Source organism: Luteibacter yeojuensis (assembly GCF_000964085.1).
Taxonomy (GTDB): domain Bacteria; phylum Pseudomonadota; class Gammaproteobacteria; order Xanthomonadales; family Rhodanobacteraceae; genus Luteibacter; species Luteibacter yeojuensis_A.
In genome coordinates this window covers 55,008-112,023 of record NZ_JZRB01000028.1, presented here as the reverse complement: position 1 = coordinate 112,023, position 57,016 = coordinate 55,008, and the positions used below count along the sequence as shown (strand labels likewise).

Annotated in this window: 47 protein-coding genes (1 of these 47 running past the window's edge); 19 read left to right on the top strand and 28 right to left on the bottom strand. The window is 63.3% G+C overall.

The genetic code is table 11. From position 1 onward, the window contains the following. Nucleotides 1-82: 82 nt before the first annotated feature. Nucleotides 83-667, bottom strand: coding sequence for a porin family protein (locus VI08_RS13525; RefSeq protein ID WP_045830115.1), 585 nt, complete (start codon nt 665-667; stop codon nt 83-85). A 210-nt stretch (nt 668-877) separates the two neighbouring features. Continuing rightward, nucleotides 878-1,606, bottom strand: a complete 729-nt coding sequence (locus tag VI08_RS13520) for an outer membrane beta-barrel protein (RefSeq protein ID WP_052697920.1) — start codon at nt 1,604-1,606, stop codon at nt 878-880. A gap of 227 nt (nt 1,607-1,833) precedes the next feature. On the opposite strand from VI08_RS13520, the gene tkt reads away from it, so the two are divergent. Continuing rightward, the gene (gene tkt / locus VI08_RS13515; RefSeq protein WP_045830114.1) at nt 1,834-3,846 is read left to right on the top strand and encodes a transketolase; all 2,013 of its coding nucleotides are present in this window, start codon (nt 1,834-1,836) and stop codon (nt 3,844-3,846) included. A 1,009-nt stretch (nt 3,847-4,855) separates the two neighbouring features. Here the strand turns inward: tkt and VI08_RS20955 are convergent. The 6 genes from VI08_RS20955 to VI08_RS13480 all read right to left on the bottom strand — a co-directional run bounded on the left by VI08_RS20955 (nt 4,856) and on the right by VI08_RS13480 (nt 10,312). After that, nucleotides 4,856-5,395 carry a hypothetical protein gene (locus VI08_RS20955; protein WP_052697918.1) on the bottom strand — a complete coding sequence of 180 codons (540 nt, stop codon included), beginning with the start codon at nt 5,393-5,395 and terminating at the stop codon, nt 4,856-4,858. 278 nt (nt 5,396-5,673) lie between these two features. Beyond that, nucleotides 5,674-6,216 carry a hypothetical protein gene (locus tag VI08_RS20950; protein ID WP_084621502.1) on the bottom strand — a complete coding sequence of 181 codons (543 nt, stop codon included), beginning with the start codon at nt 6,214-6,216 and terminating at the stop codon, nt 5,674-5,676. A gap of 374 nt (nt 6,217-6,590) precedes the next feature. Further along, nucleotides 6,591-7,796 carry a hypothetical protein gene (locus VI08_RS13495; protein ID WP_045830112.1) on the bottom strand — a complete coding sequence of 402 codons (1,206 nt, stop codon included), beginning with the start codon at nt 7,794-7,796 and terminating at the stop codon, nt 6,591-6,593. 175 nt (nt 7,797-7,971) lie between these two features. After that, on the bottom strand, nt 7,972-8,307 hold the full coding sequence (locus tag VI08_RS13490; protein ID WP_045830111.1) for a hypothetical protein: 336 nt from the start codon (nt 8,305-8,307) through the stop codon (nt 7,972-7,974). 191 nt (nt 8,308-8,498) lie between these two features. After that, nucleotides 8,499-9,131 carry an HAD hydrolase-like protein gene (locus VI08_RS13485; protein ID WP_045830110.1) on the bottom strand — a complete coding sequence of 211 codons (633 nt, stop codon included), beginning with the start codon at nt 9,129-9,131 and terminating at the stop codon, nt 8,499-8,501. Continuing rightward, nucleotides 9,131-10,312, bottom strand: a complete 1,182-nt coding sequence (locus tag VI08_RS13480; protein WP_045830109.1) for a phosphoglycerate kinase — start codon at nt 10,310-10,312, stop codon at nt 9,131-9,133. Before VI08_RS13480 ends, VI08_RS13485 begins: the two co-directional genes overlap by 1 nt. Before the next feature lie 107 nt (nt 10,313-10,419). Here VI08_RS13480 and maiA point away from each other — a divergent pair, with 107 nt between their 5' ends. Next, complete coding sequence (gene maiA / locus VI08_RS13475) at nt 10,420-11,070, top strand: maleylacetoacetate isomerase (RefSeq protein WP_045830108.1); 651 nt, start codon at nt 10,420-10,422, stop codon at nt 11,068-11,070. Between the two features lie 96 nt (nt 11,071-11,166). Here the strand turns inward: maiA and VI08_RS13470 are convergent, their stop codons facing one another. Beyond that, nucleotides 11,167-12,276, bottom strand: coding sequence for a PilT/PilU family type 4a pilus ATPase (locus VI08_RS13470; protein WP_045830107.1), 1,110 nt, complete (start codon nt 12,274-12,276; stop codon nt 11,167-11,169). Nucleotides 12,277-12,370: 94 nt separating this feature from the next. On the opposite strand from VI08_RS13470, the gene VI08_RS20945 reads away from it, so the two are divergent. The 7 genes from VI08_RS20945 to VI08_RS13435 all read left to right on the top strand — a co-directional run bounded on the left by VI08_RS20945 (nt 12,371) and on the right by VI08_RS13435 (nt 19,371). Further along, a complete protein-coding gene (locus VI08_RS20945; RefSeq protein WP_052697912.1) occupies nt 12,371-12,958 on the top strand; it encodes a DUF4398 domain-containing protein in 588 nt (195 codons plus the stop codon). Continuing rightward, nucleotides 12,958-13,629, top strand: coding sequence for a DUF4398 domain-containing protein (locus VI08_RS13460; protein ID WP_045830106.1), 672 nt, complete (start codon nt 12,958-12,960; stop codon nt 13,627-13,629). Before VI08_RS20945 ends, VI08_RS13460 begins: the two co-directional genes overlap by 1 nt. Before the next feature lie 253 nt (nt 13,630-13,882). Beyond that, nucleotides 13,883-14,113 carry a YdcH family protein gene (locus tag VI08_RS13455; RefSeq protein ID WP_045830105.1) on the top strand — a complete coding sequence of 77 codons (231 nt, stop codon included), beginning with the start codon at nt 13,883-13,885 and terminating at the stop codon, nt 14,111-14,113. Between the two features lie 183 nt (nt 14,114-14,296). Beyond that, on the top strand, nt 14,297-15,667 hold the full coding sequence (locus tag VI08_RS13450; protein WP_045830104.1) for a pyridoxal-phosphate dependent enzyme: 1,371 nt from the start codon (nt 14,297-14,299) through the stop codon (nt 15,665-15,667). Between the two features lie 18 nt (nt 15,668-15,685). Then, nucleotides 15,686-17,515 (top strand): glutamine--fructose-6-phosphate transaminase (isomerizing), encoded by a 1,830-nt coding sequence (gene glmS / locus VI08_RS13445; protein ID WP_045830103.1) that lies wholly within the window; start codon nt 15,686-15,688, stop codon nt 17,513-17,515. Continuing rightward, nucleotides 17,515-17,949 carry a GtrA family protein gene (locus VI08_RS13440; RefSeq protein ID WP_269745844.1) on the top strand — a complete coding sequence of 145 codons (435 nt, stop codon included), beginning with the start codon at nt 17,515-17,517 and terminating at the stop codon, nt 17,947-17,949. Before glmS ends, VI08_RS13440 begins: the two co-directional genes overlap by 1 nt. A gap of 78 nt (nt 17,950-18,027) precedes the next feature. After that, nucleotides 18,028-19,371 carry a phosphomannomutase/phosphoglucomutase gene (locus VI08_RS13435; protein ID WP_045830102.1) on the top strand — a complete coding sequence of 448 codons (1,344 nt, stop codon included), beginning with the start codon at nt 18,028-18,030 and terminating at the stop codon, nt 19,369-19,371. 27 nt (nt 19,372-19,398) lie between these two features. Here the strand turns inward: VI08_RS13435 and VI08_RS13430 are convergent, their stop codons facing one another. The 6 genes from VI08_RS13430 to rfbB form a co-directional block, all read right to left on the bottom strand. Further along, nucleotides 19,399-20,076 carry a class I SAM-dependent methyltransferase gene (locus VI08_RS13430; RefSeq protein WP_157006755.1) on the bottom strand — a complete coding sequence of 226 codons (678 nt, stop codon included), beginning with the start codon at nt 20,074-20,076 and terminating at the stop codon, nt 19,399-19,401. Nucleotides 20,077-20,247: 171 nt separating this feature from the next. Further along, complete coding sequence (locus VI08_RS13425) at nt 20,248-21,660, bottom strand: mannose-1-phosphate guanylyltransferase/mannose-6-phosphate isomerase (RefSeq protein ID WP_045830100.1); 1,413 nt, start codon at nt 21,658-21,660, stop codon at nt 20,248-20,250. 11 nt (nt 21,661-21,671) lie between these two features. Continuing rightward, the gene (rfbD, locus tag VI08_RS13420; protein ID WP_045830099.1) at nt 21,672-22,589 is read right to left on the bottom strand and encodes a dTDP-4-dehydrorhamnose reductase; all 918 of its coding nucleotides are present in this window, start codon (nt 22,587-22,589) and stop codon (nt 21,672-21,674) included. Continuing rightward, nucleotides 22,586-23,143 carry a dTDP-4-dehydrorhamnose 3,5-epimerase gene (rfbC, locus tag VI08_RS13415; protein WP_045830098.1) on the bottom strand — a complete coding sequence of 186 codons (558 nt, stop codon included), beginning with the start codon at nt 23,141-23,143 and terminating at the stop codon, nt 22,586-22,588. Before rfbC ends, rfbD begins: the two co-directional genes overlap by 4 nt. After that, nucleotides 23,140-24,021, bottom strand: a complete 882-nt coding sequence (rfbA, locus tag VI08_RS13410; RefSeq protein WP_045830097.1) for a glucose-1-phosphate thymidylyltransferase RfbA — start codon at nt 24,019-24,021, stop codon at nt 23,140-23,142. The genes rfbC and rfbA overlap by 4 nt, the downstream gene beginning before the upstream one ends. Then, nucleotides 24,018-25,064: a dTDP-glucose 4,6-dehydratase gene (gene rfbB / locus VI08_RS13405; protein ID WP_045830130.1), complete on the bottom strand. Its 1,047-nt coding sequence runs from the start codon at nt 25,062-25,064 to the stop codon at nt 24,018-24,020. The genes rfbA and rfbB overlap by 4 nt, the downstream gene beginning before the upstream one ends. Before the next feature lie 239 nt (nt 25,065-25,303). On the opposite strand from rfbB, the gene VI08_RS13400 reads away from it, so the two are divergent. The 7 genes from VI08_RS13400 (at nt 25,304) to VI08_RS13370 (ending at nt 35,809) form a co-directional block, all read left to right on the top strand. Continuing rightward, on the top strand, nt 25,304-26,488 hold the full coding sequence (locus VI08_RS13400) for a PLP-dependent aspartate aminotransferase family protein (RefSeq protein WP_157006752.1): 1,185 nt from the start codon (nt 25,304-25,306) through the stop codon (nt 26,486-26,488). Nucleotides 26,489-26,593: 105 nt separating this feature from the next. After that, nucleotides 26,594-27,388, top strand: a complete 795-nt coding sequence (locus VI08_RS13395; RefSeq protein ID WP_045830096.1) for an ABC transporter permease — start codon at nt 26,594-26,596, stop codon at nt 27,386-27,388. After that, nucleotides 27,385-28,608 carry an ABC transporter ATP-binding protein gene (locus VI08_RS13390; protein WP_045830095.1) on the top strand — a complete coding sequence of 408 codons (1,224 nt, stop codon included), beginning with the start codon at nt 27,385-27,387 and terminating at the stop codon, nt 28,606-28,608. Before VI08_RS13395 ends, VI08_RS13390 begins: the two co-directional genes overlap by 4 nt. Next, on the top strand, nt 28,605-30,095 hold the full coding sequence (locus tag VI08_RS20940; RefSeq protein WP_052697910.1) for an FkbM family methyltransferase: 1,491 nt from the start codon (nt 28,605-28,607) through the stop codon (nt 30,093-30,095). Before VI08_RS13390 ends, VI08_RS20940 begins: the two co-directional genes overlap by 4 nt. Beyond that, entirely contained in the window at nt 30,092-33,850 is a 3,759-nt protein-coding gene (locus tag VI08_RS13380) for a glycosyltransferase (protein WP_045830094.1), read from the top strand. Before VI08_RS20940 ends, VI08_RS13380 begins: the two co-directional genes overlap by 4 nt. 38 nt (nt 33,851-33,888) lie before the next feature. Further along, nucleotides 33,889-34,923 carry a GDP-mannose 4,6-dehydratase gene (gene gmd, locus VI08_RS13375; RefSeq protein WP_045830093.1) on the top strand — a complete coding sequence of 345 codons (1,035 nt, stop codon included), beginning with the start codon at nt 33,889-33,891 and terminating at the stop codon, nt 34,921-34,923. A 10-nt stretch (nt 34,924-34,933) separates the two neighbouring features. Next, a complete protein-coding gene (locus tag VI08_RS13370) occupies nt 34,934-35,809 on the top strand; it encodes an NAD-dependent epimerase/dehydratase family protein (RefSeq protein WP_232309549.1) in 876 nt (291 codons plus the stop codon). 48 nt (nt 35,810-35,857) lie between these two features. Here VI08_RS13370 and VI08_RS13365 read toward each other — a convergent pair whose 3' ends face one another. From VI08_RS13365 to VI08_RS13320, 10 genes are all read right to left on the bottom strand, one after another. After that, nucleotides 35,858-37,834 (bottom strand): hypothetical protein, encoded by a 1,977-nt coding sequence (locus tag VI08_RS13365; protein ID WP_045830091.1) that lies wholly within the window; start codon nt 37,832-37,834, stop codon nt 35,858-35,860. Continuing rightward, on the bottom strand, nt 37,824-39,158 hold the full coding sequence (locus VI08_RS13360; RefSeq protein WP_045830090.1) for an NAD(P)/FAD-dependent oxidoreductase: 1,335 nt from the start codon (nt 39,156-39,158) through the stop codon (nt 37,824-37,826). The genes VI08_RS13365 and VI08_RS13360 overlap by 11 nt, the downstream gene beginning before the upstream one ends. Then, nucleotides 39,155-40,216, bottom strand: coding sequence for a lysylphosphatidylglycerol synthase transmembrane domain-containing protein (locus VI08_RS13355; RefSeq protein ID WP_045830089.1), 1,062 nt, complete (start codon nt 40,214-40,216; stop codon nt 39,155-39,157). Before VI08_RS13355 ends, VI08_RS13360 begins: the two co-directional genes overlap by 4 nt. A gap of 3 nt (nt 40,217-40,219) precedes the next feature. After that, complete coding sequence (rfbF, locus tag VI08_RS13350; protein WP_045830088.1) at nt 40,220-40,987, bottom strand: glucose-1-phosphate cytidylyltransferase; 768 nt, start codon at nt 40,985-40,987, stop codon at nt 40,220-40,222. A gap of 11 nt (nt 40,988-40,998) precedes the next feature. Further along, nucleotides 40,999-41,958, bottom strand: a complete 960-nt coding sequence (locus tag VI08_RS13345; protein WP_045830087.1) for a glycosyltransferase family 2 protein — start codon at nt 41,956-41,958, stop codon at nt 40,999-41,001. Continuing rightward, the gene (locus tag VI08_RS13340; RefSeq protein ID WP_084621500.1) at nt 41,951-42,892 is read right to left on the bottom strand and encodes an NAD-dependent epimerase/dehydratase family protein; all 942 of its coding nucleotides are present in this window, start codon (nt 42,890-42,892) and stop codon (nt 41,951-41,953) included. The genes VI08_RS13345 and VI08_RS13340 overlap by 8 nt, the downstream gene beginning before the upstream one ends. Continuing rightward, complete coding sequence (gene rfbG, locus VI08_RS13335; protein ID WP_157006749.1) at nt 42,892-43,989, bottom strand: CDP-glucose 4,6-dehydratase; 1,098 nt, start codon at nt 43,987-43,989, stop codon at nt 42,892-42,894. Before rfbG ends, VI08_RS13340 begins: the two co-directional genes overlap by 1 nt. Before the next feature lie 53 nt (nt 43,990-44,042). Further along, nucleotides 44,043-44,984 (bottom strand): electron transfer flavoprotein subunit alpha/FixB family protein, encoded by a 942-nt coding sequence (locus tag VI08_RS13330; protein WP_045830084.1) that lies wholly within the window; start codon nt 44,982-44,984, stop codon nt 44,043-44,045. A gap of 24 nt (nt 44,985-45,008) precedes the next feature. After that, nucleotides 45,009-45,755 (bottom strand): electron transfer flavoprotein subunit beta/FixA family protein, encoded by a 747-nt coding sequence (locus VI08_RS13325; RefSeq protein WP_045830083.1) that lies wholly within the window; start codon nt 45,753-45,755, stop codon nt 45,009-45,011. A 114-nt stretch (nt 45,756-45,869) separates the two neighbouring features. Continuing rightward, nucleotides 45,870-46,814, bottom strand: a complete 945-nt coding sequence (locus VI08_RS13320; protein ID WP_045830082.1) for a glycosyltransferase family 2 protein — start codon at nt 46,812-46,814, stop codon at nt 45,870-45,872. A 181-nt stretch (nt 46,815-46,995) separates the two neighbouring features. Between VI08_RS13320 and VI08_RS13315 the strand changes: the two genes are divergently transcribed. From VI08_RS13315 to VI08_RS13305, 3 genes are read left to right on the top strand one after another with little or no spacing between them, the layout of a single operon-like run. Next, on the top strand, nt 46,996-48,024 hold the full coding sequence (locus VI08_RS13315; RefSeq protein WP_045830081.1) for a glycosyltransferase family 4 protein: 1,029 nt from the start codon (nt 46,996-46,998) through the stop codon (nt 48,022-48,024). After that, nucleotides 48,021-48,974 (top strand): lysylphosphatidylglycerol synthase domain-containing protein, encoded by a 954-nt coding sequence (locus VI08_RS13310; RefSeq protein WP_045830080.1) that lies wholly within the window; start codon nt 48,021-48,023, stop codon nt 48,972-48,974. Before VI08_RS13315 ends, VI08_RS13310 begins: the two co-directional genes overlap by 4 nt. 4 nt (nt 48,975-48,978) lie before the next feature. Beyond that, nucleotides 48,979-51,282 (top strand): hypothetical protein, encoded by a 2,304-nt coding sequence (locus VI08_RS13305; protein WP_157006746.1) that lies wholly within the window; start codon nt 48,979-48,981, stop codon nt 51,280-51,282. On the opposite strand, the gene VI08_RS20935 is transcribed toward VI08_RS13305, so the two are convergent. From VI08_RS20935 to VI08_RS13285, 3 genes are all read right to left on the bottom strand, one after another. Next, nucleotides 51,279-54,077, bottom strand: a complete 2,799-nt coding sequence (locus VI08_RS20935) for a glycosyltransferase family 4 protein (protein WP_052697908.1) — start codon at nt 54,075-54,077, stop codon at nt 51,279-51,281. The genes VI08_RS13305 and VI08_RS20935 overlap by 4 nt on opposite strands. A gap of 229 nt (nt 54,078-54,306) precedes the next feature. After that, on the bottom strand, nt 54,307-55,383 hold the full coding sequence (locus VI08_RS13290) for a glycosyltransferase (RefSeq protein WP_232309548.1): 1,077 nt from the start codon (nt 55,381-55,383) through the stop codon (nt 54,307-54,309). A gap of 179 nt (nt 55,384-55,562) precedes the next feature. Further along, on the bottom strand, nt 55,563-57,016 hold the 3' portion of the coding sequence (locus VI08_RS13285) for an electron transfer flavoprotein-ubiquinone oxidoreductase (protein WP_045830078.1). It continues 154 nt past the right edge of the window; only the last 1,454 of its 1,608 coding nucleotides appear in the window; its start codon lies beyond the right edge, outside the window — the gene reads right to left on this strand; it ends in the stop codon at nt 55,563-55,565.

Genomic DNA, 57,016 nt, shown 5'->3' with positions numbered 1-57,016 from the left:
ATCGCGCACCAGTGCGCTCCTACAGGAAAGCAAAAAAATGGGCGCCGCGAGGCGCCCGTTTTTTTCCGCATTGCCCGCTCGCTTAGAAGCGATATTCCAGCGACACCGACGTCATGTTCGTCGAAAGATCGAGGTTATCCTTCTTCGCGTCGTAGTGGTCGTAGTTCAGGCCGAGGCTCCAGTTGTTGCTGAAGTCGTAGCCCACGCCCACGCCGGCGTACCAGCTGGTCTTGTCGAGGTCGTGGCGGTTGATGTCGTCGTTGCTGGTGCCGTGGCCCTTCCACGCATACAGGCCCGCGCGGCCGCTGATGTACCACTGCGGGTCGATGTTGAAGTGGCCGTTCACGCCAGCCGTCCAGCCATGCAGCTCGGACTTGCGACGGTCGACGACGCGGTTGTCGTTAAAGAAATTCTTGGCGTGGATGTTGCCGAGATCGTTGTAGCCCACTTCCACACCCAGCGCGGCCCACGGGGTAACGCCCCAGCGGTAACCGCCATTGAGCGCGTAACCCGTGTCGTGGCCGTCGTAGCGGCCCTTGTCGACCGAGGTGCGGCCCACGTTGCCGTTGACGAACCAGCCGGCGGCCGGGTTCACGTCCTGCGCGAAGGCGGGCACGGCGGTGGCGCCGGCGGCGACCAGGGCGAGGGCGATGAGGGTCTTCTTCATGGTGGAGCTCTCCTGCTTATTCTTGTTTGCCGCCCGGGCCGCATGGGGGGAATCGGCCCGGGCTCACCGCACGGCGGGGGTGTCGTGCGTCGCAAACAGAGATGCGGCGTGGCCGCTTTAATTCAATACCGCTTAGTTCAATATTAAGTCGGTGTTAAGCCGCGACACCTGGGATGCCGCGGCTTAAACCTTCTACATCAGCGGGTTAGCTTAGAAGCGGTACTCGCCGGCCAGCGACAGGAGGCCGGTGGAGCGCTTCAGGCCCGGCTGCGTTTCGCCGGTGGTGTTATCGACGACCTTGCCCGCGTTGGCGTGGAAGTAGTCGTACGTGACACCGACGCCCCAGTGCTCGTTGACGTCCCAGCCGGTGCCGATGCCGGCATACCAGCTACCGCGGTTTCCGCGGCCGCCGTTCGAGAAGCCAAGATCCTGGCCCACCGAGTTGTTGTAGTTGTTGTTGTTGTCGTTCGCGCGGAAGTAACCGCCGTGCATGCTGATGTACCACGACGGCACGAGGTTGAGCTTCATGTTGGCGCCGACCATCCAGCCGCGCAGCGCATTGCGCGTGCTCTTCTGGTTCACGTCCTGGTCGTTCTCGAAGACATTCTTGACGCGATAGTTGCCGAGATCGGTGTAGCCGGCTTCAAGGCCAAGGCCAAGGTCCGGGCCCACCTTCCAGCGGTAGCCACCGAGCACGCCGTAACCGGTGCGACGGCCCTTTTCGCCGTGCAGGAAGTTAAAACCGCTGGTGTCGCTACCGAAGCCGCCGGTGTCGCTGCCGTTGGTGCGGCCGACGTTGGCGCCGATGAACCAGTTGCCGCTACCCACCGACTGCGTCGGCTGGAAGTTGCCGGAGACGGCGGTGTTGTCCTGTGCAAAGGCCGGAAGGGCCGCAAACGAGACGCAAGAAACCGCAAGGGCAAGAGTTGCCTTTTTCATGGGGATGTTCCTCTTATTTTCGGGGCGAGCCACCCGCCATGGGGATGGGGGAGTGCAGGTGGTCGTGAACCATTAGAGCGCCCCGAACCTGAAGAAATTCAAAAATCGAAGTCAAAAGATTAAGGCCGGGTTAACTTCCAGCCTGCGGCATGAACGTCCACGACAACGTGATACGCGATGCGCGACAATGGGCGCTTTCACCCGCCCCTGTGAACTGGAGAACGCCGATGACGACACGCCGCGAACGCGCCAATGCGATCCGCGCCCTGGCCATGGATGGTGTGCAAGCTGCGAATTCGGGCCACCCGGGCATGCCCATGGGCATGGCCGATATCGCTGAGGTGCTGTGGGGTGATTTCCTCCACCACAACCCGGCTAACCCGCATTGGCCCAACCGCGACCGTTTCATCCTGTCCAACGGCCACGGCTCCATGCTGCAGTACGCGCTGCTGCACCTGACGGGCTACAACCTGCCGATCGAAGACCTCAAGAATTTCCGCCAGCTCGACCACCACACCGCCGGCCATCCCGAGTTCGGCCACACGCCGGGCGTCGAGACCACCACCGGCCCGCTGGGCCAGGGCCTTGCCAACGCCGTCGGTTTCGCCATCGCCGAGAAGGTGCTCGCCGAGCGATTCAACCGTCCCGGCCACGACATCGTCGACCACCACACCTACGTGTTCGTGGGTGATGGCTGCCTCATGGAAGGCATCTCGCACGAAGTGTCGTCCCTCGCCGGCACGCTGAAGCTCGGCAAGCTCGTCGCCATCTACGACGACAACGGCATCTCCATCGATGGCGAAGTGCACGACTGGTTCACCGACGACACCGCCGAGCGCTTCCGCGCTTACGGCTGGAACGTGGTGGTGGGCAAGGACGGCAAGCCCGTCGACGGCCACGACCCGGAGGCCATCAAGGCCGCCATCGCCTCGGCTACCGCGCAGAGCGAAAAGCCCAGCCTGGTCATCTGCAAGACCATCATCGGCTTCGGTTCGCCCAACAAGGAAAGCAAGGAAGAATCCCATGGCGCCGCCCTGGGCGAGAAGGAAGTGGCGCTCACGCGCGAGCGCCTCGGCTGGAACTACCCGCCGTTCGTCATCCCCGATGAGATCTACAGCTCGTGGAACGCCAAGGATGCCGGCACCAAGGCGGAGAAGGCCTGGAACGAGCAGTTCGACGCCTACGCCAAGGCCCACCCCGAGCTCGCCGCCGAACTCAAGCGCCGCCTCTCGGGCGAGCTGCCGAAAGACTGGAAGGACGGCTCCGCGGCCTTCATCAAGAAGCTGCAGGCCGACGGCCCCGTCGTCGCGTCGCGCAAGGCCTCGCAGATGTCGCTCGATGCCTTCGGCCCGCTGCTGCCGGAACTGATCGGCGGCTCCGCCGACCTCGCCCCGTCGAACCTCACCATCTGGAAGGGTTCGAAGAACATCTCCACCGGTGGCGACCAGGGCAACTACATCCACTACGGCGTGCGTGAGTTCGGCATGTCGGCCATCTCGAACGGCATCGCGCTGCACGGCGGCTTCATCCCGTACGACGCCACGTTCCTGGTGTTCTCCGATTACGCCCGTAACGCCGTGCGCATGTCGTGCCTCATCCCGGCGCACGCCATCCACGTGTACACGCATGATTCGATCGGCCTGGGCGAAGACGGCCCCACCCACCAGCCGGTGGAACACCTGGGTTCGCTGCGCCTCATCCCGAACAACCGCGTGTGGCGCCCGGCCGATGCCGTGGAATCCGCCGTGTCGTGGAAGAAGGCCATCGAGCGCGCCGGCAACCCGTCGTGCCTGATCTTCTCGCGCCAGAACCTGGAGCATAACCCGCGCACCGACGCGCAGGTGGCCGACATCGAGAAGGGCGGCTACGTGTTGTTCGAGCCCAGCGAGAAGTTCAAGGCCATCATCATCGCCACGGGTTCGGAAGTCGGCATCGCCGTCGAAGCCGCCAAGGCCCTGGGCGACAAGGGCACGCCCACCCGCGTGGTGTCCATGCCCTGCACGGAAGAGTTCGACGCACAGTCGCCGGAATACCGCGAAGGCGTGCTGCCGTCGTGGTGCCGCGCCCGCGTGGCGGTCGAAGCCGCCGCCGTGGACTTCTGGTTCAAGTACGTGGGCCTCGACGGCAAGGTCGTCGGCATGAGCACCTTCGGCGCCTCCGCACCGATCAAGGTGCTCTACGAGCACTTCGGCATCACCACGCATGCGGTGATCGACGCGGTGAATGAGGTCGTGAAGTAAGTTTTTCGCGACAGCGATGGAAGCAAAAACCCCGGGCTTGCCCGGGGTTTTTGTTCTCCTACTTCGTGGTGCGTTCCCAATGCTGGGGAATCTCTTGCCGTGCCGGCGTGGCGGGGCACGAGGCGCCTTCGCGGCCCTTGGTGGCGGCGAAGATGGCTATGGACATGGCGGCGCACGCCAAGACGTCAGCGTATGAATTCGCAGGCCGCAGCGTCTTGAACGTCGGGTCGAGCGTCATGGGCTCTGCGCGCGTTCCCGGTAGAAGTGGCGACGACCATTCCCGCGAGTCGTCAGGATTGACATATATCGCTTGCACGGACGCCCCATCTTGCATGGGCGCAGCGAACACGGCGAACAACATGTACATCATGGCGCACCCTACCTAAACGGGATGGTGACGTGACCGCCAAACGGGGTCCGTAGTGACTTGGCGGCGCACGCCTTCGGATCGCCGAGGCAATGGGGGCTCTTGGGCGGCGCCTTCGGAGGAGGGTTATCCCATTGCGGCGCTACCCAGGATCGCTTCGAACCTTTGCGAAGCAAAACCTCGACTTCTCCGCTGGCGTCCCATTTCTTTACCTTGAGGACCATGGCCTGCCCCCAATTACTGACGGTAAAAATGCTGTCCCTGCCTTGGGTAGCGGTGGACCAAACCGGCCGACCGTCGCCGGCGTAAAGAACGAAATTTCCGTCCGTTTGCATAATCGCGTGCCGCGCACCACTGCCCTGGGTCCAGGTTGCCCACATGATCGCGCCATCGCCCCTATACACGACGAAGTTCCCGTCATCCTGCAGGACTGCTCGGTAACGCCCGTTCGATGAGCTAACAGCTTGGCCGGTAGCGAGGGAGTTGCCAGGATGAAGCACGCCTGCGTTAGCCCAAGTCGTTCCGGTGAGCGACACGATTGCGGCAAAAGCCACGACGAACCTGTTCAAAATCCTTTTCACGTTCAAGATTCCATTCAGACAAAAAAATAATGCGGTTAAAGACAAGTAGTCCGTTGATACGCTACGGTTTGCGCACTTTCCCTTTTCCCTTTTGGTCCACGTTGGCAGCGGCACGTCGATGCGGCGCGGTGGAGCCCGACGAAGGGGATTGCCAGTCGAGTTTGCCGCGTCGCTTGAGCACGTCTTCGACGAAGGGTTCGGCACTCTTGTTCCAGGGCTTCCACTTTCGTGCGTTGAGGATGACGGCGCTTCCCCAATTGGCCACCCCGAACATGCGGTGCCGACCACGGGTGCCCGACTTCCACACCGCGTTGCCCGCGGCGTCATGCAGAACGAAATTGCCGTCGCGCTGCATGGTCGCCTTGACGGCCCCCGAGCCAGCGGTCCCAGTCGCCCATGTCGTCCGGCCGCTCGCCGTGTACACGGCGAAGTTGCCGTCCGCCTGGAGCATGGCGAAATGTTGCTTGTTCCCCGAGTAGAGGTGTTGGCCGGGGTGCATCGAGTAGCCTGCGCCGAGTACCTCGGCGTGTAGACCGCTACTGGCGAGGAGCAGTGCCGCCACCAGCACGGCGGCAGGCCGTCCCTTGATAGGTGTCTTCATGACGTTCGTTCTTCCTTGGCTGTTGAGGTGGTGCAGAGGACGAGAGCTTACGCTCACCACTCGACTGCGTACCTAGGCCGATACCTCGTCGTCGTGTCGGCCGCATGACCCGCTGCGTGTAGGCGAACCCCTGCATAAGCGTCGACTTTCGCTGTCAGGCTGTAGGCGTGGTCATCGCGTGAGCAGGGAAAACCAAGTACCTGTCGTGTAAGGGGGAATCGGAGTTGTCCACAGCCTTATGCAAGGGGTATCCACATTTGGTGTGGATATCTCCGGTGTTACGGCATCGGCGTCACTGACTTCGTTTTCTTCTTTCCCTTGCCGTGCTTCGGAGGTTGGAAGGCCGCCACGTAATCGGGCGCGGGCGACTGCCAGGCCAGCTTTCCCTTGTGCGTGAGGACGTCTTCCACCGTCGGTTCGGCCCAGCGGTGCCGCGGCTTCCATCGCTTCGCGTTGATCACGACAGCGCCGCCCCAATTGCCCACGCCGAGCATGCGATGCGGGCCGCGGGTGGCGGTGTGCCATACGGGCGTGCCGTCCTGCGCGGTCAGGACGAAGTTCCCATCGCGCTGCATCGTGACCCACACTGCACCCGTTCCCGACGTGGGTGTCGCCCAGTGGATGCTGCCGTCACGCCGATGGACGGCGAAGGCACCGTCGGGCCGGAGCATGGCGTAGTACGCGTGGTTGGCCGAGTAGAGGCGTTGGCCCACGGCCATGGCGTAGCCCGAACCAAGCACCTCGGCGCGCACGCCCAGCGCCGTCGCGGCGAGAAGCACGCCCACGGTAAAGGCGCTTATTCGTACAACGATGCGTTTCATATAACGGTCTCCCTTGCGACGCGCCCAGCTGGCGCGTCAAGGAGACTAGTAAGGAGGGGTGCGCTTCGCTGGAGGCGCCGAGCCCGATATGACGTCAGGCAAGTTCATTGCGTTGCGTAGGCGAACCCTGTCACACGCCTGTGCCGCGACGGAGCGCGGGCTTGGTCATCATGTCGTCAATGCAAGCCAAGTGGTTGTCGCATAAGGCCCGAGGTGACTTGTCCACAGCGTTATGCATGGCGTATCCACACCCGGTGTGGACAACACCTCGCATCCGCTGGATCAGGCAAACGCCAATATCTCCGCTGGCTTGGCGATAACCTTCCACGCGCCGGCCTTGTCGAGCTCCTCGCGGTCGGCGAAGACTCTTTTTCTTATGCAGAAGCCATATTGAACCCTGCTGCAAAAAGGGCGCACATCAGCGCGAGGCACATGCTGCATGCGACGAGGAGCGCTTGGCCGAGCCTTGGTCTTTCGTGCGCCCACATCGCAAGGGCGATATATAGGCCGGGCGCTACACCAAGGTAGCGAGTGATAGACGTAAGCGTCCCCGTGGCAAGCGGGGCGAGTAGCGTCAGCCCGGTGAATATCGCGATCTGGTGCCAGCCTCGACGCCAGCAAGTGACGATGCTGGCGATACCCAGCATCGTTGACATGAAGTGGAGCAGCCTTGGGTTCCAGGCGACGGCAACCTTCGCTGGGTGCCCCGCGTAGTCCACGATCGCGGCCCAGGGCGTGGTGACGTGCCGGCCCCATGCGGCCTGGATGTCCTTGAACGCGAACGGGTTGCCCGTAGCGCGCCATAGATAGATGGCGAACGCCGCGGTCCCCGTGGCCGCAACCGCCAGCCACACAAGGTCAGCGGCGCGGCGATCGCCGCGCCACCAGGCAAGGCCGAGCGAGGGGACGAGGAACAACCCGTTAAAACGCGTCGCCGATGCCAGTGCGGTGGCAATGCCGGCCACCCCGAATGCACGAAGGGCGGACGCGAGCAGCGAGGTTGCCACTAGCAGGAGGAAAATCGCTTCGGTGTGTGGCAGCGACATGAAGTAGCTGGATGGCCAAATGCAGGCAAACAGCACGGCGGTATCAGCCACGGCATCCTGCTCGGTGTGCTCCCTGACCAGGTGCCACAGCATGCAGAGCGCCATCAGGAAGAGCATGTTGGCCATGGCAATGCCTGACCACACCCACTCCCCGGTGATGGCGGCGGCGGCCCTCCAAAGCAGGGGGTGGAGCGGAAAGAATGCCCAGTTCGCTTGCCGCGTCGTATCGAACGGCCGCTCGTCATAGCCGTCCCGTGCGATCGAGAAGTACCAGGCGGCGTCGTTCGCTATCGCTACGCGTGCTACGCCGTCGCGCAGGGCAGGAGCCGATAGTCGCAGCGCGGTGCCGTCATCGCGGTTCCATGCATCCACCGGCCTGGATGCCAGCGCCGGCGCAAGCGCGAGAAGCATGGCGATAGCGAAGCGCGAAAGCAGGAATGGCGCGAGCGCGCGCCTCAATGCTATCGGTATGATTTCGACCCACGTACGCCTCGCTGGCGCTAGCGCGCAGCCATCCATGTCCTTGACGTTCATCCTGCCTGCCTTAGAAAGAGGGCAGGAGGATACAGTCAACGGCCCGGTCGTGGCAGCGTGCATGGGCATGCCGCCACCAGCAAAACATAACTATTTGTTCGGACTGGCGGGCGGCGGGTTGTCCAAAGGCTTATTCAGGGGCTTTCCACACGCTGTGTGGATAACTGCCCGGCGCTTACTGCACCGGAACGGTACCACCAGTGACCGGATCGCGCCGGTAGCCGATGTCGCCAACATTGACGTACTTGAGCGTGCCGGAGCGCGGGGCGGGTTCCGCGTGGGCGGTAGCCTGCAACGCGAGGCCTGCCAGGTTCCGCACAGTCTGCTCGCCTATGCCGGCTGGCCTTGGCTTGAAGCCGGCGTCGAAGGGGGACTTTGCGGGTGCATAGGCGCTGGCCGCGACATGGGATGACGGCGTCCACGTCGCTGGCGCCGTGGCCCCGTCGGCGGCATGGGCGGATGCGGCGCAGGCAAGGGCTGCGGCCGGGATAAGCAGGGTAATGCGACGCATGGTTCCTCCGTGACTATCCGGTGCGATATGCGCCCTAGGGTACGGCGGCCTCGGCACCGCGGGAAGCGATGTGGTCAGTTCGTGAGCGCTATGACGTAAGCGCTTGTCGCACGGGGCATTGGACGAGTTGTCCACAGCGTTATGCAGGGCGTATCCACATCCCGTGTGGATAACACCCTGCCTCGGATGGATCAGGCGAACGCCAGCATCTCCGCCGGTGTTGCAATCACCTTCCACGCACCCGCCTTGTCGAGCTCCTCACGATCACCAAAACCCCACAGCACGCCGATACCGCGCACCCCATTGGCCACGGCGCCTTCCATGTCATAGCGGCGGTCGCCGACCATGAAGGCGTCGCTCTCCAGGTGCTCGAAATCGCTCAGCGCGGCAGCAATCATCTCGGCCTTCTCGCTACGCGCCGTTTCCGGGCCAGGCGCGTAGACGCGTTCAAACGCCTCGGCGAACGGCAGGTGCTCGATGATGCGTTCGGCGTGCGCGCGCGTCTTGCTGGTGACGATGGCCAAGCGGTGGCCGCGGGCGGCGAGGGCGGCGATGAGCTCGGGGATGCCCTCGTACACGCGGTGTTCCGACCAGCCCACGTCGTGGAAGCGCTGGCTGTAGGCGGCCACGGCCGCTTCGACGCGGTCATGGTCGTGGTCGAGCAGCGGGGCGAAGCTGACGCGCAAAGGCGGCCCGATCCAGGCACGCAGGGCCTCGTCGTCGGGGGCGGGTGCCCCGACGACGGCCATGGCATGGCGGATACCGGCGAAGATGCCGACTTCGGAATCGATGATGGTGCCGTCGAGGTCGAAGAGGAACAGCATTACTTCGCGTCCGCGCGGGCCTTCAGGGCCGCGACGGCGGGCAGCTCCTTGCCTTCGAGGAACTCGAGGAACGCGCCGCCGCCGGTGGAGATGTAGGAGACGCCCTCCTCGATGCCGTACTTGTCGACGGCCGCCAGGGTGTCGCCGCCGCCGGCAATCGAGAACGCCTTCGACGCGGCGATGGCGCGGGCGAGCGTTTCCGTGCCCTTGCCGAACGCATCGAACTCGAACACGCCCACGGGGCCGTTCCACACGACGGTGCCTGCCTTGGCGATGAGCTCGGCGTAGCGCTTGGCGGTGTCGGGGCCGATGTCAAGGATCATCTCGTCGTCGGCGACCTGGTCCACCGCCTTGACAGTGGCCTTGGCCGTGGCGGCGAATTCGGTGGCGACCACGACATCGGTGGGCACCGGCACGTCCGCGCCGCGTGCCTTGGCGTCGGCCATGATCTTCTTCGCGGTATCGAGCAGGTCGGCTTCCAACAGCGACTTGCCCACCTTGTGGCCGGCCGCGAGGATGAACGTATTGGCGATGCCGCCACCGACGATGAGCTGGTCGACACCACCAACCAGGTTCTGCAGCAGCTCCAGCTTGGTGGAGACCTTCGACCCGGCAACGATCGCGAGCAGCGGGCGCTGCGGGTTCTCGAGCGCCTTGCCCAGCGCATCCAGTTCCTTCGCCAGCAGCGGGCCGGCGGCGGCCACCGGGGCGAAGCGGATCACGCCATGGGTGGAGGCCTGCGCGCGGTGCGCGGTACCGAAGGCGTCCATGACGAACACGTCGCACAGCGCGGCGTACTTCTTCGACAGCGCCTCGTCGTCCTTGCCCTCGCCGACGTTCATGCGGCAGTTCTCGAGCACCACCACCTCGCCGTCGGCCACGTCCACGCCGCCGAGGTAGTCGCGCACCAGGCGCACGTCCTTGCCGAGCTTCTGGCCCAGCCAGTCGGCCACCGGCTTGAGCGACGAGGCCTCGTCGAACTCGCCTTCCTTTGGCCGGCCCAGGTGGGAGATGACCATGACCTTCGCGCCGGCGTCGCGGGCGGCGACGATGGTGGGCAGGGAGGCATCCAGGCGCTGGGTGGAGGTGATCTTGCCGTTCTCCACCGGTACGTTCAGGTCTTCGCGGATCAGCACGCGCTTGCCGCGCAGGTCGAGGTCTTGCATGCGGATGACGGACACAGGGGGCTCCAGCTGTGGGGGTCGGAAAACGCCCATTGTCCTTGCGGGGGTGCACCCGGCGCAAATCCGGCGGCGCTAGAATCGGCCGACCCCCGAAAGGACTAGCCATGGCCCTCGCCCTGTACAGCTACTGGCGCTCCAGCGCCGCCTACCGTGTCCGTATCGCCCTGAACCTTAAGGGCCTGGACTACGAGATCCGCCCCATCAGCCTCATCAACGACGGCGGCGAGCACCTGAAGGACGATTACCGCGAGCTATCGCCGCAGGGCCAGTTGCCAACGCTGGTGGACGGTGATTTCGTCGTGCGCCAGTCGTTCGCCATCCTCGAATACCTGGAAGAGACCCGGCCCATGCCGGCCTTGCTGCCCGCCGACCCCCGCCACCGCGCCCGGGTACGGGAGCTGGCCCTGGCCGTGGGCACCGATATCCACCCGCTGGGCAACCTGCGGGTGCTGAAGGAAATCGAGGCGCGCTTCGGCGCCGACCAGGACGCCAAGGCCGCGTGGAGCCGGCGCTGGATCGAACACGGGTTCGGCGGCATCGAGGCGCTGCTGGCCGACGGCCCACGCGAGACGTTCTGCTGGGGCGAGACGCCGACGCTGGCCGATGCCTGCCTCGTGCCGCAGTACTACAACGCGGTGCGCTGGGGGGTGAACCTGGGGCCGTTCCCGCTGATCCGCCGGGTGGTGGAGAACTGCCTGGTGCTTGAGGCGTTCCAGAGGGCCGCACCGGAGGCGCAGCCGGACGCGCCTCGCTAGAAGCATCGCGCGCAAGCGCGCTCCCACAAGAGCGCCCATGGCGTCAGGGCCCTAGGAACTCCTGTGGGAGCGCGCTTGCGCGCGATGGCTTCTGGATTAGACGCCGATGCCGTAAGGATCGCTCGAAGCGAACTCGTTGCCGGTAGCGCCTTCGGAAAGCCGGATCTTCAGCGCGAGGCCATCGCGCGAATCCGCCTTGTTGAGGCATTCCTCGAGGGTGATCTGGCCGTCCTTGTACAGCCGGTACAGCGACTGGTCGAAGGTCTGCATGCCTTCCTGCAGGCTGCGATCCATGGCGTCCTTCACCTCGTGGATCTGGCCGCGGCGGATCATGTCGCGGATCAGCGGGGTGTTGAGCAGCACCTCGGTGGCCGGCATGCGGCGGCCATCCTTGCCCAGCACCAGGCGCTGGCTGATCACCGCGCGCAGGTTCAGGGCCAGGTTCATCAGCACGTTCTTGTGCGCCGATTCCGGGAAGAAGTTGAGGATGCGCTCCAGCGTCTGGTCGGCGTTGTTGGAGTGCAGGGTGGCAAGGCAGAGGTGGCCGGTCTCCGAGAAGGCGATGGCGGCCTCCATGGTCTCGGTATCGCGGATCTCGCCGATCATGATGACGTCCGGCGCCTCGCGCATCGCGTTCTTCAGCGCCTCGTGGTAGCTGTGGGTATCGAGGCCCACCTCGCGCTGGTTCACGATGGAACGCTTGTGCCGGTGCAGGTATTCGATCGGGTCCTCGATGGTGAGGATATGCCCCGAGCTGTTGACGTTGCGGTGGTCGAGCATGGCGGCAAGGGTGGTCGACTTGCCCGAGCCGGTGGCGCCCACCACGAGGATGAGGCCGCGGGGTTCCATGATGAGTTCACGGAAAATCGACGGCAGGCGCAGTTCCTCGAGCGAGGGGATCTCGCTCTTGATGGCACGGATGACCATGCCGATCTCGCCGCGCTGCTTGAACACATTGATGCGGAAGCGGCCGGCTTCCTTCACGGCCAGCGCCATGTTCAGTTCGAGGTCGCGCTCGAACTGCGGCACCTGGCCCTCGTCCATCAGCGAGTAGGCGATTTTCTTCACCATACCGCTGGGCAGGCCCGTGTTACCAAGGGGGTACAGCTTGCCCTCGACCTTGATGTTCACCGGGGCACCGGTCGTCAGGAACATATCCGACGCGCCCTTGTCCACCATCAGCTTCAGGAAATAACCGATATCCACCTAAACCCCCGCTGGTTCGCATTACAATCGAGACGACGAGGTCTCCCGACCTTCTATATCGACAATATCTCGCAAGCCTTAAGAGGAACGAGTGATGGTGCACAACTTGCCGTCGAACGCCCTGCCCACGGGCCGCCGGCGCCTTGCCACGGCCGCGCTGGGCCTGGTTTTCGCTACCCTGGCCGGCTGCGCCAGCACCCCGCCGCCGAACGGCTCCATGAACGAGGCCCTGGCCCAGTTCCAGGCCGCGCGCGACGCGGGGGCTGCCGATTACGCGCCGGTCGACCTGGATTACGCCCAGAGTAAGCTCCGCCAGGCCCAGAGCGCCATGGCCTCGAAGAAATATGACGATGCCGCCGTCCTGGCCGACGAGTCGCGCGCCGATAGCGAGCTGGCCCGCGCCAAGGCCCGCCTCGGCGCCGCCCGCGCCCAGAACTCGGCCAAGAGCAAGGAAAACTCTCGCATGCGTGTCGAGATGATCGACAACCACGCGAACGATACCGTGCCCATCCCCAACAACGTGCAGGAAAGCGAAACCACCCTGCCCGAAGCCCAAGACACCACGCCGCCGCCGGTGGGTGGCGAGACCCAGCCCCTGAACGACAGCCAGGGCGGCTGGCAGAACACGCAGCCGCAGCAGCCCCAGCCCCAGCCGCAGCCGAACAACCAGGGAGGCCAGTGATGAAGCGCTCCACCATCCTCCTCTCCGCGCTGGCCCTCGCGGTCGGCGCCGGCTCGGCCGTTGCCGCCCAGGATGATCTCGACGTCCGTCGCCTCAACGCCAGCCTCGACCAGCTCTCTTCGGACCCCACCATCGGCAGCTACGCGCAGGCCGAGCAGGCGCGTGCGCGCGAGGCCATCAACCAGGTGGCCCAGTTCAAGCCGAAGGAAAAGGAGCACGCGCACTACCTGTACATCGCCGAGCGCCGCGTCGATATCGCCAAGGCCATGGCCCAGTTCCAGGATGCCCAGGCCAAGGGCACCCAGCTCGATCGCGAACACGACGCCATCCTGCTCGAGGCCAGCCGCCTCGATACGGAGATGGCCCGCCGCCAGCTCGAGCAGCAGCGCCAGCAGAACCAGATGATCCAGGAAGAGGCCGCCCGCCTGCAGCAGCAGGGCGTGGAGTACTCCCAGGCGCTGGAGCAGGCCAAGGCCGAGGGCGAGAAGGCCCGCCAGGTGGCCGCCGCGCAGGCCCGCGTGGCCAACGCCGCCAAGAAGCAGGCCGCCCTCGCGGAATCGGCCGCTCGCGCCATGCGCGACCTGAACTCGTCCGATGGCGGGGCACCGGCCAATACGCCGGCTTCGGGGTCGTCTAAGAAGTCGAAGAAGGCGTCGAGCGGCGGTAACTGAAGGACATCGCCCGCTTGCGGGCGATTCGCCGAAAATTCCCTGTCGCGTAAGCCGTTGCCAGTGCAACCGTTTTTGCACCAGATTTTGCGAATTTTCGCTCTTGCGGACCCCATGGCAGGGGAGTAGCTTCGAACTCCCGTCACGTGGAAAACACGCGGCGGGGCCCTGCCGGAGCATGCGAAGAAACAGCCCGCATGGCTCCCCTCACGACCGGCCCGCGCCGCGGGCCGGCCCCACCGCGAGGAGAACCGCAATGTTCGAAAACCAGCAGCGTGACGACGTCGAAAAGTTCATTGGCACCAGCAAGGACACCCGTCGTCTCTATTTCCGCCACCAGGAGCTCAACGACAAACTCGACAACGCCGGCCGCGGATGCCTGGCGCTTAGTGACGAGGAGCTCCGCCGCATGAAGATGGAAAAGCTGCAGGCCAAGACCCAGCTCGAACGAATGTGGGATACCTGGCAGGCCTCCGGGCCACACTGAGGCGATAAACCGGTACAGGAAAGGGCGCGCATGTCGCGCCCTTTTTATTGCCCGTCAACAGCGCGCCGCCGGCCAAACGTCGGGTCGTTGCTAGTCCCTTTCGCCGTAGCCTGAACAGCGGGGGATCGAACGGGCGCGCAAGCCATTATCATTGGCGCCCAAAGGCATACCCATGGAGTTCGAATGAAGGTTCTTGACAGCGTCCTCGATCTGATCGGCGGCACCCCCATGGTCCGCGCCCAGCACCTGGACACCGGCGCTTGCGAGCTCTTCCTCAAGCTGGAGAGCGCCAACCCCGGCGGCTCGGTCAAGGACCGCATCGGCATGTCCATGATCGAAGGTGCCGAGCGGGCCGGGAAGATCAAGCCGGGCGACACGCTCGTCGAGGGCACCGCCGGCAACACCGGCCTGGGCCTTGCGCTGGTCGCCCAGCAAAAGGGCTACCGCCTGATCCTGGTCGTGCCTGACAAGATGAGCCGCGAGAAGATCTTCAACCTCAAGGCCATGGGCGCCGAAGTGGTGCTTACCCGTTCGGACGTGGCCAAGGGCCACCCGGAGTACTACCAGGACATGGCCGCGCGCATCGCGCGCGAAACCCCTGGTGCGTACTTCATCAACCAGTTCGGCAACCCGGATAACCCGGCGGCGCACGTGCAGACCACCGGGCCCGAGATCCTCGACCAGCTCGATGGCAACGTCGATGCCATCGTGGTCGGTTGCGGCTCGTCCGGCACCATGAGCGGCCTCACGGCCTACCTGCGCGAGCATTCGCCCAACACCGAGATCGTCCTGGCCGACCCGGTGGGCTCCATCCTCGCCCAGTACATCAACGAGGGTGTGCTGTCGGAGAAATCCGGTTCCTGGATGGTCGAGGGCATCGGCGAGGATTTCCTTCCGTCCATCAGCGATTTCTCGATGGTGAAGAAGGCCTACGCCATTAGCGACAAGGAAAGCTTCCTGGCCGCGCGCGAGCTCCTCTCGAAGGAGGGCGTGCTGGGCGGCTCGTCCACCGGCACCTTGCTCGCCGCGGCGTTGAAGTTCTGCCGCGAGCAGACGACGCCCAAGCGCGTGGTCACCCTCGTCTGCGACACGGGCAACAAGTACCTGTCGAAGATGTACAACGACTACTGGATGCTCGACAACGGCTTCATCGAGCGCGAGCGTTACGGCGACCTGCGCGATCTCATCCTGCGCCCCTACGCGCAGCGCGATACCGTCGTCGTCAAGCCCGACGACATGCTGGTCACCGCCTACAACCGCATGAAGCTGTACGACGTCTCGCAGCTGCCGGTGATGGAGGGTGACCGCATCGTGGGCATCCTCGACGAATCCGACGTGCTGCTGCACGTGGTGGCCGATGAATCGAAATTCCGCGACCCGGTATCCACGGCCATGATCGCGTCGCCGGAGATGCTCCAGGTCACGTCGCCCATCGAGGCGTTGCTGCCCGTGTTTGAAAAAGGCCATGTCGCCATCGTTGTTGACGGTGACCAGTTCCTTGGCCTCATTACAAGAATCGACTTGCTCAACTATTTGCGTCGCAAGGTTAACTAAGAATCAAGGGGATGCACCATGTGTGGAATCGTCGCCGCCGTCGCGCAGCGTGATATCGCGCCCATTCTCATCGCGGGCCTGAAGGCCCTCGAGTACCGCGGTTATGACTCGGCCGGCATGGCTATTGCCGACGAAGGCGAAATCCGCCGCGTCCGCGCGAAGGGCAAGGTGCGCGAGATGGAATCGCTCTACGATGCCGACCCGATCCCTGGCGGCACCGGCATCGCGCACACGCGCTGGGCCACGCACGGCGTGCCCAGCGAGGTGAACGCCCACCCGCATGTGCAGGGCCGCATCGCCATCGTGCACAACGGCATCATCGAGAACTACGCCAGCCTGCGCGAAGGCCTGCAGGCCAAGGGCCGCACCTTCCACTCACAGACCGATACCGAAGTGATGGGTGCCGTCATCGACGAGCACGTGCAGGCGGGCAAATCGCTGCGCGACGCCGTCACGGCTGCCGTGCGCGAGCTTGAAGGTGCGTACGCCATTGCCGTCATGAGCCTGGACGAGCCCGGCCGCATCGTCGGCGCCCGTCGTGGCTGCCCGCTGCTCGTGGGCATCGGCATCGGCGAGCACTTCCTTGGTTCCGACGCCCAGGCACTCATCAAGGTCACCAACCGGATGATGTACCTGGAAGAGGACGACATCGTCGAAATCACCCGCAACGACGTGCAGGTGTTCGATATCGAGGGCAACCCGGTCGACCGCGCGGCGCACGAGAGCGAGATCAGCGCCGATGCCGTGGAGCGTGGCGAATACCGCCACTACATGCAGAAGGAAATCTTCGAGCAGCCGCGCGCCGTGGCCGATACGCTCGAGGGCCGCATCGGCCCGCACGGCGTGTTGCCCAATATCTTCGGCATCGACGCCGACCCCATCCTCGACAAGGTGCGCGGCATCCACATCGTGGCCTGCGGTACCAGTTATCACGCCGGCATGGTGGCGAAGTACTGGATCGAGGAGCTGGCGCGTGTGCCGGTCGTCGTCGAGGTGGCCAGCGAATACCGCTATCGCGACGTGGTGGTGCCGGACGATACCCTCTTCGTCGCCATCTCCCAGTCGGGCGAAACCGCCGACACGCTGGCCGCCATGCGCGAATCACGCCGCCGCGGCTACCTGGCCACATTCGCCATCTGCAACGTGCCCGAGTCCTCCGTGGTCCGCGAATCCGACCTGCGCCTGATGACGCGCGCGGGCCCGGAAATCGGCGTGGCTTCCACCAAGGCCTTCACCACCCAGCTCACCGCGTTCGCGCTGCTGGCGCTCGATCTCGGCCGCCGCCGTGGCCTCGACAAGGCGACCTACCTGGCCCACTGCCAGGAGCTTCAGTCGCTGCCGCGCTACATCGAGAACGCACTCAAGAGCGAAGACCAGATCATCGCGATCGCGGAGCTGATGGTGGCGAAGCAGCACGCGCTGTTCCTCGGCCGCGGGGCGCAGTTCCCGGTGGCACTCGAGGGCTCGCTTAAGCTCAAGGAAATCTCGTACATCCACGCCGAGGCCTATCCGGCAGGTGAACTGAAGCACGGCCCGCTGGCGCTGGTGGATGAGAACATGCCAATCGTAGCCGTGGCGCCGAACGGTCCGCTGCTCGACAAGCTCAAGTCCAACCTGCAGGAAGTCCGCGCGCGTGGCGGCGAGCTTATCGTGTTCGCTGACGAGCGCGTCGAGATGGACACGGATACCGAGCGCCTCGCCACGGTGTTGGTTGATGGCGGTGGCGATCTCATCGCGCCAGCGGTGTTTACCGTGCCGATGCAGCTGCTGGCCTACCACGTGGCGGTGCTGCGTGGCACGGACGTGGACCAGCCGCGTAACCTTGCCAAGTCGGTCACGGTGGAGTAGTGGGGTGGCCGTGGTCTCGAGCAGGTGCCGGCGGACAGCGAACGAGGCTGAGGAAGGAACTTGTTTCGTTTGCCCTGGCCGGGGCCGTTGGCTTCATGGTTGATGCGGGTGTCCTCTACATGGCCCTGGCCGCCGGGTCGGGGCCCTTCTGGGGACGGGCGCTCTCGTTCGCCAGCGCGGTACTGACGACATGGCTGATTAACCGGACCTTTACCTTCTCGCCTCCTGCCGGGCGAGCCATCGTTGGCGAATTCGCAAGATATCTTGCCGCCATGGCTGCCGGCGGGCTGTTGAATCTGGCCACGTACGGCGCCGTGGTTATCGGTTGTCCGCCGGCCCCATGGATTCCGCTTGTCGCCGTAGCCGCTGGAGCGGCCGTTGGCATGGTGTGCAACTTCGTGACAGCCAGGCTGTGGGTGTTCCGGGCGCATTAGCGGTGTTCTGCAGTCTCCCTTGAGTGTTTCAAGGGTGTCGGCGAGAATCGCACCTTCGATTCAAACCGGACCAGATGCATGAAGTGCTTCAAAGCCTACGATATCCGCGGCCGCGTTCCCGACGAGCTAAATGAAGATATCGCGTATCGTCTGGGCCGCGCGTTCGCACGCACGGTAGGCGATGGCGCAGTCGTCGTTGGCTACGACATTCGACTCGATAGCCCTGTATTTGCAGCGGCTGTCGTGCGCGGCCTCAACGACGAGGGGCGTGACGCGATCGATATTGGTCTTTGTGGTACCGAAGAGGTCTATTTCCAGACGTTCCACCGCGGCGTCGCGGGTGGCGTCATGGTGACGGCAAGCCACAATCCCATCGATTACAACGGGATGAAGCTCGTCCGCGAAGGCGCCAGGCCGATCAGCGGCGATACCGGTCTTCGCGATATCGAGCGAATGGTCGAAGATGATGATTTCGGCGAGCCACGGCCGCATCGGGGGCATGTCGTGCGCGACCACGATAAATCATCGTACGTCGCGCACCTGCTCGGGTACGTCGATCCTGGCGCCATGCGTCCGTTGAAGGTCGTGGTGAATGCGGGAAATGGCGGGGCGGGTCGCGTCATCGACCTGCTGGAGTCGCACCTGCCGCTGGAGTTCATTCGCGTCAATCACGAGCCTGATGGTAGTTTTCCCAACGGCATTCCTAACCCACTGCTGCCTGAAAATCGTGACGCGACTGCCCATGCTGTTCGCGAGTTCGGTGCGGACCTTGGTATTGCGTGGGATGGTGATTTCGATCGCTGTTTCTTCTTTGACGCGACGGGCGAGTTCATCGAAGGCTATTACATCGTCGGTCTGCTGGCAGCGCAGTTACTGGAAAAAAATCCCGGTGCAAAAATCATCCATGACCCGCGCCTGATCTGGAATACGGTCGATATGGTACGCGCGGCGGGCGGTACGCCCATCGAAAGCAAAACCGGCCATGCCTTCATCAAGGAAAGGATGCGGCAGGAAGACGCCATCTACGGCGGGGAAATGAGTGCGCACCACTATTTCCGCGATTTCGCATACTGCGACACGGGTATGGTGCCGTGGCTGTTGGTCGCCGAGCGCATGTCCAAGACAGCCGTGTCCTTGGCGGACATGCTGGCGGAGCGCATGCAGGCCTTTCCGTGCAGTGGTGAAATCAACTTCGTCGTGGAAGACGCACAGCGAGCAATCGCTCGCGTGCTTGAACGTTATGCCGGCGACGCTCCGCGCCTGGATCGGACCGATGGTGTAAGCGCGGACTTCGGTTCCTGGCGTTTCAATCTTAGGTCGTCGAACACCGAACCTCTCCTTCGGCTTAACGTCGAAGCGCGGGGCGATATGGCATTGATGAGCGCAAAGACGATCGAAATATCCAGGCTCATCCAGGCTTAGGGTGCGAGCGCGCATGATATGCCGCGGCTACTTCACGCAATCAAAGTACAGGGCGTAGGCGCGCTGGATATCGTCGGTGATCGGGTTGCCCAGGACGAAATCGCTGTAGTGGAATTCCCCGCTGGCATGGGTGTCCGGCATCTCACATATTCCGGCCTCTCGCTTTATGCGAAAGCCAGACGAGGTCAGGATTTTCCTTAGCTCGTCCGCGTGGAATTCATGATGGTGTTCCGGATGGATGAAGCCGCCGTGCCAATTGGCCGTGTGAATCTTAGTGATTGCGCGGTTGGGCGTATCCAGGCAGAAGTGTCCTCCGTCCGCTAGGACCCGATGGGCTTCCCGACACATGCGCCGCGCGTTTTCAAGCGGCACGTGCTCAATACTCTGGCCTGACCAGACGAGGTCGAAACTTCCGGTGGCAAACTCGTCGAGCTGCGTCATGTCGCCGTAGTGAATTACCACGTGGCCGTAAGGCGCAGTCACTTCAACGTCGCGGTAGTCGCTGTGGCGGTTTTCGGGCGGGAGATCAACCATCACCAGCTCGTCGAACTTGTGCGCGTAGCTCATCCTGTAGAGCGGCGCGTTCGCACCACCCAGGTCAAGGATGCGCGATGCAGGCGGCAAGAGGCGTCTTATCGCGACAAGGCGAGCCCGGTGGAGATACTGGAGATGATGATCCATCGCTTGGTCGATGATCGCACCCAAGCCTTGCGCAGAGCACGTTAGCTGGACAGCCTCCGAAACATCCACAGAAAGTCTCCCATCCTCCGGATGCCGGGAGCTTGGCGGCAGTATGCCTGCGCGTCAAGCCCCCTTGGCCGGCGAGGGCAGTGGGTGTGCCGAGGACCTATTATCCAAGCAAATTTAGATAGTTAGTCAGGCCCGGCCATAGACATCGTCGTAGCGGACGATATCGTCCTCGCCCAAATAGCTGCCAGATTGCACTTCGATCAGTTCGACAGGAACCTTCCCTGGGTTGCGCAGACGATGGCGGCTGCCCAGGGGCAGGTACGTGCTCTGGTTCTCGGCAAGGAGGAATACCTTGTCGTCGCACGTCACTTCGGCCACGCCCTTGACGACAATCCAGTGCTCGGCGCGATGGTGATGCATCTGGAGGCTAAGCGCCGCGCCGGGCTTGACCACGATGCGCTTTACCTGGAAGCGATCACCCGATTCAAGCGAATCGTAACTACCCCAGGGGCGCCGCACGACGCGGTGCAGTTCGTGCTCGCTGCGGTCGGCCGCTTTCAACGCGTCGACGATCTTCTTGACGTCCTGGGAGGCATCCCGGCGTGCGACGAGCGTTGCGTCCGGCGTCGTGACGACGACGATGTTGTCGAGCCCGACGGTGGCGACGAGGTGGCGGTCGTGCGAGCGTACCAGTGAACTGCGGGTATCCAGCGCGATAACGTCCCCTTCGAGCCGGTTGTCGTTGGCATCGCGCTCCGTGGAAAGCCACAGGGCCTCCCACGACCCGACGTCGCTCCAGCCGCAACTGACGGGAACGACCGCGGCACGCGTGGTCTTTTCCATCACCGCGTAGTCGATCGAGTCGCTAGGGGCGGCACTGAAGGCGTGGGCATCGAGCCGGACAAAATCGAGGTCGGTATTAGCCGATTCGAACGCAGCACGCGCCGCGTCCAGCATGGCGGGCGCATGCGTGCCGAGTTCCTCGAGGTAACGTGAAGCCCGGAACATGAACATGCCCGAATTCCAGTCGAAGTTGTTCGACGCGACGTAACGTTCCGCGACGTCAAGCTGCGGCTTCTCGACAAACTGGTTGATGCGGAAGGCGTGGTCGCCGAGCACTTCGCCGCGCTGGATGTAGCCAAAACCGGTTTCGGCGCGATCCGGGCGAATACCGAAGGTAACCAGCCAACCATCGCGTGCAAGCGGAAGTGCGTGGGCGACGGCGCCAGCGAACAATGCGTCATCGCCAATCAGGTGGTCGGACGGCAGGACGAGGAGGACGGCATCGGGATCGCGTGCGATAGCTTGCAGCGCGCCGACCGCGATGGCCGGCGCCGTGTTACGCGCCATCGGCTCGAGAAGGATGCTTGCACCCGATACCTTGAGCTCCTGGAGCTGCTCGGCGGCAAGGAAGCGGTGTTCATCTGACGCGACCACGATGGGCGCCGCCGAATCCGGAAGCAACAGGGAGCGCTTCACCGTCTGCTGGAACAGGGTGTCATCCGACGTCAGCGAAAGGAACTGCTTGGGCAGGTTCTTACGGGAGACCGGCCAGAGACGAGTCCCGCTGCCGCCGCTCAGGATAAGGGGGATAAGCATGAAAATTCCGTTTAGATCAGTGGTTTAATGGTATCTAGCACGTGTTGCAGCTGGCTTTCCCAGTCCGGCATGCGGCGGGAAAACACGCTTTCGAATCGCGAAGAGTCAAGCACCGAGTATGCCGGACGACGCGCAGGCGTAGGGTATTCCGCCGTTGTGATCGGCTCGACGGTCGGCGCACGTAACAGGATACCGCGCTTGACGGCACCGCGGATAATCGCCTCGGTAAAGCCGTACCACGTCGTTTCGCCCGCAGCCACCACGTGAAAAAGGCCTTCGAGCGCCGGCCTGTCGTGGGCCGGGCGGCTCGTCCAGGCGCCTGTTGCCGTGATTATCGCGTCCGCCAGAAGGCTGGCTGGCGTGGGGCTGCCGCGTTGGTCGGCGACGATGCGTACCTGGTCTCGTTCATCAGCGAGCCTCAGCACCGTTTGCAAGAACGAAGGGCCATCGGCCGAGTACAGCCATGCTGTCCGCAGGATCATATGGGCGGCGCCGCTGGCCACCAGCGCCTGCTCCCCGGCAAGTTTCGTACGTCCGTAAGCGTTCTGCGGGGCGGGCACATCAGATTCGAGATACGGCCGCTTCGACGCGCCATCGAAGACGTAATCGGTCGAGACATGCACGACCAGCGCCTCGTGCCTGCTCGCCCATTCCCCAAGGACCTGCACGGCATCGGCGTTGATCCGCGCCGCTAGTTCTTCATTCGATTCCGCGGCGTCCACGGCCGTCCAGGCCGATGCGTTGACGATGACATCCGGGCGGGAGTCGTCGAGAAGGCGTCGTAACGCGAGCGGATCGGTCGCATCTACGCCGAGCCTTCCACCCTCAACGTGGCGGTCCGCGTCGATCCAGGCTGGGGCGCTGGCGCCTCGCGCCGCCTGGAGGGCGCGGCCCAGTTGGCCAGCCGAGCCCAGGAGCAGCGTCGTCATGGCGCGTAGATGGGCAAGTCGCGAGGCGAGAGCTCGGCCAGCGTCGGTGCGCGCGCGTCCTTGGCAGAGAGTGACGGCGCAGAAACAGGCCAGTCGATGGCAAGCGTTGGGTCGTCCCAGGCGATCGCACGATCGGCCGTTGGGTCATACAGGGCCGTGCACTGGTAAAGGAAGGTGGCGGACTCGCTGGTTACGCAGAAGCCATGGGCGAAACCTTCGGGAATCCAGAGTTGACGATGGTTCCGCGCAGTCAGCATGACGGCCGTCCACCGGCCATGGGTTGGAGACCCCGTCCGGATATCCACGGCGACATCGAAAACATCGCCGTCGAGGACGGTCACCAGCTTCCCCTGTGGGCCCGGCAGTTGGTAGTGCAGGCCACGTAGGACGCCGCGCGTGGATTTCGACACGTTCGTTTGCACGAAGGATGACCCGACCCCGGCATCGGCATAGCGCCGGGCGTGGTGGCTCTCGAAGAAAAAGCCGCGACCATCGGCGTGGACGCGGGGCTCGATGACGAGCACCCCTGGCAGCGATGTTTCGCTAACCTTCACGACGAGACTCCGCGGGCCACGTCGCGCAAATAGTGGCCATAGGCGTTCTTCCCAAGCATGCTGGCAAGCGCGGTGAGCTGCTCGGCGTCAATCCAGCCGTTGTGGAACGCGATTTCCTCCACAGCGGCGACCTTGAGCCCCTGGCGTTTCTCAAGCGTCTGGATATACATGCCGGCGTCCATCAGGGAATCGTGCGTGCCGGTATCGAGCCACGCAAGGCCGCGCCCCAACTTCTCAAGGCGCAACGTGCCTTCGCCAAGGTAGAACCGGTTCAAGTCGGTGATCTCGAGTTCACCACGCAAGGACGGTCGAAGCTCCGCGGCGATATCCGGGGCCCGGCCGTCGTAGAAGTAGAGCCCCGTGATCGCATACGACGAGGGCGGGTCGATCGGCTTTTCCTGGATGTCGACAAGGTGCCCATCCGCGTCGAACGCCGCGACACCGTATCGTTCAGGGTCGCTGACCCGGTAGCCGAATACCGTTGCACCCTCACGCGATACCGTTGCGCGCTCGAGATGCTCTTTCATGCCCCCACCGTGGAAGATGTTGTCGCCGAGCACGAGGCCGCATGGCGCGCCGGCGAGGAATTCCTTTCCGATCAGGAGTGCCTGGGCCAAGCCATCCGGTGAGGGTTGGATGGCATATGAAATGCTCATTCCCAGCTGGGAGCCGTCGCCGAGCAGGCGCTGGAACAGCGGCTGCTCGTGGGGCGTATTGATCACCAGGACATCGCGGATGCCCGCTTGCATCAAGGTGGATAGCGGGTAGTAGATCAACGGCTTGTCGTACACAGGGAGAAGTTGCTTGCTTACCCCCAGGGTCACTGGATAAAGGCGGGTGCCGGACCCGCCCGCCAGGATGATGCCTTTATTGATCATGCGCCAAGTCGTTCCAGTTGATAGCTACCATCGATCACCCGCTCGACCCACCCACGGTTCGCAAGGTACCAGCTAACCGTGCTCTCCAATCCCGTTTCGAACGTGTGCCGAGGCGCCCACCCAAGTTCGTTCCCGATGCGGGTGGCATCGATGGCATAGCGTCGATCATGGCCGGGTCGGTCGGCTACGAAACTTATGAGTGCCTCGTAGGGGCCAGCAGGACGCGGCGCGATGCGGTCGAGGATGCCGCAGACCAACTGGACGACATCCAGGTTGGTCCGCTCGGCGTTCCCGCCCACGTTGTACGTTCGCCCCGGCATGCCGCGCTGGAGCACGGCAAGGATGGCCTCCACGTGGTCGGCCACGTACAGCCAGTCGCGAACGTTGCCGCCATCGCCGTACACCGGCAGCGGTTGCCCGCCAAGGGCTCGGTTGATGACGAGCGGGATGAGCTTTTCCGGGAACTGGTAGGGCCCGTAGTTGTTCGAGCAGTTCGTCGTGAGTACCGGGAGCCCGTACGTATGGTGGAAAGCACGCACTAGATGGTCTGATGCGGCTTTGGAAGCGGCATAAGGTGAATTCGGTGCGAAAGCCGTGGCCTCGGTGAACCGGCCATCGTGCCCGAGCGAGCCGTAGACCTCGTCGGTGGAGACATGGACGAACCTGAACGAAGCGGCGGCCTTGGCACCAAGGCCGCGCCAGTAGGCCAGCGTGGCTTCCAGGAGGCCAAGCGTGCCAACCACGTTGGTCTGCACGAAAGCCGCTGGGCCGTCGATCGAACGGTCGACATGCGACTCGGCGGCGAAATTGAGCACGGCCGTGGGCGCGTGGGTCGCAAGCAGGGATGCGACGAGCGCCCGGTCGCCAATGTCCCCGTGTTCGAAAATGTGCCCAGGGTCAGCGCCCAGGCTCGACAGCGTCTCAAGGTTTCCCGCGTAGGTCAGCTTGTCGAGGTTGACAATGCGGTAGCCGAGCTTCCTGGCCGCCAGCACGAAGTTGCCGCCAATGAAGCCTGCCCCCCCCGTTACCAGTAACGTCGGTATGCTTGACAGAATCATGGGGGGACTCGCCTATGACAATGGTTCAGGTAACCCGGGGCCGGGTCTCGAGGGCATGGATCATGCCCTGTCTGGCCTGACGCTACCACCCGCATGGTCGGCGCGTCTCAGCCTTCGCGAGATAACTGGTATCCAGCCGCTCGTCGTCCGAGACATCTTTTCGTTAGGCAGCTTGAGGGCGGCAACGCTAAGATACGACGTTTTGGCTCGCCGAGGATTTTCCAATGGGTAATATCATGTTGAGGAAGCAGCGCGCAAAAGGCCAGCTCTCCCTCGCAACCCGGGTCATCCACGCGGGGCAGGCACCGGATCCGTCCACGGGCGCGATCATGACTCCCATATACGCAACGTCGACGTATGTGCAGCCGAGCCCCGGGGTGCACAAGGGTTATGAGTACTCGCGCACGCGAAACCCTACGCGCGGCGCCTACGAGCGCTGCATCGCCGACCTCGAGGGCGGCGATGCAGGTTTCGCCTTTGCGTCGGGGCTCGCCGCCGCCGCCACTGTGCTCGACATGCTCGACTCGGGTAGCCATGTCATTGCCATGGATGACCTCTACGGCGGCACCTACCGCCTGTTCGAGCGCGTCCGTCGGCGTTCGGCGGGGCTCGATTTCGACTTTGTCGACCTCAACGACACGGCCGCACTGCGCGCGGCGCTGAAGCCCACCACCAAGATGATCTGGGCTGAAACGCCGACCAATCCCATGCTTAAGCTCGTTGACCTCGGCAAGGTCGCAGCGTTTGCACGCAAGCATGGGCTGATCCTGGTGGTCGACAACACGTTCTGCTCGCCTATCCTGCAGCGGCCGATCGAATGGGGTGCCGACATCGTCCTGCACTCCGCCACGAAGTACCTGAACGGTCATTCCGACATGGTGGGTGGCATCGTGGTCACCGCCCGCGCCGACTTGTCGGAACAGATGGCGTTCCTGCAGAACTCGGTCGGCGCGGTATCCGGCCCGTTCGATTCGTTCCTTGCCTTGCGCGGCTTGAAAACCCTGGCACTCCGCATGAAGGCCCATGTCGAAGGCGCTGGCGAAATCGCGCGTTGGCTCGAAGCCCAGCCGGCGATCACGAAGGTCATCTACCCAGGGCTCCGCTCGCACCCGCAGCACGCGCTTGCCCGGCGCCAGATGGCTGGGGCGGGCGGCATCATTTCCGTCGAAGTGCGAGGGGGCCTTCGCAAGGCGCGGTCGGTACTCGAACGTTGCAACCTGTTTGCCCTTGCCGAATCGCTCGGTGGTGTCGAAAGCCTCATTGAGCATCCCGCCCTCATGACGCATGCATCGGTGCCGGTCGCCAACCGCAAGCGCCTCGGTATCTCGGATGGCCTCATCCGGCTCTCGGTCGGCGTCGAGTCGCCAACCGATCTCATCGCTGAACTGGCGGGGGCGCTGGGTCGCTAACGACCCAGCCATGCCGCCAGGCCAGCAACGAACGCACCACACATGCTCCATAGCCGCTGTGCGGCGGCGCCAGCCCTAAGCCGGCGCGTACAAGGGATCTGACTCATGCAGAAATTGTTCAAGGCGGTATGGATGTACCGTCACTTCATAGCATCGTCCATCCGGAATGACCTGCGCATGCGCTTTGCGCGCAGCAAGCTGGGCGGTCTGTGGATGATTCTCCAGCCGCTTGCACAGGTGGCCATCTACGCCGTCGTGCTCTCCAGGGTCATGGGCAGCCGCCTCCCGGGCACGACCAACGAATATGCCTATGTGATCTACCTGATTGCCGGCATGGTGGCGTGGTCGCTGTTCGCGGAAACGGTCAGCCGTTGCCTCACCATCTTCGTGGACAACGGCAACCTCTTGAAGAAGATTGTCTTCCCTCGCATCAGCCTGCCATTGATCGTGGCGGGCTCCGCGCTTACCAGCAACCTCCTGCTCCTTCTTGCGGCGGTCGGCGTGTTCCTTCTGGTCGGCCACGCGCCCACTTGGCAAATGGCATGGCTGCTCATCCTCATTCCCGTGAACATGGCGTTTTCCGTCGGCCTTGGCCTCATCCTCGGCATCCTCAACGTGTTTGTCCGTGACGTGGGCCAGGTGATGGTTGTCGTGCTCCAGCTTTGGTTCTGGATGACCCCCATCGTCTACATGCCGTCGATCCTGCCGGGGCCGTTCCGCACGGTCATCGAGTGCAACCCGATGTATTACATCGCCTCGGGCTTCCAGGACGTCATGCTGTATGGGACGGCACCTCCGCTCGAGAACGTCGGATATGTCGCCGTTGCCGCGGTTGTCATGCTGGCACTGGCGCTGGCCATGTTCCGTCGCGCCAATGCCGAAATGGTAGACGTGCTATGAGCCCGGTACTGAAGGTCAGCCGTGTCGGCAAAGCGTTCCAGGAGTACGCGAGTGAGCTGCAACGCTTCGCGAACTGGTTTGGGCTCGTGATCCGCCCCGCGTCCCAGCACTGGGTGCTGCGGGATGTCTCGTTCTCTGTCGCTCCGGGCGAAGCCGTCGGCATCATCGGCCAGAATGGCGCTGGCAAGAGCACTTTGTTGAAAATGATCACGGGGACCCTGCCGCCCACGGAGGGCTCCGTGGAAGTCGTTGGGCGGATATCGGCCATCCTGGAGCTCGGCATGGGATTCAACCCCGAACTGACCGGCCGCCAGAACGTATACCACTCGGCCGGCCTGATGGGATTCGACCGGCAACAGATCACCTGCGCTATCCACGAGATCGAAGCGTTTGCGGAGATCGGCGAGTATTTCGACCAGGCTGTCAGAACGTATTCCAGCGGCATGCAGATGCGCGTCGCGTTTGCCGTGGCGACCGCGTTCCGGCCAGCCATCCTCATCGTCGACGAGGCACTTTCCGTAGGCGATGCCTATTTCCAGCATAAGTGCTTTGAGAGGATACGAAGCTTCCAGAAGGAAGGAACCACGCTTCTCATTGTGTCGCACGACAACTCCGCGGTTCAGGCCCTATGTGATCGTGCCGTGCTGCTGGACCGGGGCCACCTCATCAAGGACGGCGCGCCGTCGGAAGTCATCGACTTCTACAACGCGCTCATCGCAGAGAAGGAAAATGCGACGGTGTCGGTGAATCAGCTCGACGGCGATGGGGCAGTGCAAACCATTTCCGGTACTGGCGAGGCCGTTGTCGGTGAAATTTCACTCCACGATGAGAATGGCGACCCCGTTGAATTCATCAACGTGGGCGCGCCGGTCGAACTCAGGGTGAAGGTGCGCATCGCCAAGGACATACCGCGCCTGGTCTTCGGTTACATGCTCAAGGATCGGTTTGGCAAACAGATGTTCGGTACAAACACGTACCACACCGACCAGGTGGAGTCTGACCTGGTAGCAGGGTCGGAGGTGGTGTTCAGTACCAGCTTCAACGCAAACCTCGGCGCGGGTAGCTACTCGGTGTCCACGGCGCTAGTTAGCACTGATACGCACCTCGTCGATAACTTTGAGTGGCGCGACCTTGCCCTCGTCTTTACCGTGAGCAATTTCGACAAACCTTACTTCGTGGGTAGCAACTGGATGCCGCCCGTCTTCAAGGTGACAAAGTGACTTTCATTTCTTTTGCACAGAACGCCGAAGATGTCATCTTGTACCGTGCCCTTCGTCATGTGGAGAACGGCTTCTACATTGATATCGGCGCGCAGGATCCCGTTACCGATTCGGTAACGAGGGCGTTTTATGATCGCGGTTGGCACGGCATCAATGTCGAGCCCGTTCCGCGGTGGTTCAAACGACTGGAAGAAGACCGCCCGCGTGACGTAAACATCCAGGCGATCGTCGCTGATGCCCGGGGTGTGGAAACCATCCGTGAGGTTGATGGCACAGGGCTGTCGACGGTTGATGAAGCGATTGCCGAACAGCATCTCCGGGAGGGGCATGTTATTCGGGAGTTCGAGGTTCGGCAGCTCACCCTCGACGACATCTGCCGGGAACACGGCGTCACGACGATTCATTTCCTGAAAGTGGATGTGGAGGGCCACGAGGCCAAGGTGCTTGCTGGCGCGGCATTCCAGGAGTTTCGCCCGTGGATCGCATTGGTCGAAGCTACGGCACCGAATTCCCAGGTTGAAACGCACCACGCCTGGGAACCGCGGCTCCTCGCGCACAATTACACGTTCGTCTACGCCGATGGCCTCAACCGGTTCTATGTCGCCAACGAGAAACTGGACGACCTGAAGGACGCATTCCGGTATCCGCCGAACTTCTTTGACGACTACGAGCGGATGGCCGTCAACTGGTTGCGCCAGCACGCGCAGCGGCTGCAGAGTGAGCTGGACGAGGCAGAGCGGGGATTGGACCGCTGGCTGTTGCGCGGCGCCGCAACGCCTGGCGACGAACACGAGATGCTTCTCGCGCTTCGTGCACGCTACCGTCGGTCGCGCGCCGATTGCCGGGTTCTGCAGCACCAGGCCCGGGTCCAGGAGGCCGAACTCAACCGATTGCAAGGGGAGCGAGGCGAGCTCGCCGAGGCGGGTCGCTCGGTGCGGCGATACAGGATGCAGTTGTTCGCCGCCGAGGCGAAGCTGGTCGAGAAGACCACCCGCCTCGAGGCCAAGGACAAGGAAGTGGCGGAGCTTGCGGAACGCGTATCCACCCTGTCTGCGCACGCACAATGGCTGGAAGAGCACAGGCTCGCCGGCTTGGCCGAGGCGCACGAATGGAAGGCTCAGCTCGACTCGATCCTGCTGAGCTCGTCCTGGCGCATCACCCGGCCGTTGCGCGTCGCGCGGCGCATGTTGTCGAACCCGCAGGCCCATGGCGGGCGTTTGCACCTCGCAAAGCGGGTGTCTGGTGCCAGCCTGCGTGTCGCGGCACGCCTGCCTGGCGCTCGCCGTCTGGCTGCGGCCGTTCTGAGGCGCCTGCCAAGCGTGCGTCAACGCCTGTTAGACTTGCGGGATTTGGACGCGAATGCGAGCCCAGCGCCCGGTGTGACGCCAGGACCGGCGACGGCTTTGTCGCCAGCCGCCATGTTGTATTCGCAAGCATTGGATAGCGCCAGTCGTCGAACTGGCAAGCCTACCGAGGGGGTAAGGTGAGGATCCTGATTGACCTGCAGGCGTGCCAGAACGATAACCGCTTTCGCGGGATTGGGCGGTACAGTCTGGCGCTCGCGAAGGCCCTGTGCCGTCGCGACGACGGCCACGAATACTGGCTGGCCTTCAGTGCGGCGCTCCCGGAAACGGGTGCTGCGCTCATGGACGAGTTTTCTGCCATCGTGCCGCGCGAGCGCATGGTTTCCTGGCACATGCCGGCCCCTGTTCGTGCCAACGACCCCGCGAACGCCTGGCGCGCTGATACGGGTTCCGTGTTGCGTGAGGCCGTGCTTGCCTCGGTCAAGGCGGACGTCTTGCTCGTATGCAGCATGTTCGATGGCTTCATCGACGATACGGTTACGTCTACGTCGTTGATCGACAACGGTATCACGCGAACCGTCGCGGTCGTCTACGACCTTATTCCCCTTATCTACGAGAGTCGCTATCTCAAGGACGATGTCGTGCGGCGGTGGTACTACCGCAAGCTGGCCGCCCTCACCTCAGCCGATGGCTGGCTTGGTATCTCCAAGCATGCGCGGCAGGAGGCGATCGATTCCGCAGGCATCGATCCCCTGCGGTCATACAACATTTCGGCGGCGGCAGACGAGCGATTCCGTCCGCGGTTATATGACGAGTACGCACGGCAGCGGCTGCTGAAGCCGTATGGGATCGTGCGCCCGTTCGTGATGTACACCGGTGGGCTGGACGAGCGGAAGAACGTCCACTCGCTTGCCTTGGCCTTCGCGCGCCTGCCCCACGAGGTGCGGCGTGCACACCAGCTTGTGTTCGTCGGCAAGGCGAGCAAGGGCGAGCTTGAATGGCTCGCGGAGGCCGCCTCGGTCGCTGGCCTCGAAGAGGGTGAGGTCGTCGTCACCGGGTACATCGAGGACAACGACCTAGTTGATTTCTACAACCACGCCAGCGTTTTCGTGTTCCCGTCGTGGCACGAGGGATTCGGCCTCCCGCCGCTTGAGGCCATGGCGTGTGGCACGGCAGCCATTGGCAGCCGTACCACAAGTATCCCCGAGGTTATCGGCCGCGACGATGCCATGTTCGATCCGCGTGACATCGGCGAGATGTCAGGTCTTATCCATCGCGTGCTCGTCGATGACGACTTCCGGCAGGATCTCGAGCGCTGGGGCATAGAGCGAGCGGGTGGTTTTTCCTGGGATACGACGGCTGCGCGCGCGGTCGAGGCGATGGAATCCGTGGCGAAGCAGGGGGCGAGCGCCGCTCGCTCCGCATCGGGGGCCGCACCGTGGCGCCGTAAACCGCGGATGGCGATGGTCACGCCGCTGCCCCCGGGCCGCAGCGGCATCGCCGACTACGCAGCGCAACTCATCCCGGCCTTGGCGCGATACTACGAGATCGATGTCATCACCCCGCAGGATGACGTCCAGGCAACCTGGATCGCCGCCAACTGTGGCATCAGGAACGTCGGCTGGTTTGAAGCCCATGCCCATGAATATGACCGCATCGTCTACCAGTTCGGCAATTCGACGTTCCACACCCACATGTTCGACCTGCTGCCGCGCTTCCCGGGCGTGGTCGTCTTGCACGACTTCTTCCTGAGCAGCATCGCGGCCTACCTCGAAATATCAGGCGAGCGGCCAGGTTGGTGGACGCGCGCACTCTACCAGTCGCATGGCTACCCGGCGCTCATGGTGCGCGACAGCGCGGCCACGCCGCAGGATGCGATGGACGCGTTCCCGTGCAACCTGGATGTGCTCCAGGCGGCTCGTGGACTCATCGTGCATTCCCGTACGGCGATTGGCATGGCCAGCCAATGGTACGGGAAGGACGATGCCGACCATTGGGACAACATCCCGTTGTTGCGCGCTCCGCCGAACGAAGATTCGCGCCGCATCGCCCGTGAGAAACTCGGTTTGCTGGACGACGACCTGCTGGTCTGCTCGTTCGGCATCCTGGCCTACACTAAGCTGAACGAGCGGCTGATGGAGGCGTGGAATGCCTCTGACCTGGCGGGTAACGCTCACTGCAAGCTGGTGTTCGTAGGTGACTCCCCCAATGTCGCGTACACCGCGCTCCTTGAGCGCCTGATGGAGGGCGGTACTGGCATCATGATCACGGGCCACGTCGATGCCGCGGATTACGCAACCTATCTGGCTGCGGCTGACATCGGCGTACAGCTGCGCAGCCATTCGCGTGGCGAGACATCGGCAGCCGTGCTCGATTGCATGGTCAACGGCATCGCGACAATCGTCAACGCGCACGGCAGCATGGCGGAGTTTTCGAGCGATGAAGCCTTCGTGCTTGATGACAAGTTCGCACTGGGCGACTTGGTCCGTGCTTTGGAGATGCTCGCGTCGGATGCCGGCCTTCGCTCGCAGATTGGCAGCCGCGCACGCACGGTCCTCACCACGGGGCACGCGCCAAAGGCCGTGGCGGCCCGGTATCACGACGCGATCGAGCGATTCCACCATGCGGGCCGGTCCGGCGCGCAGCGTTCACTGCTCGAGTCCCTCGCCGGTATCGACAGGCCCGGTGGCGTCGACGCCCGTGACATCGGCGCGTTGGCTTCGGCCCTGGCGCGCAACCATCCGCCAGCGTTCCGCAAGAGAACGTTGCTGGTCGATGTATCTGTTACGGCCAACGACGATCTCAAGACGGGCATTGAGCGCGTCGTCCGGAGCGTTGCCCTTGAATTGCTGAAAGGCGCAGCGGGCGACTGGCGCGTCGAGCCCGTCCGCGCCAGTGGTGGCGGCTACGTCTATGCGCATGCCTATACGTGCGACCTCCTTGGCTTGCCACCGACAGGCATACCGGACCTGCCGATCGACATCGCCGCCGGAGATATCTTCCTGGGCCTGGACCTTGCCCAGATGGCGCTGCCGCAGACCGTGGTCGAGCTGGAGCGGTTCCGCCTGGCTGGGGTCGCGTGCCACTTCGTGGTCTACGATATGCTGCCCTTGCTCCATCCAACGTTTTTCCCCGATTGGCTGGAGCCGATCTTCAAAAAATGGTTGGAAACGGCGGTGCGCGTTGCCGATGGCCTTTGGTGCATCTCGGACGCCGTGGCAGGCGAGGTAGTGTCCATGTTGGATCAGCTCCAGCCGACGCGTGGGCGACCTTTGCCGGTTGGGTCGTTCCCCCTGGGTTCGGATATCGCCTCCAGCGCCCCATCGGAAGGCATTCCGGCCGATGACGCGGCTAGGTTGGCGCTACTGCCCTCCGCACCGCTTTTCCTGATGGTGGGTACCGTGGAGCCGCGCAAGGGCCACATCCAGGTACTCGATGCGTTCGAGGCCTTGTGGCGTCATGGTGTCGATGCGCAGCTCGTGGTCGTCGGCAAGCAAGGCTGGATGACGGAAGCCTTTGTCGAGCGCACCAAGGCCCTCGCGGACCAAGGCGAGCAGCGTATCCATTGGTTCGGTCGCGCATCGGATGAGCTTCTCGCGGCGCTGTACGCGAGAGCCGACGTGCTGGTGGCGGCGTCGTTCGGCGAGGGTTATGGCCTGCCGCTCATTGAAGCTGCAGAACACGGCCTGCCTGTCATAGCGCGGGATATTCCGGTATTTCGTGAGGTGGGTGGCGAAAGTGCGTACTATTTCTCAGCCGAGGATGGTGAGGAACTGTCGCGGGCCTTGCGCGAATGGCTAAGCCTGCACGCGCAGGGTAGCGCGCCCGATAGTTCCCGCGTCGCCGGGAAAACATGGAAGGCAAGTGCCTCGCAGCTGGTCCGCAATGTGCTTCGGATGCGCTCGTCGCGCACTTGGCACCCTGCGACCAAGCACTAGTGATGGCATCGTCAATTATTCATATGAAGAGAACAAGCATGAAGACTGCTCTGGTTACGGGTATTTCTGGTCAGGATGGCGCTTACCTCGCCGAACTCCTTCTGTCGAAGGGCTACAAGGTGTACGGCACCTACCGGCGCACGAGTTCGACCAATTTCTGGCGTATCGAAGACGTGGGCGTCCAGGATAATCCCAACCTCCATCTCGTCGAATACGACCTGACTGACCTGGGCTCGAGCATTCGCCTTATGGAGCTCGCCCAGCCGGACGAGGTCTACAACCTGGCGGCACAGAGTTTCGTGGGTGTTTCGTTCGACCAGCCGGCAACGACGGCGCAGATCACGGGCGTGGGTGCGCTGCACCTGCTCGAAGCCATCCGCGCCGTGTCCCGCAAGACTCGCTTCTACCAGGCATCCACGTCGGAGATGTTCGGCAAGGTACAGGCCGTGCCCCAGAAGGAAGATACGCCGTTCTATCCGCGTAGCCCGTATGGCGTGGCCAAGCTCTACGCCCACTGGATGACCGTGAACTATCGCGAGTCGTACGATATTTTCGGTTCCAGCGGCATCCTTTTCAACCACGAGTCGCCGTTGCGCGGTCGTGAATTCGTCACCCGCAAGATCACGGATGCCGTTGCCAAGATCAAGCTCGGCAAGCTCGACCGCCTGGAGCTCGGCAACCTTGATGCGAAGCGCGACTGGGGTTTTGCCAAGGAGTACGTGGAAGGCATGTGGCGCATGCTGCAGGCTGACGAGCCGGATACCTTCGTGCTGGCGACGAACCGCACTGAGACGGTTCGCGACTTTGTAAGTCTCGCATTCGCCGCTGTTGGCATGACGATCGAATGGAAGGGCAAGGACGAGAACGAAACTGGCACCTGCGTTGAGACGGGCAAGATCGTCGTCCAGATCAATCCGCGCTTCTACCGTCCGGCCGAGGTTGAACTGCTCATCGGCAACCCGGAGAAGGCCGAGAAGATCCTAGGCTGGAAGCCGCAGACCACGCTCGAAGAACTCTGCCGCATGATGGTCGAAGCGGACCTTGTCCGGAATGAGCGCAATGCCTCCTACTAAGGCTGCGCCCATGAAAGTCCTGGTGACAGGGCATAAGGGGTTTACTGGCCGCTACGTTGCTGCCGCGCTCGCCGCGGCGGGGCACGTGGTGCACTCCCTTACGCTTGACCCCATGGACGGGGATTCAGCAAGTATTGATTTGTTGGACCGCCGGGCTGTTGCCGATGCCATCGAGGCGTCGGCGCCCGACGCCGTGGTACACCTGGCAGCCATCGCTTTCGTGGCGCATGGCGATGCAGAGCAGATGTATCGAACGAATGTCGTGGGAACACGGAACGTCCTGGACGCGCTCACGGCCGTTCCCACAAAGCCAAGGGCCGTGTTGCTCGCGAGCAGCGCCAATGTGTACGGTAACAGTGATGTCGAGCTGCTTGATGAGGCAGTGCCTCCTTCGCCGGCGAATGACTACGCTGTGAGCAAGCTTGCCATGGAATACATGGCGAGGCTGTGGTTCGACAAGTTGCCGATTACCATTGTTCGGCCATTCAATTACACCGGCGTCGGCCAGGCGGAGAACTTCCTGCTGCCGAAGATCGTGTCCCATTTCCGCGCTGGCAAGCGGGTGATCGAACTGGGCAATATCGACGTCGCCCGGGATTTCCAGGATGTGCGATTCGTAGCAGACGCCTACGCCCGGTTACTGACGGCCGGGGCTTCCGGTGAATTGGTTAACATCTGTTCGGGCGTCTCGGTTTCGCTGCAGCAAGTGGTTTCGATCGCCGAGCGCATCGCGGGTTATGACATCGAGATCCGTGTCAATCCGGCGTTCGTTCGAGGAAATGAGGTAGCGCGCCTCACTGGCGACAATCGCAAGCTGTCTCGCCTTGTCGGTGATCTGGAAATCATTCCGATCGAGGCGACCTTGCGGTGGATGTACGAACAATAGAAAAAGGGCGAGCCAATGGCTCGCCCTTTTTTTTAACCGACGGCGCGGTCAGTCGAAATCGATTCGTTTGACGAATACACCCAACGTCCGGCTATCCGAGTTCACACCGGCATCGCGCGGGCTGATAGCGTCGGGAAGGGACAAATCGATCTTGATCGAATCACCCTTGCCTACCTCCGTGGGTATGTTAAACGTCACCGTGGTGGGACCTGCCGTGCGCGCCTTCGCGACATCGGTGCCATTGATCGAGATGTTGACCGTCTGGGATCGCCCGTCCGGATTAAACGGCGCCAGCACGATCTTGCCTTCGTGCGGTGGGGCTACTTGTCCGACGACACAAGTGAAGGTCGCACGCTTTCCTTCTGTCCAGCGCCCGGAATCCTCGGGATGGCTGAAGCCGCTTACCGCGCTGTCAAGCACAAAGCCTCTGCTCGAAAGGTCATTCGACGCCTGGCAGACGTTCGAGAACTTCTTCAGGACACAAGCGCCGTCCGAAACGACGTAGCCATCGGACAGCCGGGTGCGTACACAGTCCGGGCTTGTCCACACGGAGTTCCCACGCGTCGATGTGAAAATGCTGCCCACCTTCCCGGGGTCCGGGAACTCTATGTTCCGCAGCGTGGCATATCCATTGCCGTAACGCTCGGATTCGAAGATGCCGATCGTTACGAGATAGGCTGCAACGTCCCCGATGGTGCCTAGTGGCAGGCCTCGTGCGTACGCTGGTTCCGTGCCTTGCAACACACCCATCTGCCGGGCTTGGGTCGCGGCGGCTTCGGCCGTGAGAAACGGGGCCGTATCCGTTGCCACGGGGCTGCCGGAGAAGTTGAAACACCAGAACGCCGTGGTGATAAGCGCCGGTTGCATCCAGCGAAGGCTCGCCGCTGTCTTCCGGAGTGGCTGGCGTCCGCGAGTGACGTAGACAGTAGCTGCGATGAGGGCGACGTCGAGTAGAAGGAAGGAGGCTAGCGCGAATCCATACTTCCGATAGGCGTACTCCGAACCATACCCTGCGGCGAATGCTGCAACCTGCAGGGCGAAGAGAGCCGAGATTGCGAGGCCTGCACAGGCGACGTGGCGGCTCACGGCCGCGATGCCCGCGTTAAAGAGCTTGTGGTTTCGGAACGAGGTGATGAGTAGGGCGAGGGACGCCAAGCCCGCGATAATGGCCAGGGCAACCAGTCGGGGCAGCGAGTTCAACAATGTGAGCGGGAGGTCTCCATTGTTTTCGCTGATGCCTCGCATAGCCGCAAACGCCGGGTGTTTATACAGTGCGGCGGCGGCGATAATCGCTGTAGCGCCCACGCTTGCCAAGCGAGGCCACATGGTTTGGCGTTCACTAATTGCCCGTACCAGCAACAGCAGGAGCCCGTAAGCAATGCCTTCGACGGCCGGGAGAAGGTGGACACCAGCGATTGCAAGCGACGCGATGATGATGGCCACGGGGGCGACGTATGAGAACCCGTGAATGAACTCGTACCGCGCCGCGGCGACGAGGATCGCCAGGAGCAAGGCTTGTGCGACCAGTTGCGAGTAGAAATAGTTACCAAGCAACTCGTGGCCGAAGAACTCGATGTGCAATGTGTAGTGGTTGACGGCGAGGATCGTGACAATGGCGACGGTGAGCGCCCATGATCCATGTCGGCCCATTGCCTTCGGCAGGAAGGCAATGGACGACCATGCTGCCACCAGGGCCGCCGATGCCATGAGTTGCATCGCGAGGAAAGGAGAGCCGACGACCCTTGCCAGCATCGCCGCGGCGATGTGGCTATAGCGTGGGTAGACCGACATCTCGCCCAGGATAGGCTGGGTGCTGGGCTTGACTTCCCAGTGCTCGAACAGCCAGTGCACGAGCGCATAGTGATGCGCCACATCTACGCTGGAGCTGTAGACGTGGCGTGTGGCGGCTATCAGTACGCCGAGGGCGACAACCGCCCAGGCCGCGAGGGTCCACGTAGAGTCGCCGGCGCCTGGCCGGCCCTGCACCTGCGCTTCAGTGGTGGCGGCGTCCTCTTCAATTGCCACGCGCGGTGCGTCCCGTGGCCAGGCGTTCAGCGACTCGCGAGCCCTCGCGAATGGCGTAGTTGGTTCCGCGGTCTTCCGGGTAGATCTGGGCCATGGTCGAGATGATGGCGTTCTCGTAGGGCGTCTCTTCTGCTGGGACGTAGGACGAGAACCCCCGCTCGGTTACAGGCTGGGCATAGTCGGCGCGCCAAATGCGGAACTCCTTAACCCATTCACGACGAAATGCCGGGAACATGCGCTCAAGATGGGGGAGCGCGTATTCAAGGTACTCCTCGTCATTCATCGACCATGTGGCATCCGACGTGGCAAGGTAGCGAGACAAGAACACGATGTGGCGCCCGGCATAATGAGAGCTGTCATCGAGGTTCGTGTGCTCGATCACGCCGACGAACGGAAAGCCCGGATCGTTGACATTGATCCAGTACGTATCGGAAAGACTGTGCGTGAGTTCCATGACTAGGCAGACGTTGCCAAGGTAGTTCACGCGCTCGAGGCTTTCCAGCCATGCGCGAGGAGCGTCCGGCAAGATCTTGGCGATGATCTTGAATGACGGCGTGAGCAGAAAATTTCCCGCCTGCACGTCGCCTGCCGGCGTCTTCAGCGCGGTGATGCGGCTACCATCGGTCGTGGCGCCGGTCACGGGCGTCCCATAGCGAATCTCGCCACCAAGTGCGATGACGCGCTCGGCAATGGCTTCTGCGAGGCGTCCAAAGCCGCCGCGGAAATAGGCAAGCTGCTCACCGCCCTTGGTATCTCGCGTGCTTCCGCGGAGTACGAGCTTCTTCCAGAACCAAACCGCGTTGATATCCTCTGCGAACACAGAGAACTTGGAACGAATCAGGGGCTCCCACACCAGCTCGAACACTTTCTTGCCGCAGAGGGGCTCCAGCCACTCGCGAATCGTGAGGTGTTCAATCGACTTCCAGTCCTTGACCTTGCGGACCTGGAAAACCAGCCACCCGAGCCTGATGCGATCAATGAAGGGCAGGGGGCTAAAGCGCAAGACGTCAAGGGGCGTGGACAGCTTCCATAGGCGCCCGTTGTAGTACATGCCCGTGCGCGAGGGGAGCGTAAGGATCAGGTCTTGCAGGCCGAGCTCTTCGACGAGCTTGGGTACGTAGGCGTCGTTGTTGAACCAATGATGGTAGAACTTCTCGATGCGCACGCCGTCATCGAAATCAAACGTTCCCGCAAGGCCGCCAGGCGTATGGTCGGATTCGAGGACAACGACCTTTTTTCCCTGCTGGGCCAGGCGCAATGCCGCAACGAGGCCGGTGAAGCCCGCGCCAACGATGGCAGTGTCGAACGATGGTGTGGTGCTCATGGGGTATCTCCGGCGGGTGCTTGCGCTGCTTGTCGGCGCGCAGCCCTGAATAGATTGCGATTGAAAAGCATGACCGTTGCGCCGGCCACCGTTGTAGGTAGCCACACGCCGAGGTGGCAGAGCACGGCGAGTGTCATCGCCTGCGTGGCCGTTCCACCCATCAGGTGCGCGGCGGTGAACGCAGCGAGGTGATAGGGGCCGACGTAGCCCGGTGACGACGGCACCAGTGTGGCGATCGTCGCCATGGACATCAGCAACAGGCCGCCCGGGAGGAACCAGGCCATCCCGATGCCTTGCATCAACGCCAGGTACAGGCCCAGCTCGCCCGCCCACGCGACGAAGGAGATGGCAAGGGCTGCGAGTACGGTACGCAGTCGCGAGATGGCCTGAAGTGCATCGATGAGGCTGGCAATGGCCTCCAGTGCGACGATGAGCCGTGCATGAAGCTTGCTTCGAGAACGCTCTATGAACCAGCGGAGCGATCGCACGATGGGTCCGGTGAAGAACACGAGACCGAGTAGCGCCGCGCTACCGCCAATGGCCAGCACCAGGACAATGTCGACGACAGATGCCGGAAGCGCGCCCTTTGGGAAGAAGGAGGCGGCGACGGCAAGACAAAGCAGCAGCGTCAGCAGGTCGACAAGCCGCTCAAGGACAAGCGTGGCCGTTGCACCGGTTTTCGTCACGCCAAGGGCACTCGGGAAGACCAGTGCTCGCACGACGTCACCAAGCCTGAACGGCAGGACGTTGTTTAGCGCTATCGAGGACAGGAACGGGCCGGCGCAGGCGGCAACGGAGACTTTCGGCCCGCAAGCCTGCAGCAGGAGGCGCCAGCGCACGATTCGGCCGAGGTAGCCGATAGCGAGCGAGGCGACACCGACGAAAAGCCAAGGCCAGTTAAACGTTTCGAGTGCCTTCCCGACCTCATCGAATTTGATGTTGCGGAACACGAAATACAGGCAGATCGCCGATAGACCGCAACCGACGAGCAGCCGGACTGCGCCTCCGCGCCCCTTTGCCCTGCCGGAGGAGATGGTGGCAACTGGTTCGTCGAGCATGCGTCAGGCCTTCCAGGGCGCCTTGCCGGCATCCCACAGCGCCTGCAGCTCGCGCTTGTCGCGAAGCGTGTCGCAGGGCTGCCAGAAACCGTGGTGCTGGAATGACATCAGTTGGCCGTCCCGCGCAAGATTCGCCAGCGGTGCTCGTTCAAACGAAGTGTCGTCACCCTCGATGTAGTCGATGGCAGAAGGTTCGAGCACGAAAAAGCCACCATTTATCCAGCCGATTTCGTCCTGCGGCTTTTCTTCAAAGCTCGTAACCAATCCATCGGCACGCGTGTTAAGCACGCCGAACCGACCTGGCGGCTGGACGGCGGCGACCGTCGCAAGCTTGCCGTGCGCGCGGTGGAAAGCCAGCTCGGCGCTGACGTCGATATTCGAAAGCCCATCGCCGTAGGTCAGGCAGAATGTCTGGTCCCCAATATACGGGCGGATTCGCTTGACACGGCCGCCGGTCATGGTGTCTTGCCCGGTATCGATGAGCGTGATCTTCCAGTCCTCTGCTTGCGAATCGAGTACGTCCGCGTTACCGGTCCGCAGGTCGATCTCAAGATTGGCGGTATGGCGGTAGTAGTTGAAAAAGTACTCCTTGATTACGTATCCCTTGTAACCGAGGCAAATCACGAATTCCTTAATGCCGTGCTGGGCATACGTCTTCATGATGTGCCAAAGCAGCGGCCGTCCACCCACCTCGACCATGGGCTTCGGTTTGAAGTCGGACTCTTCGGCGATCCTTGTGCCGAGACCGCCTGCGAGAATGACTGCCTTCATCGTGTTGCTCCTTAAAGTTTGAGATCTTTGGCGTCCAGATTTACGGAATCCTGGACGATCGCGATGGGTTCTTGGCGCAGGATTCGATAAATTCGCAGGAGGTATTCCCCGAGAATGCCCAGCAACAGCGACTGGAATCCAATGCCGAAAAGAATGAGGATGTGGAGGCTCGCGAGACCGCGTGGAAAATCAGGGAACAAGAGCTTCAGCACCAGGTAGTAAATGGTGCCGAGCGCAGATAACGACAGGATGGTTACGCCTGCGACCGTGGCAAGGCGTAACGGCACCAACGAATGATTGAACACGCCGGTAAGCCCCAACCGAATGAGTTGGGCGACGTTGAATTTGCTGGTCCCCGCCGTACGGGCCGCCCGATCATAGCTAACGCCAATCTGGCGGAAACCCATGCCCGCGATCAGTCCACGCAGGTACGGTTCCGCGGAGCGTTGGCGCAGCAATGCCTCTATGGCCTTGCGATCGACCAATCGGAAGTCGCCAGCATTGCGGGGAATCGGGTGCTCGCTTATGCGGTCGATGAACCAGTAACCCGCTCTCCTGAAGGCATGGATCAGCTTGCCTTCCGGACGCGCCTGACGGACGCCGTAAACGACGTGGTATCCCTGCTTCCAAAGTGCGAGGAACTCCCGGAGAAGTTCCGGCGGGTCCTGGAGGTCCGCGTCGATCTGTAGCACGGCATCGCCGCGCGTATGCATGTAGTTCGCGAGAATGGAGCGCTGGAAGCCGAAGTTCTTGGAGAACCGAATCGCCCGGACCCGGTCGTCGCGGGCAGCGAGCTCCTGCAGCATTTGCCATGTCGAGTCGGTCGAGCTGTTGTCGGTGAACACAAACTCGAGGCGGCACTCGTCCGCCATGGTCGCGCCAAGCGCATCCAGGCGGGCGTAAAGCGCGGCGATATTCCCTTCCTCGTTATAGACGGGAACGGCGATTGAGATAAGCGGAAGGTCATTCATTGGGTTGCACGCCGGTTGCCTGGATTAGTTCGGCGACTGCTTGCGCAATAGCCTCATCGAACGCAAGGGCGGGGCGCCATCCGGTGCGATCTAAAAACTTCGTGGGATCTCCTACCACGCGCGGGAGGTCATCGGGCCGCATCGGGATCGCCCCAAACTTAAGGCGATCAGTTGTCACGCCCATCCCCAATGCCACGCGCATCGCGAAATCTCGGACCGTATGCGCCTCGCCAGAGCAAATGTTGTAGTGCCCGGATGCGAGGTTGCCAAGCGATGCCGATTGCAACGCAGCGAGGATGGCTCGGCATGCGTCGTCGACGTGGACGAAATCACGTACCTGACTTCCCTCCGAAAGTGGCACGTCGTCGCCCTTGCGAAGCGATTCCACGAGGGACGGAAGTAGCCTGTGCGCAGCTTCACCCGGCCCGAAGATATTGAATAGACGAAGATAAACGACCGGCAGGCCAACAGTAGCCCCGGTAGAAACAGAGAGAAGCCCGCCCGCCGCCTTCGTGGCGCCGTAGAGGCGAATGGTTTCCAGCGCGGCCGTTTCACTGACGAACTCCGCCTCGCTGGGTGCGTACTCCGCATTCGTGCCGGTGCAGACGAACGCATTTGCACCTAGTTCATGGGCCAGCATCGCCATCTGCGAGGGCAGTACGGCGTTGGCGCCGATGAGGGTCGCCGGGTCCCGGTCACCCGGCTTAACACCTGCGGCGGCAAGATGGACCACTGCCTCGATAGGCTGGGCGCGCGCCACGGCGGCTACCGCGAGCGGGTCCAGTCCAGGGAGGCAATGATGCGTAAGCCCGGGCCTTGCAATGGAAAGCGGGCGGCGCCCCACGGAGACGATGGAGTAACCCGCTCCGAGCAGGTGATCGACAAGGCGGCGACCGATAAAACCGGATGCTCCGGTTAAAAGTATCGAGGACATCAGTTATCGCGAACTTGCGCGTGGAGCGCCGCTCGCCACTCGCTGATCTGGTCCATCGTGAGTTCCCGCGCGGTCCGGCGACCCTCGTGGAAATCCCTGTACCAAGAGGCCGTGCGGCCGATCGTACGCTCGACGTCCCACGCAGGCTGCCAACCAAGTTCGTCACGAGCGAGCGTGCTATCCAGCGCGAGCAGCTGGGCTTCCTTGGCTGGATTGTCCAGGTAGCGAAGGTCTGGTCGCTTCCACGTGGCGGAAAGCGCCTCGAGCACCCGGCGAACGGTGAGTGCGCGCCCATCCGCTGGGCCGAGGTTCCAGGCCCGGGCAGCGGATGCGTCGGTCATGAGCTGGGCCGCCAGCATCATGTAGCCCTGCACGAGTGCCAGGACATGCTGCCACGGACGGGTGGCGTCCGGGTACCGAAGTGTTAGTGCCGATCCATCTGCGACGGCACGTACAAAGTCGGGTACAAGCCGGTCTTCGGACCAGTCGCCGCCGCCGATGATATTGCCGCCGCGCGCGGTCGCTATGGGCAGCGGGCTGCCTGCGGCGGTGGTGAACGCGTATTGATAGCTCTTGATTACCATTTCAGCGGCCGACTTAGAGGCGCTGTAAGGGTCCTTGCCACCCAGCCGGTCAAGTTCGCGGTAGGGCCATGGCCATTCCCTGTTCTCGTAGACCTTGTCCGTGGTGACGCAGACAATCGCCTGCAGGCTGTTGAGCCGACGAGCTGCGTCGAGGACATTGAGCGTCCCCATGACATTGGCGTTGAAGGTCTCGAAGGGGTCCCGATAGCTACGTCTCACCAGCGGTTGTGCTGCCAGATGCAGGACAACATGCGGGTCAAAGTTGCCGATGGCCTCGCCAAGCGCGTCGCGATCGCAAATATCACCGATGACGGACTCGACCTTGTCTTCAAGGCCGAGTTCCTTCCAGAGGCTTGGACTTGTCTCTGGCGCAAGCGAGTAGCCGCGAACCGTGGCCCCGATGCCCGCCAGCCAGGCGGCAGCCCAGCTACCAGTGAAGCCTGTGTGGCCGGTCAAGAAAACGCGCTTGCCTTGTAGCGTGCGCTCAAAAGGGAGGAGGTCCGTGAAAGCCATCGATAATTCCATGAGCGGCAGCGAGCAGCAGCGAGGTTGATGCAGTGGGGCTATTAGCCGATCGCGGATTCTAGCTCAGGCAGGATCTTGAACAGATCACCCACCAGGCCGATATCGGCGATCTCGAAGATCGGCGCCTCGCCGTCCTTGTTGATGGCGACGATGGTGCCGGCGTCCTTGATGCCCGTGAGGTGCTGGATGGCACCGGAGATGCCCACGGCGATGTAGAGCTCCGGCGCGATGATCTTGCCGGTCTGGCCCACCTGCATCTCGTTCGGGACGTAGCCGGCGTCGACGGCGGCGCGCGAGGCACCCACGGCGGCGCCAATCTTGTCGGCGAACTTGTAGATGATCTCGAAGTTTTCCTTCGAGCCCACGCCACGGCCACCGGACACGACCTTGGCGGCGCCCTGCAGGTCGGGGCGGTCGCTCTTGCCCTGCTGCAGGTTCACGAAGCGGGTGTGCGAGGGCAGGGTGGCGTCAAGCGACAGCGCCTCGACCGGTGCGTTGCCGTTGCTGGCGGCCGCCGGCCACGAGGCCGTACGGATGGTGGCGACCACGGTGGAACCGGCGTCGACATCCACGGTGACGATGGCGTTGCCCGCGTAGATGGGGCGCTTGAAGCTGTGCGGGCCTTCGACGGTCATGACGTCGCTGACCTGCGACACGCCCAGCAGGGCGGCCACGCGCGGGGCGAGGTCCTTGCCGAACGTGGTGGAAGGTGCGAACACGTGCGAGTAACCGGCGGCGGCCTTGGCCACCTGCGGCGCCAGCACGGCGGCGAGGGCGTGGGCGTTCTCGGCCCGTGCCACGGCCAGCACCTTGGTGACGCCGTCGATCTTCGCGGCTTCGGCGGCGATGGCTTCGGGCGCATCGGACAGGACGATGATGTCGATGGCGTCCGGCTTCGCTGCGGCGGCGGCGCTGACGGCACGGGCGGTGGCGGCGTTGAGCTTGCCGTCGAGGTGTTCGGCGATGACGAGGATCTTGCTCATGGGGTGTGCTCCTGTGCGGCTGCCTTACAGCAGGCCCTTCTGCTTGAGGGCCGCGACGAGGCCGGCGGCGTCATTCACCATCACGCCCTTGCTGCGCTTGGCCGGCGCGGCATAGTGCGTGGTCTTGATGTGGTCGGCGGCGTCGACACCCAGCGAGCCCAGCTCCACCACGTCGATGGGCTTGCTCTTGGCCTTCATGATGTCGGGCAGCTTGATGAAGCGCGGCTCGTTGAGGCGCAGGTCGGTGGTGATGACCGCGGGCAGGTCGGCTTCGATGGTCTCCAGGCCGGCATCCACCTCGCGGGTGACCGTGGCCTTGCCCTCGGCGATCTCGACCTTGCTGGCGAAGGTGGCCTGCGGGCGATCCCACAGGGCGGCCAGCATCTGGCCGGTTTGGTTGGCGTCGTCGTCGATGGCCTGCTTGCCCAGGATGACCAGGCCCGGCTGTTCCTTTTCCACCAGCTTGAGGAAGGTGCGGGCGGCGGTCAGCGGCGACACGGCGTCGGCGGTCTGCACGTGGATGGCGCGGTTGGCGCCCATGGCCAGGCCGTTGCGGAGGTGGGCCGTGAGGTCGGCCGGGCCGATGCCGACCACGATGACTTCCTCGGCCACGCCCTTCTCGCGCAGGCGCAGGGCCTCTTCCAGGGCGATATCGTCGAACGGGTTGGCGGACAGCTTGACGCCGTCGGTGACGACGCCGGAGCCGTCTGGCTTGACCTGGATGCGGACGTTGTAGTCCACCACGCGCTTATAGCCGACGATAATCTTCATTTAACGACCTTTTGACAGACGTTCGGGCCCGTACCGAGAAGGGCGGGCAGTTGAACCCCAGATTATAGCTCGGTAATGACTGCGCGGAATCGTGCAACGCGCCAACGGAGCCCTTCACCGATCCGCGCGTTCGACCCGCTGTAGCCGGACGTCGATCCGCTCGAGAAGCTTACGGTTCGTGGCGATCAGGTCGCCGATGAGCCCCACGGTGGCCAGGATCAAACCGACGATGATGCACAGGGCGCTGAATATCACCGACTGGACGTGGCCCCCGCCGTCGCCGGTCACGTAGAACATGAGGAATCGCAGCCCGGCGGCGATGCCGGCCAGCATAAAGACTGCGCCGACCCCGCAGAAGAAGGCCAGCGGGCGATACACCACAAAGATTCGTAAGATGGTAAGCAGGGAGCGCCGGACGTAGCTGCCGATGCTTTTCACCAGGCGGGATGGCCGCAGGTCGGGATTGGTGTGCACTGGCACGGAGATAACCCGCATGTTGCTCTGACCCGCCTGGATAATGGTCTCGAGCGTGTACGTATAGCCGTTGAACACGTGTAGGCGCATCGCCGCCTCGCGCGAAATGGCCCGGAAGCCGCTTGGCGCATCCGCCACCTCCGTCGCACTTGCGACACGGACTGCCCAGCTACCCAGGCGCTGCAGCCTTTTCTTCACCCATGAGAAGTGCTCCGTGGCCTCGATGGGGCGCGCCCCGATCACGATCTCGGCTTGGCCTGCGAGCAACGGCCCGATGAGGCATGGAATGTCCGCCGCACAATATTGGTTATCGGCGTCCGTGTTCACGATGACATCCGCGCCAAGCCGGATGCAGGCATCGATACCCGTCATGAACGCCTCGGCCAACCCGCGGTTCACCTGATGTCGCACGATATGGTCTACGCCGTGGCGGGTGGCAACCGCGCAGGTTTCATCGCTCGAACCATCGTCCACCACCAGCCATTCCACGGCATCGAATCCAGGTACCATGCGTGGCAGCTCGGCCAATGCAATGGCTAGCGTGGCCGCCTCGTTGAGGCAGGGGATCTGGATGATCAGCTTCATGACGGCCCTCCCGGCTACCGGGCAGCTGGACGGATAGCCCATCACAACGCGTATAGCCGGTGCGACACGAAATAGCAAACGCGTTTATATTATTAGTTGGGGGTGTTTCGGGATAGTCACAGGGAGCGCGATGGCTCGAGTATGGTTCATTTCCCGGAAGTGGCCGCCAGCCATCGGCGGCATGGAGACGTACGCCGCGAAGTTGACCCATGCCTTGCGGGTGCGCTGCGAACTCGAGGCGGCCGTTCTTCCTGGCCGCAGCAATGGCCGGCCGCCCAGGATGTGGCGTGTCGCCATCTTTCTCGTGGCGTCGATGGGTCGTGTCGCCTTTCGCCACGCGGACGTCATCCATGTCGGCGACCTAGTGTTATGGCCCGTGGCCTGGGTGGCGCTTAAGCGGGACAGCGCGCCCACGGTGGTCATCACCGCGTACGGGCTCGACGTGGTCTACGGGCGGCGGCGTGGTCTCCTGCCAGCGTTGTATGCGTTTTATCTCCGCCTGGCGGCTCGCGCCATCGGTGATTCCGTGCGGATAATCGCCATTTCGCGCCACACGGCCGGCCTGTGCCGGGATGCCGGTTTTCGTGACGTTGTCGTCGTGACCCTCGGTGTCGACCCCCCTGGAGAACCTGTTCCCGACAATCGCGCTGCCCCGGGGCATCCCTTTCTCCTGTTTGCCGGGAGGCTGGTCCGGCGAAAGGGGGCCGCCTGGTTCGTCAGGGAGGTGATGCCGCTGATGCCGGCGGGAATTCGCCTTGTCGTGGTGGGGGCTGTCTGGGATAGCGACGAACTCGCGGGATGTTTGACGGACCCGCGCGTGGATTACCGGGGCACGGTTGGCGCCGGCGAACTCAAGCGCCTGCGGCGCGATGCAGTGGCAGTCGTCATGCCGAACATCCACTCGGAAGGCTTCGATACGGAAGGATTTGGCCTGGCCGCCGTTGAGGCGGGCGCCGATGGGGGCGTCCTCGTGGCAAGTGGCATCGAAGGCCTTGTCGACGCCGTCGTCGACGGCGTCACAGGGTTCCTGCTGCCCGCAGGTGATTCGTGCGCCTGGGCGGCGACACTAGAACGCCTCCTGTCATGGAAGCCGGGACAGCGGGAGGCATTCATACGGGGATGCCAAACCGAAATTGCCCATCGATTCGCCTGGCCGGCGGTGGCGGAACACACCATGGCGGCCTATGCACCGCGAGCGGTACCCACGTGACCCGTTGGCGCCTATGCCAGCGTTTGGCCGCGTGGGGCATCGGAACCGTCGCGATCCTTTTCTTCCTACAACGCGTGGTCGCCAATGCCAGTGCCATGCCCCACATCGCGTGGGACGCGCGTGCCTTCGTCGCGGCCGCGGCAACCGTTGGGCTGGCACTCGCATCCATTTACCTCGGTGCGACGGCGTGGTGGTTATTGGTCATCGACCAGGGCATCCGGCGACCTTGGCGTCGACTCGTGTCCCTATTCACCATTTCCCAGTTCGGAAAGTACCTTCCCGGCAACGTGGGGCAGTTCGTGGGCCGCGTCGTGATGGCGCGAGGCGTAGATATTCCCGTACCCGCAACGCTTGCCACGCTGGTGACCGAGACGCTGTGGAACGTCGGTACGGGGCTAGGAGTGTCGGCACTGGCCGCGTACGCGTTTCTGGACGGCAGAGCCCCATGGTGGCCTCGCGGGCTTGACGGGGCGTGGCTGTGCGCGCTATTCGTCGCATTGTTGGCCATACCCTGGCTAGGTATCGCGGGGACCCGGCACCTCCCGCCGCGACTGCTGAATCGCTTCCCCGCAGCGGCACACCTGCGCCCACCCACGTTCGGCGTCGCAGCCCGGGTCTCCTTGCTCTTCCTTGCCAACTACGGATGCATGGGAGGCGCATTGTGCATGCAGGCCGCGGCGTTCTTTGGGGCGCCCGCCATTCCTTGGCTAGAAGCGGCCGGATTCTGTGCGATTGCCTGGCTCGCTGGCTACCTGCTGCCCGGCGCTCCCGCCGGCCTGGGCGTGCGCGAGGGAGTTCTCCTGGCATTGTTGGCACCAACGACCGGCGAATCGACGGCCATCGCCCTTGGGATCACCCTACGACTCGGCGCCACAATCGCGGACATCATGGCCTTTGCCGCTGGATGGCTCATGCGCCATCTCGATAACCGTCAACACAAGCGTGGGTAACGGCATGAATTCAATGACTCGGCGCTCGTGGGTTGCTGCTTTGCTATGCATCGGGCTTGCCTGGACGTGGGTGGTCAATGGGGCGGTGCCCGGCGTTTTGACGCCCACGCTGGGGCAGGCGGCTTCGATGCTGGGGTATGCGCAGGCGTTTGCCGACAAGCATTGGTACACGATATATGCCGATTCGTTCGGCTACCCCGTTCCCATGCCCCTGGCGACGGGGCTTCCCCTCGCATGGGTCGCTGGATGGTTCTTGCGCCTGGGCATGTGGGCACCGGACGCCTACGCCGCGTCAGTGGCCTTCTGGCTCGCCGCCGGCTACCTGGGCGCCTGTCGGTTCGCGATGCGGCTGGGCGCCGTGGTGTGGATGGGAGCGCTTGCGGCAGCCGCCTGGATGACCACGCCCATGGTGTGGGCACACCAAGGCTATTCATCGCTCGCACTTGGCATGGCCATGCTTCCACTTTATGCCGGCTCGGGTTTCCACGCCCTCGACGTGGATGGCCGGCACCTGCGGACCCTGCTGGTGGCAGCCGCTCGTCTCTTGGCGGTGTGCTGCCTCGCGATTTTCATGGATGGCTACACCTTCGTGATGTTCGGCGTGGTGACCGGCATGGCATGGGGCGCGCGCGTATGGGGGGTAAGCACGCGCCGTCGGGCGCTGGTCGTCGGGTTGCCCATCTGCCTCGTAGGGTTCGGGGGGGGCATCGCGGCCTACCGCGCGTTCATGGGCATCTCGTCCTACGACGTTGCACCACTTCAGTACTTCCGCGGATGGGGACTGGATATCCTGTTTGCCGGCAAGCCCCCGATCGGACAGTTCTGGCTATGGGACGTGCTTGGCTGGCACGGCATCCGCAACGAATCTATGTTCTACGGCGATGCGTCGACCTGGAACACGAGCTTCGTCCTCCCGCTTGCATTGGCTGGGGTGGCCAGCATGGCGCTGTGCGTTGGCAGGGATCGCCGCGCATGGTTGTTACTTGCCGTCGCCGTGGTCGGCTTTTATATGTCGCTCGGTCCAACGCTCAAGGTGGGCAGCACAAAGCCACCTGGCATCGTTAGCCAGGACATGCCGGCCGGCCAGGGCCTCGCGCCAACAGGTACGGCATTCGCGTACGAGCATGTACCAGGGGTGCGGAACATGCGGGCTACGTATCGGTGGGAGGCCCTGTGTTTCCTGGGCTTGTGGGGCATTGTCACGCTTGGTGCGGCTGGCACGAGGCGTCGCGCTTCGTGGACCATCGCTTACCTGCTGCTTGTCGTATCGATGTCACCCCATCTAGGGACTTCCTGGGGCGACTACAGAGCGTTCCGGCGTTCGTTCTCGCACATCGACCATGCGTTCGCCGCACCCCTTGCCATGGCCATTCCACCGGGAGATCGGGTGTTCTTCGCGCCGTGGAACAACGATGTTCTCGTCAACTACATAAGCCCAAAGCTACGAATATCGAGCTACAACGTGGGAGGGGACAAGCAATTGGACATTGCGCGCAAGGGCTGGCCCGGGAGCCTCACGTCATTGGCGCAGAATAGACTGGATATCATCGACGCCCCCGCGCTCGTGAACGTGCTGTTGAGCGGCGACGCGGACGCTATCGTCATTCCCTACGTCAACCTGCTCTACGGCGCGCACATCTGGCCTTGTCCGGCCGAGGCCGAGGGCTACTCGCACTCGACCCTGGCGTTGTTCGAATCACGTACCGATTTCTTATGCCCAGGCGGGATCCGCGCAGCCTACCAGCCGGTCGTGCGCAGACTGGCAAACGAGCCTCTCCTGGCCGTCGTTGACATGCCGCTGTTCGCCGTTGCTGCCCTGCGTCCCGAGTGGCGTGGGCCGTCGGGACGCGAGCGCGCATGGGCAGTGCGCGTATCGGGCGTGTCGTTGCCGGCGGATGTTGCCACCGCGCCTGCGATGGTCGAGCGCATGCTGGGCAGCGGCTGGCATGGACCAGAACCCACGCTTCGTTGGTCGAGCGCGCATGCATCGCTGGTTCTGCCCGAACCCGTGTCGTGTCGTGCGTCGGGCTGCGTCGCACGACTCCAGGTCAGTGCATTCGTGGGGCGGGACGATCACCCATTGCACTTGCGTCTCAGCGCGGCCGATGCAACAAGCAACGCATTGCTGGATGTACCCCTCACCGACGCAAGCATGCGCGAGCTGGCGATTCCGTTGCCACGAGGCCGCGAAGCGGTGGAGGTGACGCTGGATGTGCAAGGCGCGACATCACCGGCTGCCCTGGGTGTGAGCCCGGATCCCCGGATCCTGGGTGTTGGGCTAAGCAGGATCGATGTTGGCCCGCCTTAGCGGAGGCTCGCAATCTGGCTAGCAAGTGCCTTTGCGGAATCGTCCCAGCCCGGCCACGTGCCCGGTGATTCGCGCACGAGACTTTCCACCCGCCAACGGGCAATGAAGGTCGCCAGCGATGCTGCCGTGGGTGCCTCGAAGTAGGACGGGTAGTCGCCAGCGACTTCGCGAAAAACCTTCAGGGAGCGGGCAATCACGGGCTTGCCACGCTGCGCAGCCTCGATGACGGGTAGGCCAAATCCTTCGCCATACGACGCGGCCAGCAATACAAGGCATTTCTCATAGAGCGCGTCCAGCGTATCGTCGTCGCAGTCTTCAAGCCAGAACAGCCGCTTGCCCAGTTCTTCATGCGCCATGATTCGCTCGATCAGCGAACCAACGAGCCAGCCGCGCTTTCCAACGATGGCCAGGTTGAGGTCGGCACCCGACGACCAGAGGATCTCCATGGCATCCAGCGCCTGCTCGTGCCCTTTGCGGGGTTCGATCGTTCCCACCATGAGCAGGGTTTGCCTGTCTTTGATCGGGCCGTCGAGCCATGCTGGCAGGGCACCGGGGTTCACGGGCCTCCAGGGTGCAACGCCGAGCGGAAACACATCGATTGCCGGCATGCGATGTACGCGCTGCGACGCAAGCCATGCGTGGAAGTCGTCCGCCGTGCTCTGCGAAATACAGTGGACCGCATCGGCCAGGTCGGCGACGATCCCCAACCAGCGCGTGAACGCGTCATGGGTATGGGCGTGGAATGCCTTGGGCAACGTAATGGGCAGCACATCGTTCAGTACGAAGTGGATGCCGACGCCCGCGCGCTTCCAGGTACGGAGCACCGGTGCGCTTGATGGAAGGCTTTCCATGGCCCAGTCGAGTCCAATGAATGTTTCGTTGCCAGTGATCGCGACCGTTCCAGGGACAATGCCATCCGGCACCGGGATCCCAAGCAAGGCCGCCGCATAACCGCAGGCGTGTTCGTAGCGCCCCTCGCGGAATGCGACCGGTTCGATGCGAATGCCGTCGGGCGGAGAGCGAAGCCATTCGCCAAGTATGTTCCGGACGACACGCTGGATGCCCGTGTGGAGATCGTTCTGGGCGATATGGGTCACGTCGACCAGCCAGCGCGGGATGGGTCGCGGGGTGGCGCGGTCGAGCGAATCAGCAACGCTCGCGAGGTCGTTGGCCCTGAGCCTTGGCGCTATGTGCCGCGCGATATCATGTTCCGCGATGAGCTGGCTCACTCGCGCATGCCCCGCGTGCGACGATATCCATGCTTCGCGCGACCCATCAGCGTCAGGGCGGCTTGCCACTTGGCGGAGGCCGATGGCATGTGCTCGCAGGGCTGCGTCCCAGCCCACGCTGCCGGGTGATGCGACGGCAGCCCACCCGCCCGCGTCATAGCGGTCACGCGCAGTAAGGGTCGGCGCGGGCGGGAACTCACCTTGCCACTCCACCAAGCCTGGCCAGTCGCGCAACCGCGCAAGCAGGTCCGCCGCAGTCGAGGCCTCGCCGAGGTAGACGGGTAAGGGCGTGTGGCCGTTCATCGCGTCGGGCGATTGAACGGACCACGCCGGCGTGGCTGGCAGGCGTCGCGTCGTGTGCTGCTGGGCAGCTTCGATGGCAGCCATGGCACGCGACGCGACTGCCTGCCAGGTAAACCGTGCTGCCTGTCGCAGCCCGCTGGCGCGCAGCGAGGCGGCAAAGCCTGGGTCCTGGAGCGCGCGCTGCATCGCTGCCGTGATCGATGCGGTGTCCCCTGCATCGAACAGGGCGGCTACGTCGCCTACCACCTCCGGCAGGCTTGTCGCATTGTTGACAATAGCGGCTGCCCCGCATGCCATCGCCTCAAGAGGCGGGAGCCCAAAGCCTTCGCGCTCGGAAGGGAAGACGAACAGCTCGCATGCCTGGTAGAGTCGGACAAGCGTGTCATCGGGAACATATCCAGCGAAACACACCTCGCTGGCGTCCAGCCCTGCGTCACCGGCGGCCGAGCGCAAACGGTGCTGGGTCGCCTCATCCATCTTCCCAACGATGACGAGCTGGTATGCCTCGCGCAAATTAGTCGGGAGCGCGGCGAAGGCAGGAAATAGCGTCTCTACGTTCTTTCGCTTGTCCGTGCCGCCATTGTAGAGGACGAATCGGCGATGGATGCCAAGGTGTTGCGAAAGAAAGGGGCGGTGATCCATGCCGGCCTCCGCCGGCCGGAACGTGGGGTCGACCCCTGCGCCAACATCCACGATACGCTCGGGAGCAATGCCCAGTCGCTCGATGGCGTCGCGTCTCACCCATTCGGATATCGCGAGCAACACATCACAGGAGCGGAGCATCTCGACTCGCCGCATGTACCAGTCCCGCGACCGTGAATGGCCGAGGTAACTGGGATCCTGCAATGGGATGAGGTCGTAAAGAGTCGCCACCGTGAGTTGGCCAGGTAGCGGATGGGGCATGAGGGCATCATCGGCGAAACCCTCGACGAGGCTGGTAAACCAAACCACGTCCGCGCCGCTAGCTTCCAACGCATGCGAGTAGACCCGCTCCGCAGCGTCGCGTCGCGCATCGTTGCCCGGGTTGTCGGACGCCGTGTTCCGGAGCGGGCCATAGGCACGCCGCCCTGGCGCCAGATCCATCGTTTCGATGTCGAGGAGGAACTCGTCGATACCATCCAGTGCGGCGTTGAACGCAAGGGTGGCGTCATGTCGCCCACGGGCTATCCTCAGGAACTCCACCGTAGCCGCCCGCGTATACCTTCCGATGCCGCGATGGCGGCTGGCCGTCTGGATACCTTGCATATCGATGATGATTTTCATCGCGGCATCCTTGCCCGGATGCGCGCAAGGGTCTCGCGGCTCCCCATGGGCAAGCGCTTTGGATCGACGTCGAGCGATGCCTCAGGGTGCTCAACCCGATGGGCAAGATCGCGAAGCCGCACGTCAACCCATGGAATCCGATAAACCATGTCCACCAAGGCGCGTTTAAGGCGAGGGTAGCGTGACGCGTGGGCCAGCATCCGGCGAAGGGCGCGGCGCGAGAGGTGCTTCATGGCGACTGATCCAATGCAAGGCGCAGGTTGCGACCCGCATTTTCCATGGAGAAGTACACGCGTACATTCTCCATGCCCGCTTCCGATAAGGCATTCCATGTCGTTTCGTCATGGGCCAGGCGGATGATGGCCGCGGCCATGTCTTCCGGCGTGTCGACGATGAGTGCGTCGACGCCGTGCCTGAGGTGCATGCCTTCCGCTGCAATCGTCGTCAGGATGACGGGGAGACCGAAGCTCATGGCCTGGTTAACCTTTCCCTTGACGCCGGCACCGAATCGCAGGGGTGCGATGGATACGAGGGCTTCATTGTGCAGCTCCGCGAGATCGCCAACGCGGCCGTGCACGCGTACGCCGTCGCGCTCAATACTGCGGCGGGACGTTGCATCGATATCGCCGACGACGTGGAGTGTCGCCCCCGGGAGCACGGCGCGCACCAAGGGCAGCACGTCGGCGATAAACCAACGCACGGCGTCTTCGTTAGGCGGGTGGCCGAAGCCCCCGACAAACAACATGCCGGACCTGCCCTCGAAGCCCCGTTGGCGGCCACGGACGGCGTGGATATTGCTCACCACTTCGACCTTGGCTTCCGGCGCTTCCCTGGCGAGGACGTCTCGCTCCTCCTGGCTGACGACAAGCGTGACGTCGCAACGCACGACCATGTCGAGTTCACGCTCACGCGAGCGTTCGGCCTGGCGGATAAGCGCGGGATTTCCCGTGACTTCCGCTGCCCGTCGCTCGCGGATGAAGTGAAGATCGACCGTGTCGAAAACGATGCGAGCACGCGGTGCCGTTTTTCGCACCACATCGATGTACTGGGTTGCCACGGGCAACCGACAGAGCATGATGGCATCCAGCGTTTCACCCTCGCCCCTAAGCCACGAGAGGGCAGGCTGGTGCACGATGCGGACACCAAGCGCGCCGAGCCTGGCCGCATCGTCCGGCGTGGCGTCGTTGTCTTCCGCCATGAAGTCGATTTGCCAGCCGGCCCTGTTGAGCAGCGAGAAAATTTGGCAGAGCCTGACGGAGCCAGAGTCCCGCGAGGGATCGGGTGTCATGGTCTCGATGACGAGCATTCGCCGGGCAGCGGATCCCGGAGCGGGGGCGCGTATGACCACGCTGGCCGTCGACGTGTTGCCCGCAACGCGCTGGCGAAGGACCCGCCTCATCGTGCCGCCCCAGCCTCGTATCGCAATACTTCCCTTCGCGCGTTCGATATAGCGAAGGATCCGGCGCAGTTTCCACCCAATATCCATCACAGGTTCTGGTAATTTGGCCCAGACCCGCCCTCAGGCGTGACCCAGGTAATGATCTGGTACGGATCCTTGATATCGCACGTCTTGCAATGCACGCAGTTCGCCGCGTTGATCTGCAACCGCCGCCCGCCATCATCCTGGACCATCTCATACACGCCGGCCGGGCAGAACTTCTGGCAGGGGTTGCCATACTCCGTCGTGCAGCGGTCCACGCATATGGACGTATCAGCCACCTTCAAATGAACCGGCTGGTCTTCGTCGTGCTCCGTCGCGGCGAAGTAGACGCTGGCCAGGCGGTCGCGCGGCGCCAGCGTGCGGTCGACGTAGTCCTTCTTCGGTGACTCGTGCTGGCCCAGTTTCTCCAGCGACGACCAGTCGGCGTGGTTCTTCAGGGTCCACGGCGACTTGCCGCCCACGAGGGTTTCCCACGCGGCGTTGATGAGGCCGAACCACAGGCCCTTGTTGAAGCCGGGGCGGATGTTGCGCACCTTCTTCAGTTCGGCCACGACGGCGGACCCGCGCAGTTTCGCGTCCCAGCCCGCGGGGTTGAGCTGCGTGGCCACGAGGTGTTCGGCGGCGAGCATGCCCGAGGCGATGGCCTGGTGGGTGCCCTTGATCTTGGGCACGTTGACCAGGCCGGCCGAATCGCCGATGAGGATGGCGCCCGGCATTTCCACTTTCGGCAGCGACTGGTAGCCGCCTTCGGTGATGGCGCGCGCACCCGCGCTGACGATGGTGCCGCCCTCGAGCAGGCCCTTGACGTTGGCGTGGTGCTTGAACTGCTGGAACGCCTCGAACGGCGAAAACGCCGGGTCGGGGTAGTCGAGGCCCACGACGAAGCCGACCGCGACGCGGTCGTTATCGAGGTGATAGAGGAAGCTGCCGCCGTAGGTATCGCTGGCGAGCGGCCAGCCGGTGGTGTGCACTACCTTGCCCGGCTCGACGCGGCCGGCGGGGAGCTGCCACAGCTCCTTGATGCCGATGCCGTAGGTCTGCGGGTCGCTGTCCTTGTCGAGGTCGAACTTCCTGATCAGCGCCTTGCTGATATGGCCGCGGCAGCCCTCGGCCAGCACGGTGGCTTTCGCGCGGATGTCGATGCCCTCGGTATAGCCGGGCTTGTGCGTGCCATCGCGCGCGATGCCCATGTCGCCGATGCGCACGCCGTTCACGGCGCCGGCCTCGTCGAACAGGGCCTCTGCCGCGGCGTAGCCCGGGAACACGTCCACGCCCAGCGCTTCGGCCTGCGGCGCCAGCCATGCGCACATGGCGCCGAGGCTGACGATGACGTTGCCGTGGTTGTTCATCTGCGGCGGGGTGATCGGCGCTTTCGTGCCCGACTGGTGGTCGCGCAGCATCCAGAATTCGTCCTGGGTGACCGGGACGCAGATGGGCGGCGGCGCCTTGCGCCAATCCGGCAGCAGGCGGTCGAGCGGGCCGGTTTCGATCACGGCCC

Coding starts and splice junctions, on each gene's coding strand:
- VI08_RS13525 (WP_045830115.1), bottom strand. CDS start 667: ATGAAGAAGACCCTCATCGCCCTCGCCCTGGTCGCCGCCGGCGCCACC.
- VI08_RS13520 (WP_052697920.1), bottom strand. CDS start 1,606: ATGAAAAAGGCAACTCTTGCCCTTGCGGTTTCTTGCGTCTCGTTTGCG.
- tkt (WP_045830114.1), top strand. CDS start 1,834: ATGACGACACGCCGCGAACGCGCCAATGCGATCCGCGCCCTGGCCATG.
- VI08_RS20955 (WP_052697918.1), bottom strand. CDS start 5,395: ATGAAGACACCTATCAAGGGACGGCCTGCCGCCGTGCTGGTGGCGGCA.
- VI08_RS20950 (WP_084621502.1), bottom strand. CDS start 6,216: ATGAAACGCATCGTTGTACGAATAAGCGCCTTTACCGTGGGCGTGCTT.
- VI08_RS13495 (WP_045830112.1), bottom strand. CDS start 7,796: ATGAACGTCAAGGACATGGATGGCTGCGCGCTAGCGCCAGCGAGGCGT.
- VI08_RS13490 (WP_045830111.1), bottom strand. CDS start 8,307: ATGCGTCGCATTACCCTGCTTATCCCGGCCGCAGCCCTTGCCTGCGCC.
- VI08_RS13485 (WP_045830110.1), bottom strand. CDS start 9,131: ATGCTGTTCCTCTTCGACCTCGACGGCACCATCATCGATTCCGAAGTC.
- maiA (WP_045830108.1), top strand. CDS start 10,420: ATGGCCCTCGCCCTGTACAGCTACTGGCGCTCCAGCGCCGCCTACCGT.
- VI08_RS20945 (WP_052697912.1), top strand. CDS start 12,371: ATGGTGCACAACTTGCCGTCGAACGCCCTGCCCACGGGCCGCCGGCGC.
- VI08_RS13460 (WP_045830106.1), top strand. CDS start 12,958: ATGAAGCGCTCCACCATCCTCCTCTCCGCGCTGGCCCTCGCGGTCGGC.
- VI08_RS13455 (WP_045830105.1), top strand. CDS start 13,883: ATGTTCGAAAACCAGCAGCGTGACGACGTCGAAAAGTTCATTGGCACC.
- VI08_RS13450 (WP_045830104.1), top strand. CDS start 14,297: ATGAAGGTTCTTGACAGCGTCCTCGATCTGATCGGCGGCACCCCCATG.
- glmS (WP_045830103.1), top strand. CDS start 15,686: ATGTGTGGAATCGTCGCCGCCGTCGCGCAGCGTGATATCGCGCCCATT.
- VI08_RS13435 (WP_045830102.1), top strand. CDS start 18,028: ATGAAGTGCTTCAAAGCCTACGATATCCGCGGCCGCGTTCCCGACGAG.
- VI08_RS13425 (WP_045830100.1), bottom strand. CDS start 21,660: ATGCTTATCCCCCTTATCCTGAGCGGCGGCAGCGGGACTCGTCTCTGG.
- rfbD (WP_045830099.1), bottom strand. CDS start 22,589: ATGACGACGCTGCTCCTGGGCTCGGCTGGCCAACTGGGCCGCGCCCTC.
- rfbA (WP_045830097.1), bottom strand. CDS start 24,021: ATGATCAATAAAGGCATCATCCTGGCGGGCGGGTCCGGCACCCGCCTT.
- VI08_RS13400 (WP_157006752.1), top strand. CDS start 25,304: ATGGGTAATATCATGTTGAGGAAGCAGCGCGCAAAAGGCCAGCTCTCC.
- VI08_RS13395 (WP_045830096.1), top strand. CDS start 26,594: ATGCAGAAATTGTTCAAGGCGGTATGGATGTACCGTCACTTCATAGCA.
- VI08_RS13390 (WP_045830095.1), top strand. CDS start 27,385: ATGAGCCCGGTACTGAAGGTCAGCCGTGTCGGCAAAGCGTTCCAGGAG.
- gmd (WP_045830093.1), top strand. CDS start 33,889: ATGAAGACTGCTCTGGTTACGGGTATTTCTGGTCAGGATGGCGCTTAC.
- VI08_RS13370 (WP_232309549.1), top strand. CDS start 34,934: ATGAAAGTCCTGGTGACAGGGCATAAGGGGTTTACTGGCCGCTACGTT.
- VI08_RS13360 (WP_045830090.1), bottom strand. CDS start 39,158: ATGAGCACCACACCATCGTTCGACACTGCCATCGTTGGCGCGGGCTTC.
- VI08_RS13355 (WP_045830089.1), bottom strand. CDS start 40,216: ATGCTCGACGAACCAGTTGCCACCATCTCCTCCGGCAGGGCAAAGGGG.
- rfbF (WP_045830088.1), bottom strand. CDS start 40,987: ATGAAGGCAGTCATTCTCGCAGGCGGTCTCGGCACAAGGATCGCCGAA.
- VI08_RS13345 (WP_045830087.1), bottom strand. CDS start 41,958: ATGAATGACCTTCCGCTTATCTCAATCGCCGTTCCCGTCTATAACGAG.
- VI08_RS13340 (WP_084621500.1), bottom strand. CDS start 42,892: ATGTCCTCGATACTTTTAACCGGAGCATCCGGTTTTATCGGTCGCCGC.
- rfbG (WP_157006749.1), bottom strand. CDS start 43,989: ATGGCTTTCACGGACCTCCTCCCTTTTGAGCGCACGCTACAAGGCAAG.
- VI08_RS13330 (WP_045830084.1), bottom strand. CDS start 44,984: ATGAGCAAGATCCTCGTCATCGCCGAACACCTCGACGGCAAGCTCAAC.
- VI08_RS13325 (WP_045830083.1), bottom strand. CDS start 45,755: ATGAAGATTATCGTCGGCTATAAGCGCGTGGTGGACTACAACGTCCGC.
- VI08_RS13320 (WP_045830082.1), bottom strand. CDS start 46,814: ATGAAGCTGATCATCCAGATCCCCTGCCTCAACGAGGCGGCCACGCTA.
- VI08_RS13315 (WP_045830081.1), top strand. CDS start 46,996: ATGGAGACGTACGCCGCGAAGTTGACCCATGCCTTGCGGGTGCGCTGC.
- VI08_RS13305 (WP_157006746.1), top strand. CDS start 48,979: ATGAATTCAATGACTCGGCGCTCGTGGGTTGCTGCTTTGCTATGCATC.
- VI08_RS20935 (WP_052697908.1), bottom strand. CDS start 54,077: ATGAAAATCATCATCGATATGCAAGGTATCCAGACGGCCAGCCGCCAT.
- VI08_RS13290 (WP_232309548.1), bottom strand. CDS start 55,383: ATGCTCGTCATCGAGACCATGACACCCGATCCCTCGCGGGACTCTGGC.